General features: G+C 71.1%; 57 protein-coding genes, 1 tRNA gene and 1 pseudogene (2 of these 59 only partly in view). 38 read left to right on the top strand and 21 right to left on the bottom strand.

Features of this window, described 5'->3' with window-relative positions:
• From ABD256_RS26920 to ABD256_RS26955, 8 genes are all read left to right on the top strand, one after another.
• A protein-coding gene (locus ABD256_RS26920; RefSeq protein WP_344424653.1) for a DUF2017 domain-containing protein crosses the window boundary here: on the top strand, positions 1-202 show its final stretch. The gene continues 356 nt to the left of window position 1, outside the view; the window shows 202 of its 558 coding nt (coding positions 357-558); its start codon lies off the left edge, out of view; its stop codon occupies positions 200-202.
• The gene (locus ABD256_RS26925; RefSeq protein ID WP_344424657.1) at positions 199-1,200 is read left to right on the top strand and encodes a P1 family peptidase; all 1,002 of its coding nucleotides are present in this window, start codon (positions 199-201) and stop codon (positions 1,198-1,200) included. The genes ABD256_RS26920 and ABD256_RS26925 overlap by 4 nt, the downstream gene beginning before the upstream one ends.
• Before the next feature lie 53 nt (positions 1,201-1,253).
• Positions 1,254-1,661: a M67 family metallopeptidase gene (locus ABD256_RS26930; RefSeq protein WP_344424660.1), complete on the top strand. Its 408-nt coding sequence runs from the start codon at positions 1,254-1,256 to the stop codon at positions 1,659-1,661.
• Between the two features lie 51 nt (positions 1,662-1,712).
• Entirely contained in the window at positions 1,713-1,991 is a 279-nt protein-coding gene (locus tag ABD256_RS26935) for a MoaD/ThiS family protein (RefSeq protein ID WP_344424663.1), read from the top strand.
• Between the two features lie 4 nt (positions 1,992-1,995).
• Complete coding sequence (locus ABD256_RS26940; protein WP_344424666.1) at positions 1,996-2,946, top strand: PLP-dependent cysteine synthase family protein; 951 nt, start codon at positions 1,996-1,998, stop codon at positions 2,944-2,946.
• Positions 2,947-3,016: 70 nt separating this feature from the next.
• The gene (locus ABD256_RS26945) at positions 3,017-3,673 is read left to right on the top strand and encodes a rhomboid family intramembrane serine protease (RefSeq protein WP_344424872.1); all 657 of its coding nucleotides are present in this window, start codon (positions 3,017-3,019) and stop codon (positions 3,671-3,673) included.
• Positions 3,670-4,470: a glutamate racemase gene (murI, locus tag ABD256_RS26950; RefSeq protein ID WP_344424669.1), complete on the top strand. Its 801-nt coding sequence runs from the start codon at positions 3,670-3,672 to the stop codon at positions 4,468-4,470. Before ABD256_RS26945 ends, murI begins: the two co-directional genes overlap by 4 nt.
• 225 nt (positions 4,471-4,695) lie before the next feature.
• Positions 4,696-5,463: an MBL fold metallo-hydrolase gene (locus tag ABD256_RS26955; RefSeq protein ID WP_344424672.1), complete on the top strand. Its 768-nt coding sequence runs from the start codon at positions 4,696-4,698 to the stop codon at positions 5,461-5,463.
• Here the strand turns inward: ABD256_RS26955 and ABD256_RS26960 are convergent.
• Entirely contained in the window at positions 5,451-6,284 is an 834-nt protein-coding gene (locus tag ABD256_RS26960; RefSeq protein WP_344424675.1) for a hypothetical protein, read from the bottom strand. The two genes, ABD256_RS26955 and ABD256_RS26960, sit on opposite strands and share 13 nt — an antisense overlap.
• Before the next feature lie 104 nt (positions 6,285-6,388).
• Here ABD256_RS26960 and rph point away from each other — a divergent pair, with 104 nt between their 5' ends.
• The 3 genes from rph to ABD256_RS26975 all read left to right on the top strand — a co-directional run bounded on the left by rph (position 6,389) and on the right by ABD256_RS26975 (position 8,610).
• A complete protein-coding gene (gene rph / locus ABD256_RS26965) occupies positions 6,389-7,165 on the top strand; it encodes a ribonuclease PH (RefSeq protein ID WP_344424678.1) in 777 nt (258 codons plus the stop codon).
• Entirely contained in the window at positions 7,162-7,767 is a 606-nt protein-coding gene (rdgB, locus tag ABD256_RS26970) for an RdgB/HAM1 family non-canonical purine NTP pyrophosphatase (RefSeq protein WP_344424681.1), read from the top strand. Before rph ends, rdgB begins: the two co-directional genes overlap by 4 nt.
• A 456-nt stretch (positions 7,768-8,223) precedes the next feature.
• Positions 8,224-8,610 carry a hypothetical protein gene (locus tag ABD256_RS26975; protein WP_344424684.1) on the top strand — a complete coding sequence of 129 codons (387 nt, stop codon included), beginning with the start codon at positions 8,224-8,226 and terminating at the stop codon, positions 8,608-8,610.
• Between the two features lie 67 nt (positions 8,611-8,677).
• Here ABD256_RS26975 and bcp read toward each other — a convergent pair whose 3' ends face one another.
• The 4 genes from bcp to ABD256_RS26995 form a co-directional block, all read right to left on the bottom strand.
• Complete coding sequence (bcp, locus tag ABD256_RS26980) at positions 8,678-9,154, bottom strand: thioredoxin-dependent thiol peroxidase (RefSeq protein ID WP_344424687.1); 477 nt, start codon at positions 9,152-9,154, stop codon at positions 8,678-8,680.
• A gap of 31 nt (positions 9,155-9,185) precedes the next feature.
• On the bottom strand, positions 9,186-9,722 hold the full coding sequence (locus tag ABD256_RS26985) for a hypothetical protein (RefSeq protein ID WP_344424689.1): 537 nt from the start codon (positions 9,720-9,722) through the stop codon (positions 9,186-9,188).
• A gap of 198 nt (positions 9,723-9,920) precedes the next feature.
• Positions 9,921-10,103 (bottom strand): hypothetical protein, encoded by a 183-nt coding sequence (locus ABD256_RS26990; protein WP_344424692.1) that lies wholly within the window; start codon positions 10,101-10,103, stop codon positions 9,921-9,923.
• Positions 10,104-10,166: 63 nt separating this feature from the next.
• Positions 10,167-10,240: transfer RNA gene (locus tag ABD256_RS26995), tRNA-Leu, on the bottom strand.
• A gap of 131 nt (positions 10,241-10,371) precedes the next feature.
• On the opposite strand from ABD256_RS26995, the gene ABD256_RS27000 reads away from it, so the two are divergent.
• The gene (locus ABD256_RS27000; RefSeq protein WP_215542214.1) at positions 10,372-10,593 is read left to right on the top strand and encodes a DUF3618 domain-containing protein; all 222 of its coding nucleotides are present in this window, start codon (positions 10,372-10,374) and stop codon (positions 10,591-10,593) included.
• 387 nt (positions 10,594-10,980) lie between these two features.
• Here ABD256_RS27000 and ABD256_RS44495 read toward each other — a convergent pair.
• A pseudogene (locus ABD256_RS44495) lies at positions 10,981-11,232 on the bottom strand (hypothetical protein); the annotation flags it as partial.
• Positions 11,233-11,453: 221 nt separating this feature from the next.
• Positions 11,454-12,050, bottom strand: coding sequence for a TetR/AcrR family transcriptional regulator (locus ABD256_RS27010; protein WP_344424875.1), 597 nt, complete (start codon positions 12,048-12,050; stop codon positions 11,454-11,456).
• Between the two features lie 141 nt (positions 12,051-12,191).
• Here ABD256_RS27010 and ABD256_RS27015 point away from each other — a divergent pair, with 141 nt between their 5' ends.
• Positions 12,192-13,670, top strand: a complete 1,479-nt coding sequence (locus ABD256_RS27015; RefSeq protein WP_344424703.1) for a flavin-containing monooxygenase — start codon at positions 12,192-12,194, stop codon at positions 13,668-13,670.
• A 587-nt stretch (positions 13,671-14,257) separates the two neighbouring features.
• Here the strand turns inward: ABD256_RS27015 and ABD256_RS27020 are convergent.
• The 3 genes from ABD256_RS27020 to ABD256_RS27030 all read right to left on the bottom strand — a co-directional run bounded on the left by ABD256_RS27020 (position 14,258) and on the right by ABD256_RS27030 (position 18,952).
• The gene (locus ABD256_RS27020; protein WP_344424706.1) at positions 14,258-14,719 is read right to left on the bottom strand and encodes a helix-turn-helix transcriptional regulator; all 462 of its coding nucleotides are present in this window, start codon (positions 14,717-14,719) and stop codon (positions 14,258-14,260) included.
• A 181-nt stretch (positions 14,720-14,900) separates the two neighbouring features.
• On the bottom strand, positions 14,901-16,643 hold the full coding sequence (locus ABD256_RS27025; protein WP_486303469.1) for an LCP family protein: 1,743 nt from the start codon (positions 16,641-16,643) through the stop codon (positions 14,901-14,903).
• Between the two features lie 131 nt (positions 16,644-16,774).
• The gene (locus ABD256_RS27030; protein WP_344424712.1) at positions 16,775-18,952 is read right to left on the bottom strand and encodes a phospholipase A2; all 2,178 of its coding nucleotides are present in this window, start codon (positions 18,950-18,952) and stop codon (positions 16,775-16,777) included.
• A 188-nt stretch (positions 18,953-19,140) separates the two neighbouring features.
• Here ABD256_RS27030 and ABD256_RS27035 point away from each other — a divergent pair, with 188 nt between their 5' ends.
• Both ABD256_RS27035 and ABD256_RS27040 read left to right on the top strand, forming a co-directional pair.
• A complete protein-coding gene (locus ABD256_RS27035) occupies positions 19,141-19,323 on the top strand; it encodes a hypothetical protein (RefSeq protein WP_344424715.1) in 183 nt (60 codons plus the stop codon).
• Positions 19,324-19,477: 154 nt separating this feature from the next.
• On the top strand, positions 19,478-22,903 hold the full coding sequence (locus ABD256_RS27040; RefSeq protein WP_344424718.1) for a tetratricopeptide repeat protein: 3,426 nt from the start codon (positions 19,478-19,480) through the stop codon (positions 22,901-22,903).
• Here the strand turns inward: ABD256_RS27040 and ABD256_RS27045 are convergent.
• Positions 22,896-24,089 (bottom strand): MFS transporter, encoded by a 1,194-nt coding sequence (locus ABD256_RS27045; RefSeq protein WP_344424878.1) that lies wholly within the window; start codon positions 24,087-24,089, stop codon positions 22,896-22,898. The two genes, ABD256_RS27040 and ABD256_RS27045, sit on opposite strands and share 8 nt — an antisense overlap.
• Positions 24,090-24,499: 410 nt before the next feature.
• Here ABD256_RS27045 and ABD256_RS27050 point away from each other — a divergent pair, with 410 nt between their 5' ends.
• Positions 24,500-25,390 (top strand): SDR family NAD(P)-dependent oxidoreductase, encoded by an 891-nt coding sequence (locus ABD256_RS27050; protein WP_344424721.1) that lies wholly within the window; start codon positions 24,500-24,502, stop codon positions 25,388-25,390.
• 49 nt (positions 25,391-25,439) lie between these two features.
• On the opposite strand, the gene ABD256_RS27055 is transcribed toward ABD256_RS27050, so the two are convergent.
• Positions 25,440-27,284: an AMP-dependent synthetase/ligase gene (locus tag ABD256_RS27055; protein ID WP_344424724.1), complete on the bottom strand. Its 1,845-nt coding sequence runs from the start codon at positions 27,282-27,284 to the stop codon at positions 25,440-25,442.
• A gap of 225 nt (positions 27,285-27,509) precedes the next feature.
• Here ABD256_RS27055 and kynU point away from each other — a divergent pair, with 225 nt between their 5' ends.
• Positions 27,510-28,682, top strand: coding sequence for a kynureninase (gene kynU / locus ABD256_RS27060; RefSeq protein ID WP_344424727.1), 1,173 nt, complete (start codon positions 27,510-27,512; stop codon positions 28,680-28,682).
• 42 nt (positions 28,683-28,724) lie between these two features.
• On the top strand, positions 28,725-29,444 hold the full coding sequence (locus tag ABD256_RS27065; protein WP_344424730.1) for a DUF2786 domain-containing protein: 720 nt from the start codon (positions 28,725-28,727) through the stop codon (positions 29,442-29,444).
• 39 nt (positions 29,445-29,483) lie between these two features.
• Here the strand turns inward: ABD256_RS27065 and ABD256_RS27070 are convergent, their stop codons facing one another.
• Both ABD256_RS27070 and ABD256_RS27075 read right to left on the bottom strand, forming a co-directional pair.
• On the bottom strand, positions 29,484-31,013 hold the full coding sequence (locus ABD256_RS27070) for an MDR family MFS transporter (protein WP_344424881.1): 1,530 nt from the start codon (positions 31,011-31,013) through the stop codon (positions 29,484-29,486).
• A gap of 87 nt (positions 31,014-31,100) precedes the next feature.
• Positions 31,101-31,724 (bottom strand): TetR/AcrR family transcriptional regulator, encoded by a 624-nt coding sequence (locus tag ABD256_RS27075; RefSeq protein WP_344424732.1) that lies wholly within the window; start codon positions 31,722-31,724, stop codon positions 31,101-31,103.
• A 77-nt stretch (positions 31,725-31,801) separates the two neighbouring features.
• Between ABD256_RS27075 and ABD256_RS27080 the strand changes: the two genes are divergently transcribed.
• A complete protein-coding gene (locus ABD256_RS27080; protein WP_344424735.1) occupies positions 31,802-33,061 on the top strand; it encodes an NAD(P)/FAD-dependent oxidoreductase in 1,260 nt (419 codons plus the stop codon).
• A gap of 111 nt (positions 33,062-33,172) precedes the next feature.
• Positions 33,173-33,703: a class I SAM-dependent methyltransferase gene (locus tag ABD256_RS27085; protein ID WP_344424737.1), complete on the top strand. Its 531-nt coding sequence runs from the start codon at positions 33,173-33,175 to the stop codon at positions 33,701-33,703.
• Positions 33,704-33,711: 8 nt separating this feature from the next.
• Here ABD256_RS27085 and ABD256_RS27090 read toward each other — a convergent pair whose 3' ends face one another.
• A complete protein-coding gene (locus ABD256_RS27090) occupies positions 33,712-34,719 on the bottom strand; it encodes a PHP domain-containing protein (protein WP_344424740.1) in 1,008 nt (335 codons plus the stop codon).
• A 67-nt stretch (positions 34,720-34,786) separates the two neighbouring features.
• On the opposite strand from ABD256_RS27090, the gene ABD256_RS27095 reads away from it, so the two are divergent.
• Positions 34,787-35,815, top strand: a complete 1,029-nt coding sequence (locus ABD256_RS27095) for a YhjD/YihY/BrkB family envelope integrity protein (RefSeq protein WP_344424742.1) — start codon at positions 34,787-34,789, stop codon at positions 35,813-35,815.
• A 234-nt stretch (positions 35,816-36,049) separates the two neighbouring features.
• Here ABD256_RS27095 and ABD256_RS27100 read toward each other — a convergent pair whose 3' ends face one another.
• On the bottom strand, positions 36,050-36,484 hold the full coding sequence (locus ABD256_RS27100; protein WP_344424744.1) for a DoxX family protein: 435 nt from the start codon (positions 36,482-36,484) through the stop codon (positions 36,050-36,052).
• 184 nt (positions 36,485-36,668) lie between these two features.
• Between ABD256_RS27100 and ABD256_RS27105 the strand changes: the two genes are divergently transcribed.
• Together ABD256_RS27105 and ABD256_RS27110 are read left to right on the top strand one after the other, a co-directional pair.
• Positions 36,669-37,046: a DUF6153 family protein gene (locus ABD256_RS27105; RefSeq protein WP_344424746.1), complete on the top strand. Its 378-nt coding sequence runs from the start codon at positions 36,669-36,671 to the stop codon at positions 37,044-37,046.
• A 55-nt stretch (positions 37,047-37,101) separates the two neighbouring features.
• Entirely contained in the window at positions 37,102-37,686 is a 585-nt protein-coding gene (locus tag ABD256_RS27110; RefSeq protein WP_344424749.1) for a DUF305 domain-containing protein, read from the top strand.
• A 63-nt stretch (positions 37,687-37,749) separates the two neighbouring features.
• On the opposite strand, the gene ABD256_RS27115 is transcribed toward ABD256_RS27110, so the two are convergent.
• Positions 37,750-37,923 carry a hypothetical protein gene (locus ABD256_RS27115; RefSeq protein ID WP_344424751.1) on the bottom strand — a complete coding sequence of 58 codons (174 nt, stop codon included), beginning with the start codon at positions 37,921-37,923 and terminating at the stop codon, positions 37,750-37,752.
• Positions 37,924-37,942: 19 nt separating this feature from the next.
• Complete coding sequence (locus ABD256_RS27120; RefSeq protein ID WP_344424753.1) at positions 37,943-38,872, bottom strand: acyl-CoA desaturase; 930 nt, start codon at positions 38,870-38,872, stop codon at positions 37,943-37,945.
• A gap of 845 nt (positions 38,873-39,717) precedes the next feature.
• Here ABD256_RS27120 and ABD256_RS27125 point away from each other — a divergent pair.
• From ABD256_RS27125 to ABD256_RS27170, 10 genes are all read left to right on the top strand, one after another.
• The gene (locus tag ABD256_RS27125; RefSeq protein WP_344424756.1) at positions 39,718-40,119 is read left to right on the top strand and encodes a VOC family protein; all 402 of its coding nucleotides are present in this window, start codon (positions 39,718-39,720) and stop codon (positions 40,117-40,119) included.
• 472 nt (positions 40,120-40,591) lie between these two features.
• Positions 40,592-42,055, top strand: a complete 1,464-nt coding sequence (locus tag ABD256_RS27130) for an SRPBCC family protein (RefSeq protein WP_344424758.1) — start codon at positions 40,592-40,594, stop codon at positions 42,053-42,055.
• Positions 42,056-42,074: 19 nt separating this feature from the next.
• Positions 42,075-42,977, top strand: coding sequence for an acyl-CoA dehydrogenase family protein (locus ABD256_RS27135; protein ID WP_344424761.1), 903 nt, complete (start codon positions 42,075-42,077; stop codon positions 42,975-42,977).
• 99 nt (positions 42,978-43,076) lie between these two features.
• Complete coding sequence (locus tag ABD256_RS27140; protein WP_344424764.1) at positions 43,077-43,337, top strand: hypothetical protein; 261 nt, start codon at positions 43,077-43,079, stop codon at positions 43,335-43,337.
• An 85-nt stretch (positions 43,338-43,422) separates the two neighbouring features.
• Entirely contained in the window at positions 43,423-44,250 is an 828-nt protein-coding gene (locus tag ABD256_RS27145) for a hypothetical protein (RefSeq protein ID WP_344424767.1), read from the top strand.
• Complete coding sequence (locus tag ABD256_RS27150) at positions 44,247-45,092, top strand: alpha/beta fold hydrolase (RefSeq protein ID WP_344424769.1); 846 nt, start codon at positions 44,247-44,249, stop codon at positions 45,090-45,092. Before ABD256_RS27145 ends, ABD256_RS27150 begins: the two co-directional genes overlap by 4 nt.
• Entirely contained in the window at positions 45,089-45,619 is a 531-nt protein-coding gene (locus tag ABD256_RS27155) for a hypothetical protein (RefSeq protein ID WP_344424770.1), read from the top strand. The genes ABD256_RS27150 and ABD256_RS27155 overlap by 4 nt, the downstream gene beginning before the upstream one ends.
• Positions 45,619-46,827: an NAD(P)/FAD-dependent oxidoreductase gene (locus ABD256_RS27160; protein ID WP_344424772.1), complete on the top strand. Its 1,209-nt coding sequence runs from the start codon at positions 45,619-45,621 to the stop codon at positions 46,825-46,827. Before ABD256_RS27155 ends, ABD256_RS27160 begins: the two co-directional genes overlap by 1 nt.
• A 99-nt stretch (positions 46,828-46,926) precedes the next feature.
• A complete protein-coding gene (locus tag ABD256_RS27165) occupies positions 46,927-47,196 on the top strand; it encodes a hypothetical protein (protein WP_344424775.1) in 270 nt (89 codons plus the stop codon).
• Between the two features lie 49 nt (positions 47,197-47,245).
• Entirely contained in the window at positions 47,246-47,515 is a 270-nt protein-coding gene (locus ABD256_RS27170; RefSeq protein WP_344424777.1) for a hypothetical protein, read from the top strand.
• A gap of 91 nt (positions 47,516-47,606) precedes the next feature.
• Here ABD256_RS27170 and ABD256_RS27175 read toward each other — a convergent pair whose 3' ends face one another.
• The gene (locus tag ABD256_RS27175; RefSeq protein ID WP_344424780.1) at positions 47,607-48,179 is read right to left on the bottom strand and encodes a LuxR C-terminal-related transcriptional regulator; all 573 of its coding nucleotides are present in this window, start codon (positions 48,177-48,179) and stop codon (positions 47,607-47,609) included.
• Between the two features lie 389 nt (positions 48,180-48,568).
• On the opposite strand from ABD256_RS27175, the gene ABD256_RS27180 reads away from it, so the two are divergent.
• From ABD256_RS27180 to ABD256_RS27200, 5 genes are all read left to right on the top strand, one after another.
• Positions 48,569-49,426 (top strand): hypothetical protein, encoded by an 858-nt coding sequence (locus tag ABD256_RS27180; RefSeq protein ID WP_344424782.1) that lies wholly within the window; start codon positions 48,569-48,571, stop codon positions 49,424-49,426.
• Positions 49,423-50,394, top strand: a complete 972-nt coding sequence (locus ABD256_RS27185) for an alpha/beta hydrolase (protein WP_344424785.1) — start codon at positions 49,423-49,425, stop codon at positions 50,392-50,394. The genes ABD256_RS27180 and ABD256_RS27185 overlap by 4 nt, the downstream gene beginning before the upstream one ends.
• A gap of 5 nt (positions 50,395-50,399) precedes the next feature.
• Positions 50,400-50,993 (top strand): hypothetical protein, encoded by a 594-nt coding sequence (locus tag ABD256_RS27190; RefSeq protein ID WP_344424787.1) that lies wholly within the window; start codon positions 50,400-50,402, stop codon positions 50,991-50,993.
• Complete coding sequence (locus ABD256_RS27195; protein ID WP_344424790.1) at positions 50,990-52,483, top strand: aldehyde dehydrogenase family protein; 1,494 nt, start codon at positions 50,990-50,992, stop codon at positions 52,481-52,483. The genes ABD256_RS27190 and ABD256_RS27195 overlap by 4 nt, the downstream gene beginning before the upstream one ends.
• Before the next feature lie 233 nt (positions 52,484-52,716).
• Positions 52,717-54,144, top strand: a complete 1,428-nt coding sequence (locus ABD256_RS27200; RefSeq protein ID WP_344424793.1) for a phytoene desaturase family protein — start codon at positions 52,717-52,719, stop codon at positions 54,142-54,144.
• Here ABD256_RS27200 and ABD256_RS27205 read toward each other — a convergent pair.
• Both ABD256_RS27205 and ABD256_RS27210 read right to left on the bottom strand, forming a co-directional pair.
• Complete coding sequence (locus ABD256_RS27205) at positions 54,132-54,647, bottom strand: DUF6069 family protein (RefSeq protein WP_344424795.1); 516 nt, start codon at positions 54,645-54,647, stop codon at positions 54,132-54,134. The two genes, ABD256_RS27200 and ABD256_RS27205, sit on opposite strands and share 13 nt — an antisense overlap.
• Positions 54,648-54,728: 81 nt before the next feature.
• Positions 54,729-55,250, bottom strand: the 3' portion of a protein-coding gene (locus tag ABD256_RS27210) for an EF-hand domain-containing protein (protein ID WP_344424797.1). Its footprint extends 36 nt past the window's final position; only the last 522 of its 558 coding nucleotides appear in the window; the start codon falls outside the window, past its right edge; the stop codon is at positions 54,729-54,731.

Below are 55,250 nucleotides of genomic sequence, written 5' to 3' on the forward strand. Positions count from 1 at the left end.
CGAGGTGAAGCTGACCTTCGAGCAGGCCGACGCGTGGCTGTCCGCGCTCAACGACGTCAGGCTCGCGCTCGGCACCGCGCTCGACGTCACCGAGGACATGCCGGACGAGCTGCCGGACGACGATCCGCGCGCCCCGCACCTCGGCGTCTACCACTGGCTGACCTGGGTACAGGAGAGCCTCGTCCAAGCGCTCACGGAATGAACGCGATCACCGACGTGCCCGGCGTGCTCGTCGGGCACCACCAGCGCCTCGGCGACGGGTGGGCGAGCGGCACCACGGTCGTGCTCGTGCCCGGCGGCGCGACCGGCGCGGTCGACCAGCGCGGCGGCGCGCCGGGGACCCGCGAGACGAACCTGCTGGAGCCGGAAAACCTGGTGCGGACCGTGAACGCGGTGTGCCTGTCCGGCGGCAGCGCCTTCGGGCTCGCCGCGGCCGACGGCGTGATGCGCTGGCTCGACGAGCGGCACCTCGGCTTCCCGATCGGGGCGCTGCCGCACGAGGTGGTGCCGATCGTGCCCGGCGCGGTGCTGTTCGACCTGCCGCGAAGCGACTGGGGCAACCGCCCCGACGCGTCGTTCGGATACGCCGCGTGCGAGGCGGCGGGCCGGGAGTTCGCCAAGGGCACCGTCGGCGCGGGCACCGGGGCTGTGGTCGGCTCGCTCAAGGGCGGCATCGGCACCGCGAGCGAGGTCGTCGGCGAGTGCACCGTCGGCGCGATCGCCGCCGTCAACGCCTCGGGGGAGGCCGTCGACTTCACCACCGGGCGCGCGTTCGCCGCCGATCACGAAGTGGCGGGCGAGTTCGGCGTCACCTGGCCGGACCGGCCGGGATCGGTGCCCTCGGCCGCCACGGACCTGAACACCACGATCGGGGTGGTCGCGGTCGACGCGGCGCTGTCGAAGGCCGAATGCCGCCGTCTCGCGGTCGCCGCGCAGGACGGGCTCGTCCGCGCGGTGCGGCCGGCGCACACGATGTTCGACGGCGACACCGCGTTCGCACTGGCCACCGGCGCGCGGGAGCTGCCGGACGCGGACGCGCCGTTCGGCGTGGCGAGCAGGGCGGCCGCGCTGTCCGAGCTGTGCTCCGCGGCCGCGCGCGTGTTCACCAGGGCGATGGTGCACGGGCTGTTGTCGGCGACCTCGGCGGCGGGCGTGCCCGCCTACCGCGACGTCTGGCCGGAGGCCCGCCGCGAGTGGTGAGTGGGCGGTCTCACGATATGAACGCGCTGTGTCCACCACGTAAGATGTGCGGCGTGCTGCGCATCCGCCGTGAACTCGCCGACGAGATCGTCGCGCACGCCCGCCGGGATCACCCCGACGAGGCGTGCGGTGTCATCGCGGGGCCGGAAGGCTCCGACACCCCCGAGCGCTACATCCCGATGCTCAACGCGGCGCGCTCGCCGACGTTCTACGAGTTCGATTCCGGTGACCTGCTGAAGCTCTACCGGGAGATGAACGCCCGCGACGAGGTGCCCGTGGTGATCTACCACTCGCACACCGCCACCGAGGCGTATCCCTCCCGTACCGACGTGTCCTACGCCTCCGAGCCGGACGCGCACTACGTTCTCGTCTCGACCAGGGACCCCGAGCGGCACGAGTTCCGCTCGTACCGCATCGTGGACGGGGTCGTCACCGAAGAGCAGGTCGAGATCGAGGAATAACGCCCGTTCCCGAGGCGTCGCCACCTACAGCAACCCAAGCGGAGGTAACCCATGGCCGTGACCGTGTCCATCCCGACGATCCTGCGTACGCACACCGGCGGGGAGAAGTCCGTCGAGGCGAGCGGCAAGACCGTGCTCGAGGTGATCGACGACATCGAGTCCCGGCACGCCGGTCTGAAGGCGCGGCTGGTCAAGGAAGAGAAGCTGCACCGCTTCGTCAACGTCTACGTGAACGACGAGGACGTGCGGTTCTCCGGCGGGCTCGAAGCGGCGGTCAACGACGGCGACGAGCTGACCATCCTGCCCGCGGTCGCCGGCGGCGCGCGCTAGTCCCGTGGCCCGGTTCGAATCGCTCCTCGACACCCTCGGCAACACCCCGCTGGTCGGGCTGCCCCGGCTCTCCCCGACCGACTCCGTCCGGCTGTGGGCGAAGCTGGAGGACCGCAACCCGACCGGATCGGTCAAGGACCGGCCCGCGCTGCGGATGATCGAGGCCGCCGAACGCGAAGGCACCCTCCGCCGCGGGTCGACGATCCTGGAGCCGACCTCGGGCAACACCGGCATCTCGCTGGCCATGGCCGCGAAGCTCAAGGGCTACGGCCTGGTGTGCGTGATGCCGGAGAACACCTCCACCGAGCGCAAGCAGCTCCTGCAGGCCTACGGCGCGCGGATCGTGTTCTCCCCGGCGGCGGGCGGTTCGAACGAGGCCGTCCGCCGTGCGAAGGAGCTGGCCGGGCAGAACCCGGACTGGGTGATGCTCTACCAGTACGGCAACCCGGCCAACGCGGACGCGCACTACTCGGGCACCGGCCCCGAGCTGCTGAAGGACCTGCCGACGGTCACGCACTTCGTCGGCGGGCTCGGCACCACCGGCACCCTCGTCGGCGTCGGGCGGTACCTGCACGAGCACAAGCCCGGCGTGCAGATCATCGCCGCCGAGCCGCGCTACGGCGAACTCGTCTACGGCTTGCGCAACCTCGACGAAGGATTCGTGCCGGAGCTGTACGACCCCGAGGTCCTCACCGGGCGGTACTCGGTCGGCGCTTACGACGCGCTTCGGCGCACTCGTGAGCTGCTGGAGCACGAGGGCATCTTCGCCGGTATCTCCACCGGCGCCGTGCTGCACGCGGCGCTGGCCGTTGCCGAGAAGGCCGCGGCGAAGGGCGAGACGGCCGACGTCGCGTTCGTCGTCGCCGACGCCGGGTGGAAGTACCTTTCGACCGGGGCCTACAGCGGCTCGCTCGACGAGTCCGCCGAGCGCCTCGACGGCCAGCTCTGGGCCTGAGCGGGGGATTCAGGGTTTTCACCCGAGGCGAACCGGGCACCGCAGTCGTACCGTTGGTGAGGTGAGCACCTTGCCAGCACAGCCAGCCCCGTCCGGCGGTAAGCCCGCGCCCGCCGACACGGCGAAGCGGATCCTGCCCGCGAACCCGAAGGCGGCCGCGATCGTCGCGCTCGGCTTCACCCTGGTGCTCTACCTCGTCGAGCTCGTGGACGTGCTGGTGCCGGGCGACTTCACGCACGGCGGCATCGTGGCGCGCAGCCTGTCCGGCCTCGACGGCGTGATCTGGGCGCCGCTGCTGCACGCGGGCTGGGGGCACCTGCTCGGCAACACGATCCCGGTGCTGGTGTTCGCCTTCCTCGCGATGGCGGCGGGCATCGGGCGGTTCGCCGTGATCACCGCGATGATCTGGGTGATCGGCGGGCTCGGCGTGTGGCTCATCGGCCCGAACGCGCCCGCGGTGACCGTCGGCGCCTCCGGGCTCGCGTTCGGCTGGCTCGCGTTCCTGTTGGTGCGCGGCGTGTTCAACCGCGCGCTCGGGCAGATCGCGGTCGCGCTGGTGCTGCTCGTGCTGTGGGGCGGGATGCTGTGGGGCGTGCTGCCGGGCAACCCCGGGATCTCGTGGCAGGGGCACCTGTTCGGCGCGCTCGCCGGGGTGCTGGCCGCGTGGGTCGTGACGAAGACGGGGAAGTCCCGCGAGGCCAAGCCTGCCGGTAACCTCGGGGTGTGACTTCGCGGGACGCGCCGATCGGTGTCTTCGATTCCGGCGTCGGCGGCCTGACGGTCGCCAGGGCCATCCTCGACCAGCTCCCGGCGGAGTCGCTGCGCTACGTCGGGGACACCGCGCACAACCCCTACGGCCCGCTGCCCATCGCGCGGGCGAGGGAGCTGGCGCTGGCGGCACTCGACGAGCTCGTCGAATCGAACGTCAAGGCACTGGTCATCGCGTGCAACACCGCTTCGGCGGCCTGCCTGCGCGACGCGAGGGAGCGCTACGACGTGCCGGTGATCGAGGTCGTGCTCCCGGCGGTGCGCCGGGCCGTCGCCGCGACGCACAGCGGGCGGATCGGCGTGATCGGCACCGAGGGCACGGTCCGCTCCCGCGCCTACGACGACGCGTTCGCCGCGGCCACCGGCGTCACCGTGCACAGCGTCGCCTGCCACCGGTTCGTCGACTTCGTGGAGCGCGGCATCACCTCCGGCAGGCAGGTGCTGGGGCTCGCGCAGGGGTACCTCGAACCGCTGCTGCGCGCCGAGGTGGACACCCTCGTGCTCGGGTGCACGCACTACCCGCTGCTCACCGGCGTGCTGCAGATCGTGATGGGCCAGGACGTGACGCTCGTGTCCAGCGCGGAGGAGACCGCGAAGGACGTGGTGCGGGTGCTGACCGAGCTCGACCTGCTCGCCGACGGTGGCCGTCAGCCTCGGCACGAGTTCATCGCGACCGGGTCGGACGAGCCGTTTTCGAGGCTGGCCCGGCGCTTCATGGGATTCGGCCCCGGGGTGCTGACCGCGACGGCCACCTGAGACGTGACGCTCGTCTCGCGGACTGCGAAAGCCCCACCGGGCCCCGTCGCGCGTCTTGCCCGATCCGGTGCCGAGCAGGATCCCGGTTTTCCCAGCGCACACGAGGATTCCCGGCCCTGCGCAGTCCACTTCGGCCACTCCGGATGGCGGTACCGGTTGGTCGCTCCGGGTGTCCTGTCTCCCACCGGTACGTGATCCGGGCGGTGCCGACATAGGGTGTCGGGCGTGCGACTGACCATTCTCGGTTGTTCGGGAAGCATCCCCGGGCCCAACGCCGCCGCCTCGGGTTACCTGGTCGAGGCGGACGGATTCGTGCTCGGCCTGGAACTGGGGAACGGGACGCTCGCGAACCTGCAGACGTTCCGCGACCCGTTCGACCTCGACGCGCTGGTGCTCTCGCACCTGCATCCCGACCACTGCGCCGACGTCAGCGCGCTGGCCGTGCTGCGCCGCTACCACCCGTCGCCGCCGTACGACCGCAGGCCGCGGCACCTGCCGCTGTACGGTCCCGACGACGCGAAGGTCCGGCTCACCAACGCATTCGCGGCCAACGAGATCGAACGCGTGGAGACCGATCTTTCCGACGTGTTCGACTTCCGCGCGCTCACCGCGGGGCCGGTGGCGATCGGCCCGTTCTCGGTACGGGCGATCCGCGTCGACCATCCGACGCCCGCCTTCGGCCTCCGGATCGACCACGACGGCCTCGCGCTCGCCTACACCGGTGACACCGGCCCGTGCGCCGCGCTCGAAGAGCTCGCCGGCGGCGTGGACGTGCTGCTGGCCGAGGCGTCCTGGACGGACGCGCCGGACCGGCCGACCGGGGTCCACCTGTCGGGCAAGCAGGCGGGCAAGGCCGCGGCGCGGGCGGGCGTGCGCCGTCTGCTGCTGACCCATATCGCGCCGTGGACCGATCGTGACGCGGTATTGGCCGAGGCCGAGCGCGAGTTCCCCGGTGCCGCGCTCGTCGAGCAGGGTGCCGTCTACGACCTCTGAGAGTCCGTGAGGAAGTCCGCCGCCAGCGCCTCGGTGTAGGCGGCGAGCAGGGCGGCGGTCCGCACGGCACCGGCGGGCAGGTCGAACTGCGAGAGGCTGTAGGCGAGTTCGCAGCCGCGCCTGCTGGGCACGGGGGTGCTCACGTCGGTGAACCAGTCCAGGATGGTCAGCTGCTTCTGCACGCCGGGGCCGGGTCCGGGGGAAAGCGGGTCCAGCAACGGGACGCGGGAGCGCAGCGTGGCCCGGTAGAACTCGGAGAACTGGAAGAAGCGCTCCTCGACGCCGGTGGGCGGCACGCCGTGGACCACTTCGGCGAGGTAGACGCCGCGCTCGGTGGAGGCCTGCTCGGCTTCGCTCCACGCCTTGTCGTGCGCGGAGCGGGCGCGCAGGTCGCCGCGGGCCAGCCGGGTCAGGTAGCTCGCCCAGAGCGTCGAACCGGGGTTGCCGAAGGTGTCCGTGCCCTTGCCGGACGCGATCGCGATCCCGCGCTCGATGCCTTCGAGGATGCCGGTGTCCACATGCGACACCCAGCTGCCCGGCGCGCCGAGCCGCGCCGACTCGAAGAACTCGATGACGCCTTCGATGTTGCGCCAGCGGTGCGTGTAGCCGGGCACGACCTTCGCGGCTGGCCCCGAGGACATCGCGCGCACGAAGGTGAGCCGCTCGGGCATGGTCATCAGGTCGATCTCGGCGGCGGGGCAGTCGAGCGCCGCCGCGCAGGCTTCCGGTGTGCGCTCGGTGGCAACGGCGGGAGCGGACATTCCGGTCAGCGCGACCAGTGCGGCGATCGTGACCAGCAGGAACCTGCGATTTGGTGCCATTTCGACCCCCGGCGTCGGTGACGGATCTTCGACGGTAGCGCGCTGGCATGTGGTCAACAAGGTCCGACCGGAGTACCGATCGTGGCGGGTTCTAGAGTGCACGCGTGGTGCGAAAAGACGGCAGGAACGATGACCAGCTCCGCGACGTGAAGCTCACCCGCGGATTCCAGCAGTGGCCGGCGGGCTCGGTGCTCGTCGAGTTCGGCAACACGCGCGTGCTGTGCGCGGCCAGCGTCACCGAAGGGGTGCCGCGCTGGCGCTCGGGATCCGGCCTCGGCTGGGTCACCGCGGAGTACGCCATGCTGCCCTCGGCCACGAACACCCGCAGCGACCGCGAATCGGTCAAGGGCCGGATCGGCGGGCGCACGCACGAGATCTCGCGGCTGATCGGCCGCTCGCTGCGCGCGTGCATCGACCTCGCCGCGCTCGGCGAGAACACGATCGTGATCGACTGCGACGTGATCCAGGCCGACGGCGGCACCCGCACGGCCGCGATCACCGGCGGCTACGTCGCGCTCGCCGACGCCATCACCTGGCTCGGCGCGGCGAACCGGCTCGCCGACCCCAAGCCGCTCGCGACCTCGGTCTCGGCGATCAGCGTCGGCGTCGTCGACGGCAGGGTGCGGCTGGACCTGCCGTACGAGGAGGACTCGCGCGCCGAGGTCGACATGAACGTCGTCGCCACCGACACCGGCACGCTCATCGAGGTGCAGGGCACCGGCGAGGGCGCCACCTTCGCCAGGTCCACTTTGGACGCGATGCTGGACGTGGCGCTGGCCGGCTGCGAAGAGCTGACCCGCAAGCAGATCGCCGTGCTGGCCGAGCCGTACCCCGGCGAGCTGCCGGAGCCGAGGCCGAGGAAGTCGAAGGGAGCCAGGTGACCCGGCTGCTGCTCGCCTCGCGCAACGCGAAGAAGCTCGGCGAGCTGCGCCGGATCGTCGAGGCGGAGGGCCTGGCCGGGATCGAAGTGCTCGGCCTCGCCGACGTCGACGAGTTCGAAGAGGCCCCGGAAACCGCCCCCGACTTCGAAGGCAACGCACTCGCGAAGGCCCGCGACGCGGTGGCCGCCACCGGCCTGCCCTCGGTCGCCGACGACTCGGGCATCACCGTCGACGCGCTGAACGGCATGCCCGGCGTGCTCTCGGCGCGCTGGTCGGGCAGGCACGGTGACGACGAGGCGAACCTGGACCTGGTGCTCGCGCAGCTTTCGGACACCCCGGACGACCGCATGGGCGCCGCGTTCGTGTCCACGGTCGCGCTCGCCCACCCGGACGGCACCGAAACCGTGGTACGCGGCGAATGGCGCGGTCACCTGGTACGGGAACGCCGTGGCACCAACGGTTTCGGCTACGACCCGATCTTCGTCCCGGAAGGCGGGACGCGGACCTCGGCGGAACTTTCACCGTCCGAAAAGGACGCTGTTTCGCACCGAGGCCGCGCCCTTCGTCTCCTGGTACCGCACCTCCGCGCGCTAGCGGGCTAGCGGTTCCCGCGGGGCGATGGTCGCCGTTCGGCAGGTGTGCCAGATGTTGCCGAGCGGTCCTGGGATATCGGCTCGATAGCCCGCCGAGGTGAAGAACTTGATCCGGCCGCCTTCGTGCTCGGCACGGCATCCCGTGGAGATCGGCAGGCGCGCCGGCCCGTGAATAGTCCACATAGGACCCACGGGGATCCGCAGCCGATGCGGGCGCGGCGGAGGACGGGGTGGTCCTGAGTGTCAGCGCGGCAAGGAGCCCCGGTGAGCGACAGGATCGCACCCGGCGCCGTGACGGACCGCATCGCGAGTAGCAGCGCCAGGTGTGCTGGCTGAATGGGCAGGCTCGCCGAATCGGTGTTGCGGACCGTGGCAAAGGCGGCCTACTTTCTCGATAGGCCGCTTCTCCGATAGCGGCGGTCAACGGAAATATGCCATTCTGCCACTTGTTCTGGAGGATGTTCCATGCCTGCTGTGCACGGTGTCAAGCGTGTGGTTTCTGCCGCGATCGCCATCGGTGCCGCCACTTCGGCGGTGGTGCTGGCCGCCCCGTCCGCCTCCGCTGATTCAGGCGTGCTCACGGTCTGCTCACAGGGTGACTATTCGACCAAGGTGAGTTTTCCCGATCGGGGCGGAAGCAGTACTCCCGACGTGGCCCGCGGCGCCTGCCAGTCGTTCGGTGTCGGAGGCGGTTCGGCCGTAGAACGCATCGAAATCTGGGGTGTTCAATGGTCGGGAAACAGCGCCACGACGTTCCCCGTCGATTCGGGAAGCCTTCGCCCGAGCCGAGGCGGAAATGTGACCACCTACGGTAACATCAACGACCATTGGGCCATGGTTCCGCAAATCTGATATTCGCGAGGAACAATCCGGTGCGGCCGGCTCGAAACCGCACCGGATTCTTCGTCGGCGCGGACGCTCAGGCGGCCAGGTCGAGGTCCCGGAGCAGTTTCGCCACGTGGCCGGTGGCGCGCACGTTGTACTGCGCCTTCACGATCTTGCCGTCCGGGCCGACGACGAACGTCGAGCGGATCACGCCCTGCACGATGCGGCCGTAGTTCTTCTTCTCCCCGAACGCGGCCCACTCGGTGAGCACGGTCTTGTCCGGGTCGGACAGCAGCGGGAAGGTCAGCTCCTCCGCCTCGGCGAACTTCGCGAGCTTCTCCGGCTTGTCGGGCGAGATGCCCAGCACCCGGTACCCGGCGTCGTTGAGCTGGGCGAGGCTGTCCCGGAAGTCGCACGCCTGCTTGGTGCAGCCGGGGGTGCCCGCCGCCGGGTAGAAGTACACCACCACGTGCTCGCCCTTGAAGTCGGACAGGGACACCTTCGCGCCCGTGCTGTCCGGCAGGGTGAAGCCGGGTGCCTGGTCGCCTTCGGAAAGCCGCTGCTCGGTCATGGCCGCCAGCCTAGCGGCGGGCACCGACAAGTCAGGCGCGGCCGCAGTACTGCGCGATGTCCCCGCTCGCGGGGCTCGTCCGCAGCGCCAGCTTGAGCTGGGTGAGATCGGTCGGCATCGCGAAGGCCATGTTGAACCGGACGTCATGGCCGGGCAGGACGTCCTTGCCCGCGTCGACGATGCCGCTGAAGCCCTGCACCGCGTCGAGCACCTGCTTGGCCTGGATGCCGTCGACGGTGGCGTTCGCGGACAGCCCGGAGAGCCGGTACGGCTGGTGGCCTTCGTTGCGCACCACGATTTCGAACGCGACCGCGCGCTCGCTGTGCGGGTACGCGGCGTCGCTCGGCCGGAACGACCGCGGGGAAGAGACGGACACGGCGACGCCTTCGGAGAACCGGTAGGCGGAGCCGAACCGGACGTCGGTCCGCTTCGGCGCGGAGGCGACACCCTGCGGTACGGCCGTTTCACCACCGAAGCGTGCCGCCGCGCCGTCGGTCTGCGGCGTGGCGCCGCAGGCTCCGAGCGCGAGCAGCGCGCACACGATCAGCGCGTGCCTCGGGGTGCGCACAGGCACTGCTCCTCTTCACTGGTCACGGGGGCGGCTTTGGTCCATTCGGGGTAGGTACTTCGGCCGCGCGCTCCACTCTGGCGGCCCTTGCGCGCGGGAGCGAGCCGTGGCAGCAGGTTGAGGCGTAGCTGGTGTACGGCTGTGGCCGATCCGTGACCGTAAGGGCACTTGTGGTGACACCGGCACCCGAAGTGCCACTCAGGTGGCGAGCGCGAAGAAGAGGATGAACGCGCCGAGCCCGGCGAGCCAGGCGATCATGAGCCAGCCGAAGTCGCGCCACGGCGAGACGGTGCGGTTGTCCTCGCCGGGAACGTAGACGCCGCGGTGCTCGAACCAGTCGGCCCAGCGGCCGAGCAGCCCGCCGTTTCCGCCGCGCGCCATGACACCTCCACCCGACCCGTCACCAGGCCGTCACCCTACGCCAAAGGGCCTGCCTTGAACCGGTGCGCCCGGTGAGACTCGAACTCACACTGGCACGGACCTAAACCGTGTGCCTCTGCCAATTGGGCTACGGGCGCCGTCGGGGGAACGTCGCTGGGATTGTGACGTGGGGCGAGCCTAGCCGGTGCTCGGCGTGGCCGGTGCGCGGCCGTCATGGCCGTGATCTACCGTTGACGGCCTGCGAAGGCTTTGCTGGCAAGGAGGACCCGTGGCCCGCGACCCGGAGACCATCGAGCGCGAGATCGAGAAGGCGCGTGACGCGCTGGCTTCGACTCTCGACCAGCTCGGCACGAAGGCGAGCCCCAAGCGGCTCGCCGATTCGGCGAAGACCAGTGTGCTCGCGAAGCTGGAAGAGCCGAAGGTGAAGTACCCGCTCATCGGCATCGGCGCGCTCATCGGCGCGCTGTTGCTGCGCAAGCTGTTCCGCTGAGCCGTCCGGTCCCGCCGCGGGGTGTCAGGCCCTCGCGGCGGGCGGGGTGGCGGCCTTCGCCATGGCCACCGAGCCGCTCGGCGCGCCGAGCTGGCTCGCGGGCTGCCCGCCGAGCGCGCTGACGCCGGCGAACTTGCCGTTGCTGGCGAGCGAGTCGAGCTTGGCCTTGTCGGTCGCCTGCTCCGCCTTCGTCTCCGTCTCCGCTTCGGCCTTCGCGGGCTCTTCGGCCTCCGGCGCCGCGGTCTCGGCCCCAGGTGCCTTCTCGCCCGCGTCCGCCTTCGCCTTGACCGGTTCCGCCGGGGTGTCCGGGCCGGTTTCGTCCGCGTCCGGCTCGGACTCGGCGGTTTCGGCGGACTCCGCCTGCTCCGCTGAGCTGTCCTCGCTGGTCAGCGGGGTCGGCTCCGGTTTGGTCAGCCGTGCGGTCATGTAGGCCGTGGTGAACTCGAGCGCGCTGCCGTTGAGCAGATGCACGACCGTTGCCTTGCCTTCGGGCACGAGCTGCTCGACGAGCTGGTCCACCCGGTCTCGGGCCGCGATGATGCCGGGCGCCTTCGCGGTCAGCTTCTTGCCGAGCCCGGCGACGGTGATCGCCCACTCGTCGTCTTCCTGCGCGTAGATGGCCGTGATCGGTTCCACCATGGGTCTCACCCTCCCTGACGACAGCATCCTCCACTGGTATGGAGTCCCTCACCGCCGTCTCGTGACGCCGAATCGCGATTGACCCGATCGGGTGTGCCTGAGCCGCCGTTCTGTCGAACTGCCTTCAGGGTCTATCGATACATCATCACGACTCTGTGTCACAAGCGATCCGCGGAAATGTGCTGTGCGTGACGACCGGATGGCCTAATGCACGCGCATTTTCACGGGCGTTCACTCGATGGTGCCGAAGCGCGCCGCGCGAGGCCGCCCCACAGCAGGTCCATGGCGTACTCGGTCGCCTGCTCGGGGGTCACCTCATCGTGTCGTTCGCACCAGATCGCCAACCGTTCGCATGCTCCGACGACGACTTCCGCCGTCGCTTCCACCGCGAACGAGGGGCCGCCGTCGAAGTAGGTCGACATCAGCGCCGCGATGAGATCGGTCTGCTGGCGCCGCGTCTCCTCGATGCCGTCCGCCGCCGGCGTGCCGATCAGGGCCATCTCGTGCCGGAGCAGGGACCACGACTCGCGGCGCTCCCTGATGAACGAGAAGAACGCGCCAAGCCCGCGGCGAAGGGCCTCCTCCGCGGTCGACGCGCCGACCACAGCCTGTTCGGTCACCTGCCGCAACTCGGCCCGTGACTGGCCGATGCACGCGAGGAGCAGGCCTTCCTTCGAGTTGAAGTACTCGTACAGCATCGGTTTCGACACGCCGACCCGTTCGGCGATCTCGTCCATCGACGCCGCGAGGTACCCGCGTTCGGAGAACACGGCCTCCGCGATCGCGATCATCTGCTGCTCGCGCTCGGCTCTCGGCATGCGCTTGCGGCGCGCGGGCGCGGGCGCGGGCGCGGCGGGAGTGTCTCCGGTGGGGCTCACGGAGTCAACTCTACCGGAAGTAACCTACTATGAGTAAGATGGACTTCGAGTAACACCAACCAGCGGGCGAAGGGCGAGCAGATGGGCAAGCGGACCGAGACCGAGGTCGTCATCGTCGGTACCGGCTTTTCCGGCCTCGGCATGGCGATCAAGCTGCGCAAAGAGGGCCGCGAAGACTTCGTCGTACTCGAAAAGGCGGACGAGGTCGGCGGGACCTGGCGCGACAACACCTATCCCGGGTGCGCCTGCGACATCCAGTCGCACATGTACTCGTTCTCGTTCGAGCAGAACCCGGACTGGACGAGGTCGTACTCGCCGCAGCCCGAGATCTGGCAGTACATGCGCGGTGTCGCCGCGAAGCACGAGCTGTACCCCTACATCCGCTTCGGCCAGGAGATGACCGGGGCGCGCTGGGACGCCGACGAACAGCGCTGGCACATCACCACGAAGAACGGCGACGAGTTCGTTTCCCGGTTCCTCACGCTCGGCGTCGGCGCGCTGCACCTGCCGCAGATCCCGCGGCTTCCCGGGATCGAGAAGTTCGAAGGCGCCGCCTTCCACTCGGCCCAGTGGGACCACGACGTCGACCTGCGCGGCAAGCGGGTCGCGGTGGTCGGCACCGGGGCCAGCGCGGTCCAGTTCGTGCCGCGGATCGCGAAGGACGTCGAGCGGCTGCACCTGTTCCAGCGCACGCCGCCGTGGATCATGCCGAAGCCGGACTTCGCGATGCCGGGCTGGGCGAAGGCGCTGTTCGCGAAGGTTCCCGGCACCCAGCGGCTCTACCGCGACGCGCTGTACTGGATGCTCGAAGCGCGCGCGATCGGGTTCAACGGCCACCCCGGCGTGATGAAGCTCGGCCAGCTCCTCGCGAAGCGGAACATCAACCGCGGCGTCAAGGACCGCGAGCTGCGCGGCAAGGTCACGCCCGACTACACCATGGGCTGCAAGCGGGTGCTGATCTCCAACGACTACTACCCGGCGCTGGCCCGCGACAACGTCGACGTGATCACCGACGGCGTCACCGAGGTGCGCGAGCGCAGCGTCGTCGACGGCGCTGGCGTCGAGCACGAGGTCGACGCGATCATCTACGGCACCGGGTTCCACGTCACCGACGCCTTCGACGATCTCGAGGTCACCGGTGTGGACGGGCGCAACCTCGGCAAGGAGTGGTCGAGCGAGGGGATGCGGACGCACCTCGGCATCACCGTGTCCGGGTTCCCGAACCTGTTCTTCCTGCTCGGGCCGAATACCGGGCTCGGCCACAACTCGGTGGTGTTCATGATCGAGTCGCAGATCTCCTACGTCGCCGAGGCCATGCGGCTCGTCGAGTCGTCCGGCGCGGCCGCACTCGACACGCGCGAAGAGGCGCAGGACCGGTTCAACGCCGAGATCCAGGAAAAGCTCGAGAAGGGCATCTGGACGCAGGGCGGCTGCAAGAGCTGGTACCTCGACGCGAAGGGCGTCAACCGGACCATCTGGCCGGGCTTCACCTGGCGCTACTGGCTGCAGACCCGCAAGGTCGACTCCGCCGCCTACGACCTGGTCGGCCGGTCGGAGTGAGCCCGGCGGCCACCGTGGTGAGGCGGCCTCGGATGCCCCGAAGGGCGCCTTCGGGGCATCCGAGGCCGCGAGGGGCGCCTTCAGGGCATGGGTGTGGCTGTGTCGTATGTCGTGAGGGGTGAGTTTGTGGCGTCAGATTCCCTGAAGGCGTCCTTCGGGGACTGGTGCTGGGATCTCGCGGCTCTTTTTGTTTCTGTGCTGGTGCCCCGGAGGGTTTTCAGCGGCGTGAGTGTCGCGGATCTGGTCTTCGCGGGGTCTGCTCTGCTCCGGGCCGGATGCCCTGAAGGGGCCCTTGGGGGAATCTGATGCCGCGAGGGGCGCCTTCAGGGCATGGGTGTGGCTGTGTCGTATGTCGTGAGGGGCGAGATTGTGGCGTCAGATTCCCTGAAGGGGCCCTTGGGGGGATCCGAGGCCGCGAGGGGTGCCTTCAGGGCATGAGCAACTCCCGCCCCGCCCGCTCGCCCGCTCGCGTGGTGACAACTACCCGCGTCAGAAGTCCCTGATGGCCACCATGGCGGCGAACAGTGCCGTCATGGTGGCCATCAGGGTCGGGCGGCGCGGTGCCCTGGCGGTGGTCTGGGTGCCGCTCACATGTCGCGGAGGCGGGCGGCCAGGTCGGCGGCAGTGATACCGCACAGCTCGGCCATTCGCTCGATCGCGCTGGCGTCGAGCTGGACGTCGCCGGAGCCGGGATCGGGATGGGTCCGCAGCCGGTCCTGCGCCCACCGGCGCAGGGGCACCAGCTCGGGCTGGCGGTCGGCCACCACCTTCGCGAGGTCGATTCTGAGCCTGCCCGGCTCGTCGGTGAACACCCGGCGGTGCACCTTCGCCAGCAGGTCCTGCGGCAGTTCGTCCATCGCGACGCACAGTTCGACGAGCCGGACGACCGAGCACTGGCGCGTGCCGAGTTCGTAGGTGGCGAGCGTCTGCAGCGAGATCTCGCTCTGCAGGTGCTCGTTGAGCTCCTTGCGTGTCCAGCCGCGCTTGCGGCGCAGCTTGCGGAGCTCCTCCCCGAGGATCCGCTGGTAGGTGTCGCCGTTGATGCGCACGCCTTGTCCCCTGCTCTGCCTCCGCTCACATTCGGGCGCCGGCAGTTCCGGGTGAATGCGAGAGCTACTCATACGTATGAAAGTCACGAGCAAGGCAGCTCTTACGCGACTTCGGGCGATTTTCCCTGAGATTGCCCGTGCGTTGCGCCGAATGGGGTAACGAAGCTGGTGCTTCTGGCCCTCAGTTGACGCAGGTGACGCCGTCGGCGGTGATCGGCTTCCCCGGGTCCGGGGTCGGGGCCTGCTCCGCGGCCTGCGAAGACGGCGACGACTGGGTTGTCCGCGACGGCTTCGAGGACATGGCGCCGTCCGCCCCGCCCCCGGGGTAGTCGGCGCCGAGCAGCACCGTGAGGTGGCCCTTGAGCACCGAGGTGTCCTGCTCGGTCGGGATCCCGTTGAGCGCGGCCGAGGCCGCCTGCGCCGCGGCCTGGCCACCGGCGGCGTACTGGATGATGCTGGTCTTGCGCGAAGCCGCCGTCGACGTGTCACCCGCGGTGAAGCCCTTGCCGGTCAGCGTCTGCGAGACGCTGGCCGCCAGCCCGTCCCGCTTGGTGGCATTGCGCACGTCCGCGGTGATGCCCTTGGCGGCACCGGGGTCCGGCGCGGCCTGCTTCTGCTCGCCGGGCGGCGGGCCGGTGAGGCCCTGCACGAAGTTGTGCACCTGGGACGGGTCGACCTGGATCGCGGACCCGTCCTCGGGGGTGTTGTAGTCCATGTTGACCACCGGGATGGTGCGGAACTCCAGCTGCCCGCCGGTGAGGCCCTTGAGCTGCTGGGCGAAGCTGATGATGTCCCAGCCCGCGTTGAGCACCACGGACTTCTGGATGGCCGAGGTCAGCGAGCTGAGCTTCGACGGGTCGGTCAGCGTGCCAGCGGAGAGCACCTTCTTCGCCAGCCCCGCCATGAACACCTGCTGGCGCACGACCCGGTCGAGGTCGCCGCGGGGGAGGCCGTGCCGCTGGCGGACGAACGCGAGCGCGTCGGCGCCCTCGACGGCCTGCGGGCCCGCCTTGAAGTCCGCGCCCGAGTACGAGTCGTTGACGGCCTTGTTGAGGCAGACGTCGACGCCGCCGATGGCCTTGGTCACGTCGCTGAAGCCGAGCAGGTTGATCGCCGCGTAATTGTCGATGGTCGAGCCGGTGAGCTTCTCGACGGTCGAGATGAGCTCCTTCGCGCCCGCCTGGTTGCTCTGCAGCTCGAGATCCCTGGGGTCGCTGACGCCCTTCGACTTCAGCTCGTTGAACGCGGTGGCCTTCGCGCGGGCGTAGGCCGAGTTGATCTTGTGCTTGCCGTAGCCGGGGATCTCGACGTAGGAGTCGCGCGGCAGCGAGATCGCGACGGCCTTGCTGCCGTCGTTGGGGATGTGCACGAAGATCAGGGTGTCGGTGTTCAGCTCGCCGTCGGACACCCCGGCCCGCAGTTCGGCGAGCAGTTCCTTGGACAGCGGGTTGCCCTGCGCGTCCGTGCGGCTGTCGAGGCCGACCAGCAGGATGTCCCGCGCGCCGTCGGCCGGTTTGTCGCCGCCGCCTCCCGCGTTGATCACATCGGTCGTGCTCAGCCCGCTGACCAGGCCCTGCATCGCGGCCCACGCGTAGCCGGTGAGGCCCATGACGACGACGGAGATGAACGCGAGCGCGACCTTGGCGCCGCGCCAGCGGCTTCGGCGCTGTGGCGGCGCGGGCTGGGGGCGAGGCGGCGCCGGGCGCCGGGGCGGTTCGGCTCCGGCGGCGCGCCGGCCACCCGCTCGCGGTGGCTGTGGCGGTGGTGATGCCGGACGCCGCCGTGGTGGCTCACCGCGGGGAGGGGCGCCGGAAGGGCCGGGGGCCTGCGAGTACCGGGTGCGGGGCGCGGGGTCCTGCGACGGTCCTTGCCAGGGCCGGGACGGGCGTCCTTGCCCGCGGCCGTCACGTGGTGGGTGCTCCACGGCCACTCCTTCCCGGTTCCCGTGACAAACGTCTTGCTGGCCTCTTGGTAGACGTGCGGGGCCGCCGCTCGGTTGCGGTAGCGTCGCACATCGATCTTGGGATGTGCTTCACAACACCCCGCTGCGCCCGGTCACGCCACTCTGGCAACCGCCCTGGACTGCCAGAACGCGGTGCCCGTCGCGGCGATCGCGAACAGCGCGGTCATCCCGTGCACGGCGGCGAGCAGGGTGCTCCCGCCCGCGACCCCGTCGCCGGCGCTGAGCAGCGCCGGGACACACGCGAGCGCGGTCACCAGCCAGGTGCTCGCCATCGCGCTGAGCCCGGCCCGCGCCGCGTGCAGCAGGAACACGCCCAGCAGTAGCTGGACGAGGTTCTGGATCGGGTCGACGCGCAGCCCGAGCAGGCTGACGGCCTGCTCGTCGAACCTGGTCAGCGCGAACCCGAACACGCCGACGGTGGCGTAGCAGATGCCGAGCGCGGTGGCCGCGCGCGCGAGCGACGGCCCGAACGGGCCGGACGGCAGCGCCGCCTCGCGGTGCGACGGCAGCCTGCCGTCGTGGTGGCGCTCGAACCACCAGAACACCAGCACTGCCGGCGCCGCGAGCAGTGCCAGCGCGACGAGCGGCTTCGGCCGCAGCAGCCACGCGAGGTCGTCCCCGAGGCGTCCCGGCAGGTACACGATCGTCACGAGCAGGAGCATCGCGGCGAGGAAGCCGAGGTACAGGCTCATCGGCGCCCGCAGCGCGAACCTGGCGACGCGGGCGGCCGCGCCGCTGTGCAGCGCGGACCACGCCCTCGCGCCGAAGAGCCGCACGAGGCACACCTGCACGAGCCCGAGCAGCAGCACCGGCGGTACCGCGGCGGACAGCGCCGGCGGCTCGGCGGGATCGCCGAGCAGGGTCGCCGTGCCGCCGGAGAACACGGTGTAGAGCACGAGGCCCGCCACCCCGATGACGATGCCCGCGACGAGCGGCTTGGACGGAACCGGCGCCCGGCGGAAGGCGGCCTGCTGCGCCAGCAGTGCGAGGCCGAGGGCCGCGCCGTAGTGGGGCATCGGCGACGAGAGCCACTCCGCCGCCAGTTCGGCGAGCACGACGAGCGCCACCAGACCGGCCGCCGTCGCGCCCGCCGCCTTCCGGTGCAGCGCGATCATCGGGGGAGTCGCGATCACGGTCAGCAGGTACACCCCGAGCAGCCACAACGGGTGCAGCGCGATGCGCATCACCGTGGCGTTGGTGCCGTCGGGGATGCCGAGCAGTTCGAGCGCGAGCGGCATCACCAGCGCGACCACCACGAACACGAGCGCGGGCCGCAGCAGCCAGCTCGCCCGGTGCGCGAGGTACTGGCGGTACCCGCCGCCGGCGGCCACCACACCGCGCCAGCCCGCCGCGTTCGCCCGCCCTCCCGCGAAGTAGAACAGCGGCGCGAGCTGGACGAGCCAGGTCAGCGGCCACAGCACGCCGGGGTCCGCGCCTGCCCATCTCGCCAGCGCGAGCGCGGATTCGCCGAGCACCAGCACGACCACGCTGACGACCGCGAGCACCGCGTACGGGCTGATCGGGCCCGCGGCGGCACGGGCGGGCCGCACCGGCGCGACCGGCGCCGCGTGCCTGTTCCGCAGCCAGCCGCGGAGGCGGAACACCAGCAGGCAGCCGATCACCGCGACCCCGGCGAGCATCGGCCCGATCGGCTCGCCGGTGGGCGGTCCCCAGCGCTGGTGCCACGAGTTCAGCACGAGGCCCGCGGTGAACACCGACGCGACCGCGTCGCACGCCGTCGGCGAGCCCTGCGGGTTGATCCCGCACGTCGCGTGCATGTCGGCGGACAGCCTGCTGTCGAGCCCGGCCCGCATTTCCGGGTCGAGCGGGTGCCCCTGCTTCTCCGCGTAGCGGAGCAGGTCGTAGCCGAGGTCGTGCGCCTTGCACGGCACGGTGAAGTTCCACGTGGTGCCGTCGTCACCCCACGGCGTCGAACAGCCGCCGTCGGAGTGCACCGCGCGCACGGTGCCGTCCAGCGCGCGCTCCGAGCCGGGGCGGACGCCGGTGACCTGCGTGAAGTCGGTGGGAAGCTGGGCGAGCGCGGTGGGTTGCCCGCCCGGCTCGAGGAGCTGTTCCACCGCGTGCTGGGCGGCGAGCGGGCCGCCGGTGAGGGGCCCGCGGTCGGGCTCGGGAGCCGAGCGGGACGCGATCAGGCCGAACGCGCCGACCACCACCAGCAGCACCAGCAGCCAGGCCGACGTGGACAGCCGCCGCCTCGCTCGGCGCGCGGGCGGCGGGGCGGTGTCCGCTACGTCGGCTGGCGCGGTCATGTTCTCCAGGGTGGCAGGTCGGGGTCGGGGCGCCCATCGGGATAACCCCCGGAGGCGAAAGGTGGCGTCCAGGCTAACGGGTGACGCAGCGTGTGCCGTGGTGGGCGGATCACTAGAGAAATAATCCAGTCCTCGCTGCTTGGGTGTAGCCAGGTGGTCACAAGGCGCCGTCACTCGGGAGGGGTGGAATGCGGTACATCGTGTCGATGTGCGTGGTTCCAGCGCCCCGGACCGGCGAGCGGGTGGTGGCGCGGGCCGACCAGGAGGGGGAGGCGCCGTCACCCCGGCAGGGCAGGTCCCGTCGACACGGTGACCGGCTCGGACGGCTCGTCGTTCCGGTCACCGGCGTGACCGGCCCCGGTACCACCTGAGCTGGGGAGGGAAGGCGGGTCGCGAGGACCCCAGCCACGCGGCCCGCCTGCCAGCTCGTTCGCGGAAAGTGTTCGAACGAGCACCCAGAGATGTGAAAATAAGTCATGATGTGAGGGCCGGACGCGTTCTGAGGGGGGCGCGGGAAAGGCTCGGGTGAACGATTCGACCGGCTTCGGAGAAATGCTGCGCGCACGGCGTCAGCGGGTGGGGCTGACGCAGGCGGAACTGGCACGGCGTGCCGGGGTCAGCGTGCGCACGGTCCGTCATGTGGAGCGGGGTGACGTCTCGGTGCGCGCCGATTCGTCTCGGCGCCTCGCGGACGTCGTCGGCTTGGGAGGTGCCACGCGTCCACCGGGTTTCCGGCTCGCCGTGCTCGGCGCGCTCGAGGTCACCAGGGACGGCCAGCGCGTGCCGGTCCGCGCCGCGAAGCACCGCGCGCTGCTCGCCGTGCTCGCGCTCGGCGCCAACACGGTCGTCCGGCGCGAGGAGATCGTGGACGTGCTGTGGGGCGAGTCGCCGCCGCAGAGCTGCGCGAACCTCGTGCACACCTACGTTTCCGCGCTGCGGCGGGCACTGGGCTCACCGGGGCGGATCGCCTCGGTGCAGGGCGGCTACCGGCTGCTCGTCGACGCGACCGAGTTCGACCTGCTGCGGTTCGACCAGCTCGCCGCTACCGCGCGGAGCCTGGAGGACGGCAGGCCGGCCGAGGCGATGGCCGCGTACGCCGAGGCCGTGCGCTGCTGGCGCGCGCCGCTGCTCGCCGACCTGCCCGACGCGGTGCGCGGCCATCCGGTGACCACGGCCGTGACGAACCGCCGCGTCGGCACCGTGCTGCGGTACGCGGATCTCGCGTTGCGGCAGCAGCGCGGCGGCGAGGTCGTCGAGCAGCTGACCATGCTCGCCAACGAGGAGCCGCTGCACGAGGACGTGCACGCGCGGCTGATGCTCGCGCTGGCCGCGTCGGGCCGCCAGGCCGCCGCGCTGCGCCTGTTCGGCGTGCTGCGCCGACGGCTCGACGAGGAACTCGGGGTCGAGCCGGGCCAGGAGATCCGCGCCGCCTACGAGCGGATCATCCGCGGCACCGAAGCGGAGCACGACCAGGGCGAGACGCCGGTGCCCGCCCAGCTTCCGGGGGACATCGCCGGGTTCATCGGCCGCGATGCGGTGCTCGGGCAGCTCGATTCGGTGCTCGCGGACGTGTCGGCGCGACGGCGGGGCGCCGTGGCGGTCGTCGCGATCGCGGGCAGCCCCGGGATCGGCAAGACCACGGTGGCGATCCACTGGGCCCACCGCGTGCGGGACCGCTTCCCCGACGGCCAGCTCCACGTCAACCTCCGCGGCTACGCGAAGGCGTTGCCGATGCGGCCGGTCGAGGCGCTGACGCGGTTCCTCGCCGCACTGGGCGTGCCACCGCACCGCGTGCCCGCGGAAGAGGACGAGGCAGCCGGGCTGTTCCGGTCGCTGCTCGCCGACCGCCGGATGCTCGTCCTGCTCGACAACGCGTCCACCGCCGAGCAGGTGCGGCCGCTGCTGCCCGGCGGCGCGGGCAATCTGGTGCTGGTGACCAGCCGCGACCGGCTCGGCGGGCTGGTCGCGACCGAGGGGGCCCGTTCGGTCGTGCTGGACGTGCTGGAGCCGGGCGATTCCCGGTCGCTGCTCGAAGACCTGGTTGGCGCCGAGCGGGTCGACGCGGAGCCGGGCGCCGCCGGCGAGCTCGCGGCCGCCTGCGCGCACCTGCCGCTCGCGCTGCGGATCGCGGGCGCGAACCTCGCGGCCGGCCTCACCGGCATCGGCCGGTACGTGCGCGCGATGCGGTCGAACGGGCGGCTGCGCGAGCTGGCGATCGACGGCGACACCGCGGTGCGCGCGGCGTTCGACCTGTCCTACGACCGCCTCGGCGCGACGGCGCGGCACCTGTTCCGCTTGCTCGGCCTGGTGCCAGGCCCAGATTTCACGGTGCCTGCCGCCGCGGCACTGCTCGGCTCCGACGAGGCGACGGCGCGCGTGCTCGTCGGCAGGCTGGCCACGGCCCACCTCGTCCAGCGCACCTCCGACGACTCCGACGACCGCTACCAGTTCCACGATCTCCTGCGGGAGTACGCCGTCTCCCTTGCCGAAGGTGGTGACGTGGCGGCGCTCGACGGCTTGTACCGCTACTACCTGCGTGCCGCCGGTGCCGCCGCCCGGACGGTGTACCCGGCGGCGGCCAGGGTGCCGGGTACACCGTCCGAGTGCGAACCGGACGGTGCGCCGGGGCTGACCGCGGCGGAGTCGATCGCCTGGCTCGACGCGGAGCGGTCGAACCTGTGCGCCGCCGCGTGCGCCGCGGCTGGGCACGGACTGCACCACTACGCCTGGCTGATCGCCGACAGCGTGCGCGACTACTTCGAAGCACGGGGGTTCAACGTCGACGGGTTGGCGCTGGCGTCGGCGGCCCTCGCCGCCGCACGGGAAAGGGGGAACCCGGAAGCCGAAGCCGCGGCCTGTCACCTGCTCGGCCTGCTCTACTACAACGTCAGCGACTACCGCCGCTCGTTCGAGATGCACACCAGCGCGCTCGCGCGGTACCGCGGCGGCGGCGACCGGTTCGGCGAGGCGACCGCCCTGCACTGCCTCGGCCGCGTGTTCTCCCACCTCGGCAAGCCGGTCGAACAGGTGCGCCACCACGAACTCGCGCTCGAGCTGAACCGGGAGCTCGGTGACACCCGGGGTGAGGCGGAGTCGCTGAACTACCTCGGCGTCGCGCTCCTCGCGGCCGGGAACCAGCGGGGCGCCGGCCGGTACGCGGAGCGGGCGCTCGCCTTGAGCAGGCGCATCGACGATCGGGAACTGCAGGCGAAGGCGTTGCACAACCTCGGGGTGATCCACCGGGAAGCGGGTATGCCCGCCGAAGCGATGAGCTGCTTCGCGGAATGCGGGCCGCTGTTCACCGCGCTCGGGGACCGGCACGGTGAGGCCGGGACGGCGGTGTGCCTCGCCGAGACCCTCTGCGACGCGGGCCGCTACGCCGAGGCCGACGAGCACGCCCGGTTCGCGGTGCGGCTCGGCCGGGAGCTCGGCGAGCGGCGGCAGGAGGTCGGCGGGCGCGACGTGCTCGGTGTGGTGCGGCTTCGCACCGGCCGTACGGGCGAGGCGCGTGCGCATTTCGAGGAAGCGCTCGAACTGAGCCGCGCGGTCGAATTCGGCTACGGCCTCTGGACCGCGGAACTGGGGCTTTCGGAGGTGTGCCGCGCGGACGGACGGCACACCGAAGCGCTCGGACGGGTCCGGCGGGCGGTCGAGGCGATGCACGAAGCCGGAGTGCGCCTGCTCGACGTGCGGGCCTACGTCGAACTGGCCCGGTGCCATGCCGGGCTCGGCGACCTCGAACGGGCCGAGGCGTTCGCACGGCGGGCGGCGCGCGGCGCGCACGAGCGGGGCCAGCGCCTGATGGCGGCCCGTGCGTCGAGCGCGCTCGGCCACGTCCTCGCCGCGAAGGGCGAGCACGCCACCGCGCGCGCCGCATGGCAGGCGGCCTTGGCGATCTTCGCCGAAGTCGGCGCCCCGGAAGAGGAGCAGACCCGCACCCTGCTCAGTTAGCCCGGTTGCTCGCGACGACACGCGCCCAGGAAATGGCCACCGGTATGCCGAGGACGACTCCCGCCGCACCCGCGATCGCGATCGCCGCCGTCGACGAGCCGACGAGCTGGGCCAGCGCCCCGCCCAGCCCGGCACCGACGCCCTGCGCGACCCGCAACCCGGTGCGGTACACCCCGCTGGCGCCGCCGCGGAGGTCGTTCGGCACCCAGGTGAGGAAGGTGGCGCTGACCGTGATGAGGTACGCGCCGGTCGCACCGGCGAACGCGAGCAGGAGCAGGACCAGCGGCAGGCTCGGGTGGAAGGCGAACAGGGCGAGCGTCGCCAGCGGCGCCACCGCGAGCACGCCGGCGACGCGCCGCCGGTTTTCCGCGGTCACCCATCTCGACAGCACGAACGCGCCGACGATGAACCCGAGCGGGTCGGCGGCCAGCATCCAGCCGACCGCGTTGTTCCCCGCCCCGATCTCCACGGCCAGCGGAGCGACCAGGCCCTCCGGGATCACCGCGATCCCCACCAGCCACGAAAGCCAGATCAGCACCCGCAGCCTGCGCTGGGTGAACACCCACCGGATCGCGCCGAACCAGGTGCCGCTGCCGTCACCGGCGGCAGGCCGTGGCCGCAGCAGGCACCGCACCACGACCGCGCTGACGAAGAACGTCGCGGCGTCGACGGCGAGCGAGACCGACGGCCCCATCCAGACCACCAGCACCCCGCCACCGGCCAGCCCGGCGAGCGTCGCGGTGTTCGTGGTGATCCCCCTGATGTCCTGGCTGCGCAGGTAGAGGTCGTCGTCGGTGAACACCTCCCTGGTGAGCGCGTTCTGCGCGGCGATCGCGGGCCCGCCGGCGAGCCTGGCGACGACGATCAGCGCGCACAGCACCGGCAGCGAGGTGCCGGGGATCGCCATCAACCCGACGAACACGCCCTGCACCGCCATCGCGATGCTCAGCACGGTCCGGCGCGGGTACCGGTCGGCGAGCTGGGCGAGGCCGAGCGCGCCCGCGAGCGCGGGCAGGAAGGACAGGGAGAACACCAGCGCGGACATCAGCGCCGAGCCGGTCCGGCTGTAGACCATGATCGCCAGCGCGACGGTGGTCAGCTGGTCCCCGACGAGTGACTGCGCTTCGGCGAACCACAACGTCCTGAACTCGGTGTTGGCCAGCGGTGAGCCGGGGCGTGGCGGCATACCCGTTTTCACCACCTGGCCACCTCCGATCGCCTCGGCCCGTCTGCGCCGAACGGGTGAACTGGTTCGCCGCGGCGTTCTGCCGCCCGGATAGCCCCGTGTGACGCGGGCCACCCGATCAGGAGGGCCGCGTCGACGGGCCCGCCCAAGGTCGAGTTCACGGTACCTGGCGCTGACCTGCGCTTTCGGTCGGTCAGTCATTCGTCACGGCCCGCTGTCGCGTACGGCGTGGCGACGAACGAACAGGGAGTGACCGGCCCAGGCGTAAGTCCCGGCCGATCGGCCCTCACTCGTTCAGCGCAGTGGAGTAACCGCTCGTCGTCCATCTGGTTTACCGGCGCCGCGATCGGCGAACACTGAACCCAGGGCCAGCAGCGGTCACCAAGGAGCTGGCGGGTGGGAGGGCAACCATGCTGCTCGAGGGAAAGGCCATCGTCGTCACCGGTGCGGGCCGGGGACTCGGCGAGGCGTTCGCGGTGCACATCGCGCACGCCGGTGCCGCGGTGGTGGTCAACGACATCGACGCGGATCTCGCCGAGCGCACCGCGGAGAACATCCGCGCGCACGGCGGTCGCGCCGTCGCGAGCGCGCATTCGGTCGCCGACGCGGTGCAGGCGGAGGCCATCGTCGACCAGTGCGTCGGCGAGTTCGGCGCGATCGACGGGCTGGTGAACAACGCCGGGCTGAACTACGAAGCGCTGCCGTGGCAGGACGACGCCGAGCAGATGCGGGAGCTCATCGAGGTCAACTTGCTGGGCACGATGTACGCCGGTACCGCGGCGGCGAGGGCGATGGTCGAGCGCGGGGAGGGCGGCTCGATCGTGAACATCTCCTCCGGCGCCTCCCTCGGCCAGCGCAAGCTCGGTGCCTACGCGGCGAGCAAGGGCGCCGTCGCCTCGCTCACCTACTCCTGGGCGCTCGACATGGAGGACGCCGGGATCAGGGTGAACGCGGTGTGCCCGCTCGCGCACACCCGCATGGTCTGGAAGTCCGAGCGCGCGCTGCGGAACTGCCCGCCGGAGCGCACCCCGTCCCGGATCGCGCCGGTCGTGCTGTTCCTGCTCGGCGACGGCGCGCACGGCATCACCGGGCAGCTGATCCGGTGCGACGGGTCGCAGCTGCACGTGCTCGGCCAGCCGCATTTCAAGGCGCCCATCCTGGAGCGCCCGGTGTGGGACACCGACAGCGTGCAGCGCGCGTTCGACGAGGTGTTCAGCGCGCACCTCGAGCCGTACGGGCTGGAGAAGCGGGTGCCGCCGCGGCTGCGGAAGTGGACCGAGATCCCGTCCCGCTCCGCTTGACGCACGGGCGCCCGTTTCGCCTTCTTCGCCTTCTTCGCCGGGAAACGCCTCAGGCCGGTGCGGTGCTTTCGTAGAGGGCGGCCAGTTCGGGTGCATAGCGCTCGTTGATGACCCGGCGCTTGAGCTTGAGCGTCGGGGTCAATTCACCGCTTTCCGGCGTCCACGACTTCGGGATCAGGTGGTAGCGCTTGATCTGCTCGATCCTGGCGAGCCGCGCGTTGGCGCTTTCGACGGCCTTGTCGATCTCCGCGCGGATCGACGGGTGGTCGGCGAGCGCGGATCCGTCCGGGACCTCGATCCCTTGCGCGGCCGCCCACGGCGGGGCGATTTCGTCGTCGAGCACGATGAGCGCGGTGAGGTAGGGCCTGCCGTCGCCGATCGCCGCCGCCTGCCCGATCAGCGGGTGCTCCTTCAGCAGGCCTTCGATCCTGGTCGGCGCGATGTTCTTCCCGCTGGAGGTGATGATCAGCTCCTTCTTGCGGTCGGTGATCGTGACGTACCCGTCCTCGTCGATCGCGCCGATGTCGCCGGTGGCGAGCCAGCCGTCGGCGTCGGTGGCCGACTTGACGGTGCCGTCCGGCCGCAGGTAGCCGAGGAACACGATCGGCCCGCGCACGAGCAGTTCGCCGTCGTCGGCGACCTCGACCTCCATGCCTTCGAGCGGCCTGCCGACGGTGCCCGCCTTGAACGCGGTGCCGGTGTTCGACGTGACCGCGCCGGTGGTTTCGGAGAGCCCCCACACTTCCTGGATCTCGACGCCGAGGCCCGCGATGAAGTAGAGCACTTCCAGCGGGAGCGCGGCGGCGCCGCTGGAGGCGAGCACCAGCTTGTCGAGGCCGAGGAGCCGGCGCACCGGGCCGAGCGCTGCTTCGTCCGCCGCGGCGATGCGCCCGGCGAGGTCCGGCGGCACCTCCTCGCCCGCGCTGCGCCGCTGGTAGCCCTCCCGGGCCAGGTCGCTGGCCGCGGTCAGCGCCGCCCGGCGGTCCTCCGGTGCCGACGCGAGCATGTTCTTCAACCCCGCGGCCATCTTTTCCCATACGCGGGGCACGCCGAAGAAGCTCTGCGGGTGCACGCGGCCGAGCGCGCCGACGATGCCGGACGGGTCGTCCAGGGTGTGCACGTGCCCGGCGTACACGATCGGCATGTAGATCGAGATCTCGCGCTCGGCGATGTGCGCGAGCGGCAGGTAGGCGATGTTCGTGGCGTGCATCGGGCCGTCGTGCAGGTCGCGCACGGCGTAGGCCTCGTGGATGGCGTTGCGGTGCGAGAGGACGACCGCCTTCGGGTCGCCGGTGGTGCCGGAGGTGTAGATCATCGACAGCGGGTCGTCCGTGCCGATCCCCGCCCACATCCGCTCGAACGCGTCCGGGTCCTCTTCGTGCAGCGCGGCACCTTTCGCGCGGACGTCGGCGAGGCTGACGAACCTGTCGTCGCCTTCCGGCACGAGCCCGGCGTCGATCACCACGACGTGGCGCAGCGCGGGCAGGTCGTCGAGCACCGGCTGCCACCGGCTCAGCGCGTCGGCACCTTCGAGCACCACGACCGGCGCGCCGCTGTGCCGTGCGACGTACCGGATCTGGTCGGGGCTGAGCGTGCCGTAGGCGGTGCAGGGCAGTGCCGCGAGATGGGTCGCGGCGAGATCGACGACGAGGTGCTCCGGCCTGCTCGAACTCATGATCAGCATCCGCTCGCCGTCGCGGAGCCCGAGCGCGCCGAGGCCGCGGGCGACCGCCGCGATCTCGGCGCGGAACTCCGCCCAGGTCAGCGTCGGTTCTCCCGGGGCGTCCAGGGAGGTGACGGCGGGCAGGTCGCCGTACTCGGTTGCGTTCCGGTGCACCAGTTTCGGGATCGTCTGGCCTTCGGTCAGTTCCGCGACGGACTGCTGAGTGGTCAACGCCTGCCTCCTCGTCACTGCTGCGTTCGACTACGTTCGACTACGCCGTCTCGTCACCCTAAGCGGTCACCCCGTGCCGGGAATAGAGATTCGCGGCCACGTCCACCCGGCGAACTTCCCACCCCGCGCGCCCGTTTCCGGTGATCGTTAGCCGTCCACAGTGGACGTTTGGGGTCCGGGGCCCCGCCGTGGTGGACTTCGGTGCACCGTCACCGGAGGAGCCCGATGCCGTCCTTGTCCGAGCGCGCCGACCAACTCGACGCGGCCGATCCGCTCGCCGCGAAGCGCGCGGAGTTCGACCTCGACCCCGAAATGTCCTATCTGGACGGGAATTCACTCGGTGCGCCGCCGAAGGGGGTCGCGGCGCGGCTGGCCGAGGTGATCGGGCACCAGTGGGCGCGCCGGCTCATCCGCTCGTGGGACGAGGGCTGGTGGACGGCGCCGGAACGCGTCGGGGACCGCGTCGCACCGCTCGTCGGCGCGGCACCGGGCCAGGTGGTGGTGGGGGATTCGACGAGCGTGAACCTGTTCAAGGCACTGGTCGCGGCGTGCCGCATCGCGGACGGGCGCGACGAGGTGCTGGTCGACGCGGAGACCTTCCCGACTGACGGCTACATCGCGGACGGGGCCGCGCGGCTGACCGGGCACCGGGTGCGCCGGGTCCCGGTGGCGGCGCTCGGCGAGGCGGTCAGCGAGCGGACGGCCGTGGTGCTGGTGAACCACGTCGACTACCGCACCGGCGCGCTGCGCGAGCTGCCCCTGCTGACCGCGGCGGCGCACGAGCGGGGCGCGCTGGTGCTCGCGGACCTGTGCCACAGCGTCGGCGCGCTGCCGATCGAACTGGACGCGCTCGGGGTCGACTTCGCGGTCGGCTGCACGTACAAGTTCCTCAACGGGGGACCGGGATCGCCCGCCTTCCTCTACGTGCCGTCGAAGTGGCAGGAGGAGTTCGACCAGCCGCTGGCGGGATGGGTGGGGCACCGCGACCCGTTCGCGATGGAACCCGGCTACCGCGGTGCCGCCGGGGTCCGCAAGGGCATGGCGGGCACGCCGGACATCCTGTCGATGCTCGCGCTCGACGCCGCGCTGGACGTGTGGGACGGCGTGCGGATCGGCCAGGTGCGGGAGAAGGGGCTCGCGCTCGGGGAGTTCGCGTTCGCCTGCGTCGACGAGCTGGCGCCCGGCGTCGAGGTGCTGACCCCGCGCGGACCGGCGCGCGGAAACCAGGTTTCGCTCGCCTTCGACGGCGCGCGCGAAGTCACCCGCGCGCTGGCGGACCGCGCCGTGCTCGGCGACTTCCGGCCGCCGGACGTGCTCCGGCTCGGGCTCGCCCCGTTGTACGTGCGGTACACCGATGTCCTGCGTGCGGTGCGGGAGCTGCGGTCCTGTCGTACCTGACCCGTACTCTCCCGGCGGGACAGGCGAGGAGACGGGAGGCACATGCCGGAGGAGGACGCGCTGCTGGCGCGGGTTCGCAAGCTGCTGGCGAAGGCGGAGGACCCGGCGGTCACCGAGGCCGAAGCCGAGGCGTACAACACCAAGGCGGCCGAGCTCATCGCCCGCTACGGGATCGACCAGGCGATGCTCGCCGCCCGTGCGGAGTTCGCGGACGAGGTGACGAGCATGCGGATCGACGTGGAAAACCCGTACAGCAGGGACAAGGCCCAGCTCGTCACGTGTATCGCGGAACCGCTGCGGTGCCGGACGGTGCTGGCGCGCGCGTCGCAGCGCGTGCACTGGGTGACGGTGTTCGGGTTCCGCTCCGATCTGCTGCGGATCGAGCTGCTGTTCACCAGCCTGCTGCTGCAGGCGGGCACCCAGCTCGGCAGGGCGTCCGGCGGCGGCACGGCCCAGTCGGTGGCCGCGTACCGCCGTAGCTGGCTGCAGGGGTTCGCCCTCGCCGTCTTCCACCGGCTGAAGGGCGCCGAGGAGAAGGCGGTGGCCGAGCACGATGGCGGGTCCGGTTCGGCGGAACTCGTGCTGCGCGACCGGAAGGCCGTCGTCGAGGCCGCGTACCAGGAGGAGTTCGGTGCGCTGCGGATGGCGCGGCGCCGCCGCCTCACCGGTTCCGGTTTCTCCGACGGGCGAGCGGCTGGCGAGCGCGCCGATCTCGGTACCACGGGGGTCACCGGGAAGCGGGGTGGCCTGCTGAACCGGTGAGGCGCGGATCGCCCGCGCCCCAGCCGGTTCGCAGTGTCCTCAGTGGATCGTGCTCGGCTCCGCGCCTTCGGCGGCCAGCCGCTCGGTCCCGGTCTGGGTCTTGAGCTCGGTCGGCTTCAGGAACAGGATCGCGATGAGCGCGAGCACCGCGAACGGTGCGGCGACCAGGAAGATCTCGCTGGTCGCCGTGCCGTATGCCTCCTGCACCACGTGTTTCACCGGTTCCGGCAGCTTGCTGATCTCGGGGACCGCGCCGCCGGAGGACTGCCCGCCCGGCATCGGGCCGATGCCCTCGGCGATGAGCGTGGTGACCCGGTTCGCGAGCACCGCGCCGAGCGCGCTGACCCCGATCGACCCGCCGAGGCTGCGGAAGAACGAGAGCACCGAGGTCGCGGAGCCCAGCTCCTTCGCGGGCACGTCGTTCTGCGCGACCAGCACGAGGTTCTGCATCAGCATGCCGATCCCGAGCCCGAGCACGACCATGTAGGCGCCGAGCACCACGCTGTTCGTGTCGGCGGCGAGCGTGGAGAGCAGGAGCAGGCCCGCGATCACCAGCACGCCGCCGATGACCACGAACGGCTTCCACTTCCCGGTCTTGCTGATGAGCTGGCCCGAAACGGTCGACGAGACGAGCAGCCCGAAGATCATCGGCAGGCTCATCAGGCCGGCGACCGTAGGCGACTTGCCCAGTGAGAGCTGGAAGTACTGGGACAGGAACACCGTGCCGCCGAACATCGCGACGCCGACGAGGAAGCTCGCGAGCGTGGTGAGCGAGATGGTGCGGTTGCGGAAGATGTGCAGCGGCACCACCGGTTCGGCGACCTTCGACTCGACGTAGAGCGCCAGCGCGAGCACGAGCAGCCCGCCGCCGACGAGCACGACCGTCCACATCGAACCCCAGGCGAACTGGTGGCCGGCCAGCGACGACCACACCAGCAGGGTGGACACGCCGAGCATGATCAGGAACGCGCCGAGGTAGTCGACCTTGACCTCCCTGCGCACGGTCGGCAGCCGGAGGGTGCGCTGCAGCAGCACGATCGCGGCGACCGCGAACGGCACTCCGAGGAAGAAGCACCAGCGCCAGCCGAGCCACGAGGTGTCGACGAGCACGCCGCCGATCAGCGGGCCCGCCACGGTGCCGACCGCGAAGACGGCGCCGAAGATGCCCGAGTACCGCCCGAGTTCACGCGGCGAGACGAGTGCCGCCATCACCACCTGCGCGAGCGCGGTGAGACCGCCCGCGCCGATCCCCTGCGCGATGCGGCTCGCGATCAGCACGTCGATGTTGCCCGCGAAGCCCGCGACTAGCGAGCCGACCACGAACAGCGACAGCGAGAGCTGGATGAGCAGTTTCTTGTTGTACAGATCGGAAAGCTTGCCCCAGAGCGGCACGGTCGCGGTCATCGCCAGCAGCTCGGTGGTGACCACCCAGGTGTAGGACGACTGCGAGCCGCCGAGCTCGGCGACGATGCGCGGCAGCGCGTTGGCGACCACCGTCGAGGCCAGGATGGCGACGAACATCCCCATCATCAGCCCGGACAGTGCTTCGAGCACCTGGCGTCTGCCCATGGCGCCCTGGTGCGGAGCGGACGGTTCCGCTGTCGTGGTCACGAGATCCCCTTTTGTGCTTGCTTCCTGTGGTGTGTTTCCGGTTCTTCAGCCGGTCTTCGGGTCCGGAAGGCCGTCGGCGAGCGCGGCGAACGTGGCGTCGACGAGCTCCGGCAGGTCGTCCCCGCCGCCGGTCGCGGACCACTGGCGCAGCGCGCACCCGACGGTCGCCATCACGGCGCTGGTGAGCAGGCGGGGGAACAGGTCCGCCGGGTCGGCGCCGGCGCGCGCGGCCACCGTTTCGACCATAAGCTGCTCGGAACTGCCCCTCGTGCTGATCATCCGCTGGATGAGCGACGGGTTGTCCTCGATCACCTTCAGCCGCATGAGCCACTCCTCGCGGTCGTCGAGGAACCGCGTGATGTCCTTCCGGACCGCCAGGTGGACCGCGGCGAGCGTGCTCAGTTCGGCGGGTGCGTCCCGGATGGCGATCCTCGCCCGCTTCTCCTGTTCTTCGGAGTCGGGGTAGGGCAGCATGACGGCGTCCTCTTTGGATCCGAAGTAGTTGAAGAACGTGCGGGGCGAGACGTCCGCGACCGCGCTGATGTCGTCGACGGTCACGCCGTCGAGCCCCCGTTCGCTCACCAACCGGACCGCCGCGGCGGCGATCGCGCGATAGGTGTCGTGTTTTTTGCGTTCCCGCCTGCCGGGAGTCCCCTGTGAGTCGAGCACGATTCTTACAGTACCTGCAATATTGCAGTGTCCGCAAGTTTGCAGGTGATGCACGAGTACCGGCATGATCGGGGGTGGTGACGGCGACCGTGCCGGTCGACCAGGACGGGGTGAACATGGGTGGCGAGGGGCCGGTGGTCGTGGTCGGCGCGTCCGCGGCGGGGCTGATGGCGGCGGAAGGACTGCGCCGTGCGGGGTATTCCGGCGAGCTGAGCCTGGTCGGGACGGAGGAGGGGCTGCCGTACGACCGGCCGCCGCTGTCGAAGGAGATCCTGACCGGCCAGTGGGAACCGGACCGGATCCGGCTGTGCGCGCACGAGAAGCTCGCCGATCTCGGCGTCACGGCCTGCTTCGGGGTCACCGCGCGCGGGCTCGACCTCGGCTCCCGCCGGGTCGCGCTCGACGACGGGCGGGAACTCGCGTTCGCGAACCTGGTGATCGCGACCGGTGTCGAGCCGCGCGCGCTGCCGGGGACCGGCGGGATCCGCGGCGTGCACACGGTGCGGACGCTCGACGACGTGACCGCGCTCCGGGAAGAACTCGGTGAGGGGAAACGGCTCGTCGTGGTCGGCGCCGGGTTCCTCGGCACCGAGATCGCCGCCGCGGCCAGGAGGCTCGGCACCGGGGTGTGCCTGGTGGAGCCCGCTCCCGAGCCGCTCGCCGCGGTCGTCGGCACCGAGGTAGGCGGGGTGCTCGCCGCGCTGCACCGCGCGCGCGGGGTGCGGGTGCTGACCGGGGTCGGCGTCGAGGCCGTGCGGTCCGGCGACGGTGCGGTCACCGGCGTGCTGCTCGCCGACGGCACCGAACTGCCGGCCGACGTGGTGGTGGTCGCGATCGGCGCCGCGCCGGCGACGGCCTGGCTCGGCGGCAGCGGGCTCGACTGCTCCGACGGCGTGCGCTGCGACCGGTTCTGCGCCGCCGCGCCGGGGGTGTACGCCGCGGGCGACGTCGCGAGCTGGTACCACGAGGGCTACGGCGCGCAGGTCCGGCTGGAGCACCGCACGAACGCGACCGAGCAGGGCCTCTACGTCGCGCGCGCGATGACGGGCAAGACCGAGGACCCGTTCACGCCGGTGCCCTACTTCTGGTCGGACCAGTACGACCTGAAACTGCAGGCGTTCGGGTTGCTCGGCGGCCACGACGAAGCGCTCGTCGTGCGCGGCACCCCGGAAGGCGTGCTGGAAGGCGGCGAGCTGGTGGCGCTCTACCGCCGCGGCGGCGCGGTGGCCGGGGTGCTCGGGATCAAGGCGTTCCGCGCACTGCGCCCGTTGCGGTCGCTGGTCGCCAAGCACGCGTCCTGGGACGAAGCGGTCACCGCGGCGAAGGCGGATTCGTGAGCACACCGGACGAGCGGGCGAAGATCCTTGCCAATGCCGCGATCGCCGAGGGCGATCCGACCGCGTGGTTCGAGCGGCTCTACGCCGCCGCCGGGTGCCGGCGAGGCGAAGGTGCCGTGGGACCGCGGCGACGCGAACCCGTTGCTCGTCGAGTGGATCACCGGGCGCGGCCACGGCCCGGGCCGGGCCGTCGTGGTCGGCTGCGGGTTCGGGCGGGACGCCGAGTACCTCGCCGGTCTCGGGTACGACACGGTCGCCTTCGACATCTCGGAAACCGCGGTCCGCGACGCCGGCGCCAGGCACCCGGAATCCACAGTGGACTACCGGACCGGTGATCTGCTGAACCTGGCGCCGGAGCTGGCGGGCGCGTTCGACTTCGTGCTGGAAAGCCATACGGTGCAATCGCTGCCGCCGGCACTGCACGCGGCGGCGACCGCGGGCGTGCGCGCGCTGGTGGCGCCGGGCGGGACGCTGCTGGTGCTGGCCGCGGCCGGGAATCCCGGTGCGCCGCCGTGGCCGCTCACGCGCGAGGAGATCGACGCCTTCGCCGACGACGGACTGATCGAGGTGCGGATCGAGCAGCCGCCGGGCGTCGCGGACCCGTCGGCGGTGCGCTGGCGCGCCGAGTTCCGTCGTTCCTGAGTGGACGGTCAGGATTCCTTCCATGCCAGCAGTTCTTCCGCGGTCTTCGTGGTGAGGACGTCCTCGGGGCCGATGCCGCATTCGAGCGCGCGCTCGCAGCCGTAGGGGAGCCAGCCGAGCTGTCCCGGTGCGTGCGCGTCGCTGTCGATCGAGAACGTGCAGCCCAGTTCGGCCGCCATGCGCAACAGCCGCAGCGGCGGATCGAGGCGTTCCGGCCGTGAGTTGATCTCCACCGCGACCCCGTTTTCGCGGCAGGCTTCGAAAACGCGCTCGGCGTCGAAAGTGGACTCCGGGCGCTTCTTGTTTTCGCCGAGCAGCCGCCCCGTGCAGTGCCCGAGAACGCTCACGTGCGGATCGGCCACCGCCGCCAGCATCCGCCGCGTCATGTCCGAAGTGGACATCCGCAGTTTCGAGTGCACGCTGGCCACCACGATGTCCAGCCGCGAGAGCAGGTCCGGGTCCTGGTCGAGCGTCCCGTCGAGCAGGATGTCGACCTCGATCCCGGTCAGGATGCGGAACGGGGCCATCCGCTCGTTCAGCTCGGCGACGACGTCGAGCTGCGCGCGCAGCCGGTCGGCGGACAGGCCGTTCGCGACGGTGAGCCTCGGCGAATGGTCGGTCAGCACCATCCACTCGTGCCCGAGGTCCCGGGCGGTTTCCGCCATCTCCGCGATCGGGCTGCCGCCGTCGGACCAGTCGGAATGGGTGTGGCAGTCCCCGCGCAGCGCCGCGGCCAGCGCCCCGCCGCCGGGGATCTTGCCCTTCCCGCGCGCGAGCACGTCGGTCAGGTACTTCGGCTCGCCGCCGGACACCGCCTCGGTCACCACGCCCGCGGTGGCCTTCCCGATACCGGGCAGGCTCGTCAGCGTGCCCGCGCGGACGTGCTTCGCCAGGTCGTCGGGGTCGACGCCGCCGATCGTCGCCGCGGCGCGCCGGAACGCGCGCACCCGGTACGTCGGCTCGTGCTGGAGTTCCAGGTTGAACGCGATCTGCCGCAAAGCCGCTACCGGGTCCATGTCCCGATCTAACCCCGCGAAGGCCCGTCATGCAGCCGATCGGCGGGTGGTGGGGTAGATATGGCCGGTGACCACACAACGATCACGCGCGGTGGCAGGGGAGACCAGGTGGGCACGCCTGCGGAGGCGGTACCGGTGGCTGGACCACCTGGTGCGCGGCATCGACCGCTACGTCGACCACGGCGGCTACCAGTACGTGGCCTCGATCTCCTACTTCACCCTGCTTTCGCTCATTCCGATGCTGATGGTGGGGATGTCCGTGGCCGGGTTCGTGCTCGCCGGGCAGCCCGAACTGCTGCAGTCGATGCTGCACTCGATCACCAGGGCGGTGCCGGGATCGTTCGGGGACAACCTGACCGACCTGCTCACCGGGTTCATCGAACAGCGCACGAAGGTCGGCCTCGCGGGTCTGGTGATCGGCCTCTACTCGGGCTGGAACTGGATGAACGCGCTGCGGGACGCGCTCACCGCGATGTGGGACAAGCACCCGCCGCGGCAGCCGCTGATCCGCACGGTGGTCAAGGACCTGCTGGCGTTGCTGAGCCTGACGGCCGCGCTGATGGTGTCGTTCGCGCTGACCGCCTCCGGTGGCGCGCTCGGCGGGTACCTGCTCCGGCTCGGCCCGCTCGCGCACGCCGAGTGGGCGCACACGCTGGTTTCGGTGCTTTCCATCCCGATCGCCCTGCTCGCCGACTGGCTGGTCTTCCTGTGGGTGTTCGCGAGGCTGCCGAGGGAGCCGGTCGGCGTGCGCAGCGCGATGCGGGGCGCGATCGCCGCGGCGATCGGGTTCGAGCTGCTGAAACAGGCGGGCGGGGTGTTCATCACGCTCATCGGCAGTTCGCCGACCGGGGTCGCCTTCGGCTCGGTGATCGGCCTGCTGTTCTTCATCGCGCTGGTCTCGCGCATGGTCGTGGTGATCACCGCCTGGACCGCGACCGGGAGCGACGCGCCCGCGAAACGGCCCGCGCCGCCGGGCCCCGCGGTGATCCGGCCGATCGTCACCCCGCGTCGCGCGCCGCTGGTGCCCGCCGCAGCGGGCGCCCTCACCGGCGCGCTGGCCACGCTCGCGCTGACGCGCCTGCGGCGCCGCCCCTGACCGGTCGCCGTGATGGTGCGTGCACGTCGATCCGGGTGAGGTGGGCGCAGCCGAAGTGCGGGTTCGCCAGCGCTTGCCGCGTGGTCCCTGAAGGACGCCTTCGGAGCACCTGACGCCGCATTCTCGACCTTCGCGGCGCGCGAGCACGGTGAGGCTGATGCCCCGAAGGCAGCCTTCGGGGCATCGGCGACCCGAAGGTCGCCTTCGGGCACGAGCAGTCTGCCGGGGAAGCGGTCAGCGGCGGCGGCGCAGGAGCGCGTCGATCGCGAACGGGCCGGGGCCGATCAGGGCGAAGAGCAGGAAGACCCAGCAGTAGAGGACGGCCTGCTCGCCCATGTTCAGCAGCGGCACGAGGGCCATCGGGGCGTGCACGGTGAAGTAGGCGTAGGCCATCACGCCGGAGCCGAGCACGGCCGCCGCCCTGGTGAACAGGCCCACACCCACCAGCACCGCGACGGCGAGTTCGAGGACGCTGCCCCACCAGCCGGGCCATGACCCGAACGGCACCGAGCCGCCCTGGCCGTCGACACCGCCGAAGGCGCCGAACCCCTGCACGCCGTGGCAGAAGAACAAGGCCGCGACGACGATGCGCGTCAGCGAGATCACCGGGCCGCGCAGCCTGGTGACGAGGTCGAGTTCCCGTTCGGTGGTCGTCGTGGTGTCGCTCATCGCCGTTCTCCTAAGTCGCTGGTCCGCGCTACCCGCTCGGGTGCTTTCACCGATGCGTCGAACGAGCCGCCCCCAGATCGACACCCGGCTCGAAATATCTTTGGGACCGGTGCCCCGGCGGTCAACCCAATCCGGCAAATAGGTCGATAACGGTCGGGGGCGAGGGCGCGATACCGTGGATGACGTGGGCCTCCGCCGAACAGCACTCCGATGGGCGCTGCTCGGCCTGCTCGCGTTCGGCGTGCTCGGCATGCACCACGTGGTGTCGCCGGAACCGCACGCGATGCCCGCCGCGATGACCGCTGCTCCGGCGCACCACGACGGCCCCTCGGCGTCCGGGTCGCCTGCCGGTTCGCACGACGGTCACGGCGCACTTCACCTCTGCCTCGCGGTCCTCGCCGCGGCGGCCGTGCTGCTGTTCGCGCTGCCCGGCTGGCGCGCGCACCGATCCGGGCGCCTCTTCCCGCGCGGCGCCGTCCGCGCCGCGGGCGCCGGTCGTGACCCGCCGCGCGGTCTCCGTTCGCCGGTCTTCCTCTCCCTGCTCTGCGTGCTGCGGGTGTGACAGGGGCGGCTCGCCCTGTCCGCATCCCGAACACGTACGAGAAGGAAATCCCAGCATGATCAGGAAGTCACTGGTCGGCGCGGTGCTCGCCGCGCTGGCCCTGTCCGGCTGCGCCGGAACCGCCCCTCAGGACGACACGAAGGCGGCCCCGAGCCAGCGCGCCGGGACCGCGCACAACGACGCCGACGTCACTTTCGCGCGGCAGATGGTCCCGCACCACACCCAGGCGCTCGACATGGCCGCACTGGTGCCGGACCGCACCGCGAACCCGGCGGTGACCGATCTCGCCGCGCGGATCAAGAGGGCTCAAGGGCCCGAGATCGAGCAGCTCGACGGCTGGCTCGCGCGATGGGGTGCCGCCCCGTCGGGCGGGCACGCCATGCCGGGAATGCCGTCGCACGCCTCGATGGGCGGCATGATGAGCGACGCCGAGATGACGAAGCTGCGGGCGGGGAAGGGCGCGGAGTTCGACCGGATGTGGCTGACCATGATGATCGGTCACCACGAAGGCGCCGTGGAGATGGCGAACGCGGAACTCCGCGGCGGCGCCGACGCGGACGCGAAGGCGCTCGCGGGTCGCATCGCCGGCGCGCAACGGGCCGAGATCGCCGAGATGCGGAAGCTGCTCGGCGGGCGCTGACCTGGACGTGGTGAGGGCCGGGGACCCGCGGGTCCCCGGCCCTCACCGGTCAGAAGCCGTGGTTCAGGAGGCGGCCGCCTCGGGCGCCGGCGCCGCCTGGAAGGACGGCGACCGCACGGCCGCGGTGTCCCGGTCCGTCAGTTCGGCGGTGTCGGGCTCGGCGGATTCGGTGTTGCTGAACAGCAGTGGTGCCACCCCAGTGGCGGGTCGTTGCTGAGACGCTGAGTCGTCACGCATTTTCGGTCCTTTCGCGACGTTAAGCGGAGATCCGGCTGAGTCTGCTCGCCGTCGGCCAGCGGACGTTCCACGCCCAGCCGAGCTTCTCGAAGAACCAGATCATCCTCGCCGAGATGTCGATCTGGCCACGCAACACGCCGTGGCGGGCACAGGTCGGGTCGGCGTGATGGAGGTTGTGCCACGACTCGCCGAAGGAGAAGATCGCCAGCGGCCAGAAGTTCGCCGCCTTGTCCCTGCTCGCGAACGGGCGCTCGCCGATCATGTGGCAGATCGAGTTGACCGACCACGTGACGTGGTGCAGCAGCCCGACGCGGATCAGCCCGGCCCAGAAGAACGCGGTCACCCCGCCCCACACCGACCAGGTGATCAGGCCGCCGATGACGCCGGGCAGCAGGAAGGTGACCAAGGTCCACAGCGGGAAGAGCCGGTCGACGAGCTGGATGTCGCGGTCGGCGCGCAGGTCGGGGGCGAACCGGTCGGCGTTGGTCACCTCGCGTTCGAAGAGCCAGCCCATGTGCGCGTGCCAGAACCCCTTGGCGAGCGCGCGTGCGCCGGTGCCGAACAGCCACGGCGAGTGCGGATCGCCGACGCGATCGGAAAACGCGTGGTGGCGCCGGTGATCGGCGACCCAGGTGGTCACCGGCCCCTGCGCGGAGAGGTTACCCGCGATCGCGAGCCCGATCCGCAGCGCGCGCTTGGCCTTGAAGGAGCCGTGCGTGAAGTAGCGGTGGTACCCGACGGTCACGCCGAGCCCGCTGAGCACGAAGAAGAACGCGCCGATCCCGATGTCGAGCCAGCTCAGGCCCCAGCCCCAGGCGAACGGTATCGCGACTGCCAGCGCGACGAGCGGCAGCAGCACGAAGATCTTGACCGTGACGTGCTCGGGGAGTGATTTCACCCCGGACACGATCGGCTTCGGTTTCCTGGTGGGGGTCTGGGTTTCGGACATGCATACCTCGGGTTTCGTCGGTCCTCGGCCGGGAACCGCCCGGCGGGCAGGGTGGCACGAGGCCGTGGCGATGACGGGCCTGTGTCGCCGGCATCGGCGACGGTGTAACGGTTTTCGCGCAGTACCGGGCCGCCGGTCGGGCGGCTGATCGCGCTCATGGCGCGGGTTCTGCTGGTAGAGGGGCGGACGACGGTGGCCCGCCACGGCGCCGGTGCGTGCCGGTACGCCGGATGACTCCGATCTGGGTACTCCGGTGTCCGGTGAGTGGCTCTGACCGGAGCTGCCTACTCCGCTGACGGTACCCGACGCACGTCGTGGACGCCATGGCACCGTGTCCTACCTGGGTGAAACCGTTTCAGTATCAGGTGAAATCCAAGTTAATGTCCACTGTGGACAGCAGATGCCCGCTTTGCCGGAATGGGCTCTGGCGTGCGCTTCCCCGGTAGTGTGTCATCGAAACGATGACGAGGTTCAGGTCGTCGAAAGGATGACAAATGCGGGAGGACGACGCGGTGCGAGCCATCCGTGCGGCCCTCGACGAGGCGCTCACGGCGAGCCCGCCGCGCTGCTGTCCCCGCTAGCGAGGGGACCACCTCGGGGACGGCAACGCCGCGCTGGCCGCCAGGCTCGCCGAAGTCGGACGGCACACCACCCGCTCAGGCTGGACGCGGCCGCTTCGCGTCGGGAAAAGCGGCCCGCGAAACGAAAATCGGACACGTGAGTTCTTCACGGAAAGCGCCGGTGAAAAGTCGGGAACATTTCGCGCGCACGGGTGACCCCTTTCCGTTGTCGGCACGGGATCGATCTGCGAGGATTCGTTTCCGTTCCGGCGAAAGGACCATCCGATGGCGACCAGGCTCAACCCCTATCTCAGCTTCACCGACGACGCGCGGCAGGCGATGGAGTTCTACCGCGAGGTGTTCGGTGGCACGCTGACGCTGAACACCTTCGGGGAGTCCGGCGCGCCGGACGAGTCCATCAAGGACAACATCATGCACGCCATGCTGGAGACCACCAGCGGGTTCATCCTGATGGCCTCCGACACGCCGCCGGGGATGGCACACAACCCCGGTTCGGCCATTTCGATCAGCCTCAGCGGTGATGACGACGAAGAACTGCGCGGCTACTGGGCGAAACTCTCCGAGGGCGGCCGGATCGACGTGCCGCTGGAAAAGCAGATGTGGGGCGCCGAGTTCGGCATGTGCGCCGACCGTTTCGGCATCGTGTGGATGGTCAACATCGGCTAGCGGGTTATCGGGAGCGAGGGTGGCGGGAGATGTCCTTAGGGATGCTCCAGGCCGGATGCCCTGAAGGGGCACTTGAGGGGATCTGACGCCGCGAAGGGCCCCTTCAGGGCATCGGCGTCACCAAGCCGCCCGCCGCGAGGGGCGAGTTCGCGGCGTCAGATTCCCCGAAGGCGTCCTTCAGGGACCAAGCCCCGGCGATTCCCCTGGGCGGCTCCGCTCGTCCGCCACCCAACGCACCGGAATCGACGCGGGCGCGTCATCACTGCGACCTTCGGGGCATGAAGGGGCCCGGCTCGGCGGCGCGCTTCGAACGGCCGCGCGACCGTCCCATGACGATCCACAGTGGACAGGTGCGGCGTCGTGCGCGGATCTCAGTCAAATGCTTGAGGTGCGCGCGCTCCGGCGTGTTTAGCCTGGATCCGCTGTACCGGTCGTAGCCGTGACCGGTCACCCGGTCCGCGCGAGGAGTGCCATGGAAGCCAGAGACGTCGTGGCCGCGGGCACTCGCCGGGTCCCGGCGGCGGCGGAGCGGGCGTGGCGGCTGCTGGCTGATCCGCTTCACTGGCCGCGGGTGCTGCGGTTCCCGTCGCGTGTGGACCTTCGCGTGCGCACCGGCGAGCGCGGTGAGTTCGGGTTCTCGCTCGGCGACGGCACGGTGACCGCCGTCGAAGTCCGGTGGCGGCACGCCGAACGCCGGGTGCGCGTGGTCGTCTCCGGTGCGGAGGTGCTCACCTGCGCGGTGCGGGAAAGCGGCGAAGGCACCCAGCTCGTCTGGGAGTGCGCCGCGCACGAGCTCGCGAACGCGCTCGCTGACGCACTGGCCGCCGCGGCGTGGCCGGTCGCGGAGGCGGTGGAGCCCGCGGCGGATCCGGTGAGCGCGGCCAGGAAGCTCGCGCCCGTGCTGGAACGGCGGGCAGGTGAGCGCGACGACGCGAACGCGCTGCCCGGCGACGTGGTCGACCTGCTGCGCGGGCACGGGCTGTTCCGCATGGGCTTGCCCTCGGCGCTCGGGGGCGCGCCAGCCAGCGGTGCCACGGTGCTCGCCGCGGTGGAAGAACTGAGCCGCGCCGACCCCGCGACGGGCTGGACCGCCCTGATCGGCAACCAGTCGGCGTACCTCGCCTGGCTGGCCCGCGAGGACGCCGAGCGGCTCGCGGGCACGGACGGCGCGGTGGTCACCGCGGGGTCGACCGCGATCCGCGGCACGGGTGTCCGCGAGGGCGACACCTACGTGCTGACCGGACGATGGGCGTTCAACAGCGGCTGCCTGCACGCGGACCTGCTGATGGGCGGGTTCCACGACCCGGTGGACGGTACCGCGCGGCTCGCCTTCTTCCCCGCTTCGTCCGCGACGGTGCACGGCACCTGGCACGTCGCGGGATTGCGCGCGTCGGGCAGCCACGACGTCGAGGTCAGCGGGCTCGTGGTGCCCTCGGCGCACACCGCGGCGCTCTACTCGGCCCCGGCGGCCTTCGGCGAGGCACTGCACCGGCTGACGCCGTACACCATCCAGGCCGTGCTCATGCTCGGCTTCCCGATCGGGGTCGCGCGGCGGGCGCTCGACGAGTCGCTGGCTGTCGCCGACACCGGCGCGCACGTCGACGCGTTCGCGCGGGCGGAGACCGAGCTGGCCGCCGCGCGGGAACTGGCCGGTGCCGCGGTCGGCGATCTGCTGGCCTGCGTGGAAGCCGGTGGTGACGGCACGCCGCGGCAGGCGGCGCTGCCCGCATTGGCGTTGCGCCACGCCGTCGACACCGCGAAGCGGGTCGTCACCACCGCGGTACGGCTCGGCGGCGCGGCGGCGGCCGAAGGGTCGGCGCTGCACCGCTGCTTCACCGACATCCACGCGGCGGGCCAGCACATCGCGGTCAGCGACGACATGATCCGCACCTACGCCGAACGCTACTTCGGCCTGAAAACGGCGCCGTCGCGCTGAAGGAACCACTATGTCCCTGTTGTCGCGAACGCGTGAGATCGAGGAACTGTCCTGTTCGGACGGTTCGGCCGGGCTGCTCGCCGCGGCCGAAGGCTCCGCGGTGCTGGCCGCCGCCGACCCCGCCGCCGTCGCTGAAGTCGCCGGCTATCTGACGGCCTCCGCCGACACCGGCGGCGTGCTCACCGCGCGGCCGGGCGGCGGCTACCTGATCGCGGGCAAATGGGACGCCGTGCCCGCGATCGCCCGCGCCGGATGGTTCGCGCTGGCCGCCGAAGCCGACGGCGATCCGACGGCACGGGCACTGGTCCTGCTGTCCGCGGCCGAACTGACCGCGCGGCCGGTGCCGGAGCCGTTCGGCCTCGTCGCGGCCGAGACCGGTGAGGTCGTCGTCGACGGGATCGTCGTGCCCGCACACCGGATCGTCGACCTGCAGGCGGGCATCGCGGCCGGTTTTCCCTTGCTGTCGACCAGGTTTCCAGCGACAGCCGCGGTCGCGCTCGGCCTCGCGCGCGGCGGGCTGGGATGTTTCCTCGACTTCGCGCGGAAGCGGTCGAGAAACGGCGCGATCAAGCCGATGATCGACGACCACACGATCCAGGTCGAACTCACCCGGCTGGTGACCGGGCTCCGCGCGGCGCGCCACCTGCTGCACGACGAGATCGCGGGCGTCGGCGAACGCATGGGCACCGGGCAGCGAGTGCGCATCGCCGCCGCGTCATGGCACGCTTATCGCGCCGCGCGCGCGGTCGTGGAATTCGCCTTCGAAAAGAGCGGCGGCTCGGCGCTTTACGACGGGAGTGCCATTCAGCGAATTTGGTGCGACCTGTCCGCACTGGATCGGCTCGGGATCTTCGGCGTCGCGGCCGAACGGGCCATTTCCTTGGCACAGCTCGGTCGTTACGTCACTCCTGGCGACATCTGAGCTGGCGACAAATGCATATTTTGATTGATGATAACTCGTCCTCGGCTGCCTAGCGTTGCCATCGCACAATCATGCGCAGTTCCCTCCGAAGGAGAATTGATGAACCACGTTGAAGCGTTCGCCAACGGTCTTGCCGAGGACCCGATCCGGCCGCTCGAAGCGCTCCAGAACTCGGCGCCCGCCCTGTGCACCACCTGCTGGACGTTCTCCACGATCGGGATCGACCTCGGCACCGTGTTCGCGGCCGGGGTCACCTCGGACGCCTGCCACACCCACCACGCCGACGGGGTGGACGTCGTCGACCCCTCGATCGTCCAGGGCCGTTCCGCCGCCGCGCTGCTCTCGATGCGCGCCGGCTGATCAACCGAACTCTGCGGCCCGGTGGCGCTTCCGCGCGTCATCGGGCCGCAGGCACCAACCGAAGCGAAGGGACTGGGGGTCGTTCGTGGCCGACGCCACCGAGATCGCGTTGCGCCGTGCCGAGCGGGTTTCCGCGCTCGGTTCGGTGGTCACGGCGCTCGAGAACCTCGCGACGATGCGCAGCTTCGACGACGGCGAACTGCTCTCCTGGCGGGTCGCGCGCACCCGGTTCGGCTGGATGACCGGAAAGCGGAGCCGCGCGCTCGACACCGCGTTCGGCAAGCGGGGCATGGGTGTCCTTTTCGGACTCCGGGCGCTGTCCGGAACCTCGCTGGTGGTGGGCAGGGGTGGCGAGGCGGCCAGGCGGACCGCGTCGACGTACCTCGCCGGGAGCAGCTACGCGCTGCGGGCGCGATCGCCGTACGGCTCCGACGGCGCGGAGGTCATGCTGGGGCTCACCCAGGTGGCGCTGGCGCTGGCGGCGTGGTTCCCCGGCGACGACCGGGCCAGGAAGGCGTGCCTGTGGTTCATCGCGGGGCAGTCCAGCCTTTCCTACAGTGTCGCGGGCATGGCCAAGCTCGCCTCGCCGGTGTGGCGCGACGGCACCGCCTTGCGCGATCTGTTCCGCACCAAGCTCTTCGGGCACCCTGCCGTGTTCGCCTACCTCCGTGACAAGCCGGCGCTGAGCAGGGCGCTGGGCTGGGCCACGATCGCCGGGGAAACCCTGTTCCCGCTGGTGCTGATCGCGCCGAAGCCGATCGTCAGGACCGTGCTCGCGGCAGGCGCCGGCTTCCACGTCGCGAACGCCTCGGTGATGGGGCTCAACCGGTTCGTCTGGTCCTTCCTCAGCACCTATCCCGCGATCGACTTCTGCGCGCGCGCACTCCGCGGCGCCGAGGACGGTGCGCGGTGACCGGGCCGGACCTGGTCGGCCTCGGCACCCACGCGGTGTGGGCGAAGGTCGAAGGCAGCCAGACGAACGCGCCACCGGTGGTCTTCGAGGGCCCGCTCGGCGGGCCGGTCGAGCTGTGGTCGTACCTTCAGCGCGAGCTGGCGCGCGACACGCTCACGGTGAGCTACCAGCGCGCGGGCACCGCGCCGAGCACGCGCGCGCCCGGCCCCCGCACGGCACCGAAGCTCGCCGAGGACCTCGGCGAGTTGCTGACCGCGCTCGGCATCGACCGGCCGGTCGTGCTGGTCGCGCACACCTTCGGGGCGATGGCCGCGCACTCCTTCGCCGTGCGGTGGCCGGACCGGGTGCACGGGCTGGTCCTCGTCGACCCGATGCACCCCGGCGAGCTGATGCGCTCGGCCGCGCAGCGCAAGGCGATGGCACAGCTCGAAGCGGCCCTGGTGCGGTCGGGGGTGAAGACGCTGCTGCGGCGCGGGCGCGGCGCGGCGGCCGCGTCGTTCGACTGGTTGCCCGCCGCCGAACGGGAAAGCCTCAGCCGGTGCCTCGACCACCCGCGCACCTGGTTCGCGGCACTGAGCGAACTCGTGGCGTGGAAGAACTCCGCCGGCCGTTTCGCCGGTGGCTTCCCGGCCGAAGTGCCCGTCGTGGTGCTCGGCTCGAAGCCGAGGCTGGGCAGGGACAAGGTGGCGCAGGCGCTCGTCGGCGAACTCACCGCCGCCTCGGCGCGCCCCGCCTTCGTCATGGTGCCGGAGGAGTCGGCGATGCGGCTGACCGCGGACTCGCCCTTCGGCGCGGCCACGGTCGACGCGGCGCGGTACCTGTTCGCGGAGGTGACGGCGTGAGCCGCCGGTTCGTGCGGTCCGCGCTCTACGGGCTGCTCGGCGGCTGGTTCGGGCTCTCGCTCGTCGGGCAGAAGCTCTTCCGCGGTGACGCGCCGAGCGCGTGGGACCGGCTGTACCTCCTGCTGCCGGACTGGCGGTTCTTCGCGCCGGACCCCGGCGTGCACGACTACCACATCCTCTACCGCGACCGGCTCCGCGACGGCACGGCGACCGCGTGGCGCGAGGTCACCTCGATCGCGGAACGCCGTCCGCACCACGCTTTCTGGCACCCGACGCTGCGCAAGGAGAAGTGCGCCTTCGACATCGTCAAGGAGTTGCTGCGCTACGTGCAGGACAACCCGGCGGGAAGCGAGGGCGTCCAGCTCAGCGTGCCGTACCTGACGTTGCTCACGCATATCAACGCGCAACCGCACGACGAGGCCGCGGTCGGCATCCAGTTCCTGCTCTCGCTGTCCGGCGGCCACGACGACGAGCCCCCGTTCGCGTTGTTCATGTCCGAGGTGCATCCGCTCGAAGAGGGGGACTGATGGCGGGAACCGAGTACGAGGTGGCCGTCGCGGGCGGCGGGATCGCGGGCCCCGCGGTGGCCGCGCTGCTGGCCGGGCGAGGGCACCACGTGGTGCTGGTGCCGGGCGAGTCATACGACGAAGAGTGGTTCGAGATGCTGGAACCCGGCGTCGAGCGCGTCTTCGGCGATCTCGGGCGGAACCTGGTGCCCGACGCGGTCGCGCCCCGTGGCAACGGCGAGGTTCTGATCGGCTTCGGGGCACAGCGCTTTCGCCCGATGTCCTATGCGGCGACGGGATCGGCAAGCCGGTCGCGGCACGTCGAAGGGAAGGCGCTGTCGGCGCTGCTCGTGGCGCGTGCGCGCGAGCGAGGCGTCGAAGTGCTCGACGGCGCCCTTGCCACGGCTCCTCTCGTCGAGGACGGCGCCGCCATCGGGTTCGAGTGCTTTGTGGACGGACAACCACGCGTGCTGCGCGCACGGGTCGTGGTGGACGCGACGGGTGCGCCCGGCCTCGTCCCCACCGCGATGGGCGCGGCCAGCGCCGACCGCGGCACCGCCACGACGGCGTCGGTGCGGGTGCACGAAGTGCCCCCGGCCGCGCTGCCCTTCGCCGAGGCCGGGCCGTTCGGGTACCTCGAACGCCTTCCGGCAGGCCGGGCGTGGCTCTGGTACGTCCCCTCGGGTGACGCCGGTGGCGGGCTGGCCTTCGGCTCGCTCGACCGGGACGACGTGCCGGCCACCTGGCCGGACCTGCTCGCGGGCACCGTGCTGGGCGAGCTGTTCGGCGCGGCGACTCCCGCCGGTGCGGTGCGCACGAGCGCGGTGCCCGGGTTTTCGGCCACCGTCTGCGGCCGCGGCTGGATCGCGCTCGGCGACGCGGCGGGGGTCGACCCCGGCCCGCTGGCCAGCGGCGCGTCGATGGCACTGCTGGCCGCGCAGAGCGCGGTTCGCGCGATCGAGCTGCTGGTCGAGGATCCGGCGGACCGGGCGGTGGCGAACACGGTCGACCGCTGCCACCGCGAGGTCGGGGCCGCGCTGGTCGCGCACAGCGCGTTCTGGATCGACCCAGCGCGGGCCGGTGAGTCCGATGTGGACCTGGTGCGGAACCTGGCCTCGGCCTTCGGCGGCGAGCTGGCACCGGGCATGGCGAGGATGCGCGACGCGTTCAGCGGGCTGGCCCCGCTGTTCGATGTGGACGCTCCGGACGGGTACTTGCTCGCGTGGTGAGCCCGCGGCTCAGCTCGGCCGAGTACCGAGGCCCCACGGGTTCCGGCGGCGGACTCCGCCGGATTTTGGTGCGGTACCCGAATAAAACTGGAGGAAGAGATGAATCAGGTAGAACGTGCGGCGCAGGCCGCGCAGCCCGGTGACGGCGGCGCGCTGAAGCCGTTGGAGGTCGCGAGCGCGACCACGGCGGCGCTGTGCACGCCCGCCGCACTGCTCACCACGGTGACCATCTTCCCCGGCGTCTTCGCCGCGGGCAACATGGTGAGCGACTTCGTCGGCATGCAGGACCAGGCCGGGGGCGGTGCCGGGCTGTCCGGCAAGTCCAGTGGTGAGCTGCTCGGAATCCGGCTCGGCTCGATCGGCGCCTGATCCCACAGGCACCTACGCGTGCGGTACTCGAAGGAAACTGGAGGAAGCAATGAATCTCGTCGAACGCGCGGCGCAGGCCGCGCAGCCCGGTGACGACGGCGCGCTGAAGCCGTTGGAGGTCGCCGGTGCGGTCCCGACGACGCTGTGCACCCCTGCCGCGCTGGTCGGGACGCTCACCATCACCCCCACCCTGTTCGTAGCGGGCAACATGGTGAGCGACTTCGTCGGCATGCAGGACCAGGCCGGCGGCGGTGCCGGGCTGTCCGGCAAGTCCGGTGACGAGCTGCTCGGAATCCGGCTCAGCTCGATCAACGCCTGATCCGGCGGAACGCACGTCAAGGAAGGGCCACCCCGCAGGGTGGCCCTTCCCCGTGGTCCGCTCCACATCGGACACACGGACGACGTGCCGGTCAGCCGGACAACTGCAACCGGTACGCGATGCTCGCCGCTTCGGTGCGATTCCGGACATTCAGTTTACGGAGAATGTTCAGCACATGGGTGCCGACCGTCGCCCTGGAAATGTGGAGCTGTTCGGCGATGGTGGAATTCGGATACCCCTTCGCGAGATAGGAAAGGACCTCGTTCTCCCGCGTGGTGAGCTGGTCGAGTCGTCCCGTTTTGGGTGCCCTGACCAGATCGATGATCTGTTTCGCGTGCGGGCTGAGCAGTCTCGGGGAGATGAAGAGCTCTCTTTTTCGCGCCGAGTGGATCGCGGCCACGTACTGCCAGGCAGTGTCGCACTCGAGCACCACCGCCGAGGCGCCCGCCGCGAGCGCGTCGCTGACCTGCCCCGGCTCGTCCTCCGCGCAGACGGCGACCACCGGCAGCCTCGGTGACCAGGTGGGACCGTCGAGCCGGTGTGCGTCCCGCCATGCCGCGCTCCGGAACACCGAGGGCGACCTGACCAGCCAGATGCCTTCGCGCGCCGAGTTCTGGATGTGCCAGAAGTCGGCCACGAGACCGTCCGCCGCGATGGGGTTCATGCCGAAGCGGCCCCAGTCGAACGGAGTGGGCTCGAACGGTCTTCGCGGCTGCTCTTCCGAGCCTGCCGCGGTGTCCGGGCCGGTGACGACGTATACGTCGATATGATCTTTTCTTGAATCTTTTTTCAATTTCGCGGACCCCAGTTTCTCGCTCAGTGCACGAGCATTTACCGCTTTCGGGGATGTTACGCGACATGTCGCCCGATCGTGTCGGTAATTATCTGGCTGTGACCAGGATCACACTTGCTTGATTTTCCGGTGTTCGGGGGCAGCGACGTGGTGCCAAGATCCGTCATCTGCATGATGCCGGTGTTCACCACGCGGAGTTAGCCTTCTGGCTCACCTGCCCGGTCGAGACCCTGGGGTTCGACCTGTCTCTCGGGAGTGCGATGAAACTGCGGGGTAAAGTCCTTGCCACCAAACGGCGGCGGTACGTCGACGATCTCGATCGGACGTTCGGCCGGATCGAGCGGCTCACCGCGGTCGGGTCGACGATCGGTGCGCTGGAACAGCTCGCCACGCACAAGACGCTCGACGACAAGGGACTGCTGAGCTGGCCGGTCAACCGGACGCGGCTCGTCGGCGCGCACAAGTTCCACATCAAGCAGCTCGACAAGGTGCTCGCCTACCCCGGTGTGATCGGGCTGGTGCAGACCAGGCTGCTCAGCGGTGCCGGGCTGCTGGCGCCGGGCGGCACGCGCCGGTCGCGCGCGGCGTGCCTCGCGGGGCTGGCGGGCACCGGTGCGGCGATGAACGTGCGGAGCAACTACGGCCTCGACGGCTCGGACCAGCTCGCCTTCATCAACTACGCGGTGGCACTGCTGGAAAAGCTCTTCCCCGACGACCGCAAGGCCCGCGAGTTCGCACTGTCCTTCATCGCCGCGCAGAGCTGCCTGTCCTACTTCACCTCCGGGGTGGTCAAGATGACCTCGCCGGTGTGGCGCAACGGTGCCGCGATGCCGGGCATCTTCCGCACGCGGACCTACGGTGACAAGTTCCTCTTCGGACTGCTCCGCGACCGGGAGACCTTCGCCAAGCTGATGGCGTGGGGCGTGATGGTCGCCGAAGCCACGTTCCCGCTCGTGCTGGTCGTCCCGAAACCCGTCGCGCGGCTGTTCTTCCTGAGCGGGATGGCCTTCCACGTCGGCAACGCGAAGTTCATGGGGCTCAACCGGTTCTTCTGGTCCTTCGTCGCCACCTACCCCGCGGTGGAGTACTTCGCCCGTTCGTCGGGGAAGCGCGCATGACGGCCACGCGGAACCAGTGGGTGGCCGCCGCGCTCGGCGCCGCGGCACTCGCCCCGATCGCGGTGAAGCAGGCGGTGAACCGGCTCGCCCCGCCGGAGGGCGCGCCGGGCGAGTTCGTCGAGTTCGACGGAGAGCGCGTCCACGCGCTCGTCAACCGCGAAGGGGACGGCCCGACCGTCGTCTTCGAAAGCGGATTGTCCTGCCCCTGCACGGAATGGGCGTGGGTGCTGCGCGGGATCGACGGGCGGTTCCCCTACGTCGTCTACGACCGGCCCGGCAACGGCTGGAGCCCGGCACGCGGCCGTCGTGGTGCCGCCAAGACCAACGACGTGACGGCCGGACTGCTCGCCGCGCTCGGGCTGCCGGCACCGTACGTGTTCGTCGGGCACTCGGTCGGCGGGCTGGTTGCCCGCGCGTTCGCCGCGGGCAGGCCGGACCAGGTCGCCGGGCTCGTGCTCGCGGAGTCGTCTCACCCCGACCAGGGTTCCCGGGTGCCTGCCCAGCGCGAGGCGCTCCTGATGGTCCGGCACAACATCTCGAACCTGCGCCTGCGCAGCTTCTTCGGCGTCGATGTCGGCCCGGAGCCGATGCGGTACTTCCGCGCGCTGCCGCCCGAACTCGTCGCGTGCACCGTCCACGCCGTGTCATCGGCGGCCGTGTGGCGCGGCGCGGCCATGGAGTTCGACGTGTGGGAATCGCGGTGGGCCAAGGAAGTCAGGGACAAGCCACTGCCGGGCGACCTGCCCGTCGCCGTGCTCACCGCGGGCGTGAACGCCGACCCGCAGCACCTCGTGCTGCAGCGCGAACTGGCAGAGCTGTCCGATGTGCACCGGCACACCGTCGTCGACGGCGCCGACCACAACGGGCTGGTGATGCACCGCGAGCCCGCCGCCGAGATCGTCGGCGCCATCGAGTGGGCGGCCACCGCGCGCGTGCCCGTCCTCGAACCCCTGAACCGACCGAGGTGATGACGATGCGGCGAACGACCATCGCGAAGCTCGCGGGCAGGTGGAGCCTCTACGGCCTGCTGGCGTCCTGGTTCGGGCTGACGCTCTACCAGCAGGCCGGCGCGCCACACTGGCTGCAGGCCAAAGTGGACCCGATCGGGATCACGATCCCGAACTGGCGCTTCTTCGCACCGTTGCCGGGGCGCCACGACTACAACGTGCTCTACCGCGACCGGTTGCCGGACGGCACCGTCACCGCGTGGCGCGAGGAGGAGATCTCCGTCCCACGCAAGATGCTGCAGATGGTGTGGCATCCTCGCCGCCGCATGGAGAAGGCACTGTCCGATGTGGCCTCCCAGCTGTTCTCGATGGTGGACAAGGTCGAGGACCGGACGATCATCCAGCTCCTGATGCCCTACCTCGCGCTGCTGAACTTCGTCACGAACCAGGTGCCGCACCGCGACGGCGCGGTGGACGTGCAGTTCATGATCGCGCAGTCGGCGACCTACGACCCCACGGTGGAACCGGCGATGATGTTCCTGTCCGAATGGCATTCGCTGTACGGGGAGGCGCGATCGCTGCCCGCCGAGGCGGCACGTGAGGCGGTGCCGGCCGGATGACCGGCGGCGAGGACCTCGTACGCGCACGACTGGCCGAGGGCCCCGCCGGGTTCCTGCTCGGGGAGAAGAGCGGCGTGCCGGCCGAGGACGGGCGGACGATCGAGGTCGACGACCCGTCCACCGGCACGCCGATCGGCTCGGTCGCCGCGGCAGGTCAGTCCGATGTGGACAATGCGGTTTCGGTGGCGGCGGCTGCCGTCGAGGATCGCAGGTGGTCGGTCAAGCACCCCGGCAAGAAGGCGCTCGCGCTGGCGAGGCTCGGCGAGCTGATCGACGAGCACGCGGACGAACTCGCCTACTGGGAGGCGTTGGACGGCGGTATCCCGATCGCGCTGGGACCGCTGCAGGCGTACGCCGCGTCCGGGCTCTGCCAGTACTATTCGGGCTGGCCGTCGCGGCTCTACGGCGACCTCAACCCGCTCGTGCACAACTTCCACGCCTACACCCTGCGCGAACCGGTCGGCGTGGTCGCGGTGCTGGTGCCGTGGACCCAGCCGCTGGTGACCACGCTGCTGCGGGTCCTTCCCGCGCTCGCCGCCGGCAACTGCGTCATCCTCAAGCCGTCGCGGCGGGCACCCTTCAGCGCCTTGCGCGTGGCCGAACTCGCCATGGAGGCAGGCCTTCCGCCCGGTGTGCTGACCGTGCTCACCGGTGACGGCCCGTCGACCGGTGCCGCGCTCGCCGCGCATCCCGGGGTCGACCTGGTCACCTACGCCGGGCCGACCGGGCCGGGGGTGGCGGTGCACGGGCTGGCCGCGCGCACCCCCGGCAAGCGCGTGCTGCTCCAGCTCGGCAGCACCAATGCCGCGGTGGTGTTCGCCGACGCCGATCTCGGCACGGCGGCGCTCGCGGTCGCGTCCTCGGTGTGGCAGGTGGCCGGGCAGCTCCCGAACGCCTGCGGGCGGCTGCTCGTGCACCGGTCCGTCCACGACGAGGTCGTCGAGCGGGTCGCCGAGCAACTCGGCACGCCGAAGATCGGGTCCGCGCTCGATCAGGACACCAGGATGGGCCCGCTGATCTCGGCGGCGCATCGGAAGCACGTGCTCGACGCCGTCGCGCTCGCCGAGGCCGGTGGCGCGGCGGCGGTCCTTCGTGGACGGATCCCGGACGGGCCGGGCTATCTGCTGACGCCCACGCTGCTCACCGCCGAGACCGAGGCCGCCGTGGTGGCCACCCGCGAGCTGGCGGGCCCGGTGCTGACCGTGCTCCCGTTCGACGACGACGAGCACGCGGTGCGGCTGGCCAACTCCGGCGGCGGGGCGATCGGCGCCGGGCTGTGGACCTCCGACGTGGTCAGGGTGCACCGGCTCGCGCCACGGCTTCGCGCGGGCTCGGTGTGGGTCAACGTGCACGGCCTGATGGACGGTTCCGCGCCCTACGGCGGCGCGGGCGGTTCGGGGCTCGGCAGGGACGGGGGACAGGAGTGGATCCATTCCTACACCGACGCGAAGGCCGTCTACGTGGGGCTCGGCCCGGAACCTCCGAGGTGATCGGATGAGTACCCCGGATGTGCTCTTTCCCGGCGGAGGAGCCGTGAGCACCGACGACGTGCTTTTCCCAGCGGAGGAGGCATGAGTACCGACGACGTGCTCTTCCCAGCGGAGGAGGCATGAGTACCGACGACGTGCTCTTCCCAGCGGAGGAGGCATGAGTACCGACGACGTGCTCTTCCCAGCGGAGGAGCCGTGAAGACCGACGACGTGCTTTTCCCAGCGGAGGAGGCATGAGCACCGCGATCGTGGTCGGCAGCGGCCCGAACGGGCTCGCCGCCGCGGTCGCGCTGGCGCGCGCCGGGGTCGAGGTGACGGTGTTGGAGGCCGGGCGCGAGATCGGCGGCGGCACCAGGAGCGGCGATCTCGGCATGCCCGGCCTGGTGCACGACCACTGCTCGGCGACCCATCCGATCGCCGCGGTGTCCCCGTTCCTCCGTTCGCTCGATCTCGGACGGCACGGCCTTCGCTGGCGCACCGCGGAGATCGACTGCGCCCACCCGCTCGACACCGGCGAAGCCGCGCTGCTGCTGCGTTCCGTCGACGACACCGCCGCCGGGCTCGGCGCCGACGAGCGCGCGTGGCGGCGGCTGTTCGGGCCGCTGTCGTCGAGTTTCGACACGCTTGCCGAAGACCTGCTGCACCCGCTCGTCCGCGTGCCGCGGCATCCGGTTTCGCTCGCCCGCTTCGGGATGCGCGCGATGCTGCCCGCGGCGGCGCTGGCGCACCGGTTCCGCACCGACGGCGCTCGCGCGCTCTTCGGCGGCGTCGCCGCGCACGCCTTCCACCCGTTCCACCTGCCTGCCACGGCGGGCATCGGGCTCACCATCATCGGGGCAGGGCACCGGGCGGGCTGGCCGGTGGCCGAGGGCGGGTCGGCGGCGATCACCACCGCGCTGGCGGGCCTGCTCGCCGAGCTGGGCGGGAAGATCGAGACCGGCGTGCGCGTGCGGGCGGCCGGCGAGCTGCCGCCGTCGGACGTCGTGCTGTTCGACCTGGCACCGCGCGCGGTCGCCGGCATCCTCGGTGACGAACTGCCGAAGCGGGTGGCGAAGGCCTACCGCCGGTACTCCTACGGGCCGGCCGCGTACAAAGTGGACTTCGCGGTGGACGGCGGCGTGCCGTGGTCCACTGTGGACTGCCGACGGGCGGGCACGGTGCACCTCGGCGGTGGGTTCGAGGAGATCGCGGCCACCGAGCGGCAGATCGCCGCGGGCACGATGCCGGAGCGGCCGTTCACCCTCGTCGGGCAGCAGTACCTCGCCGATCCGTCCCGATCCCGCGGCGACGTCCACCCGGTGTGGGCCTACGCGCACGTGCCGAGCGGGTACACCGGTGACGCGACGGAACACGTGATCCGGCAGATCGAGCGGTTCGCCCCCGGGTTCCGCGAGCGGATCGTCGCGCGGGAGAGCCGGTCGGCCACCGCGTTCGAGGCGTACAACCCGAACTACGTCGCGGGCGACATCGTCGGCGGGGCGAACACCTTGCGGCAGCTCGTGTTCCGGCCGAGGGCGGCGTTCGACCCGTACCGGACCGGCGTGCCGGGCCGGTACCTCTGCTCCGCCGCCACCCCGCCCGGCGCGGGCGCGCACGGCATGTGCGGCGCGAACGCCGCCGCCGCCGCGCTGCGGTACCTCGAACGGGTTCAGTTGTCGTAGTACGAGGAAGGCGGCTGGTCCCAGCGCTGGGTCGGCGCGGGTGCTTCCGGCTGCTGCTTGCGGCGCACCGTGCGCGAGTTCGCCGCGGTGCTGCTGATCACCGCGGCGATCACGAGCCCGAGCACCAGGTTGATGATCGCCGTCGCCACTTTCGCGCTCAGCACCACGGTGAGCGTGAGCGGCAGCACCACGGCGATGAGCGTCACCAGCACCATGATCCAGCCGAAGAAGGTGCCCGGTGCCGGGACGGCGAGGCTGAGCAGGTGCATCAGCGCGGTGGCGAGCAGCGCGATCGCCGCCGCCACGATCGCGTAGGTCGTGGTGCTGGCGTTGCCCCAGATGCCGGCGCCCTTCGGGGCCAGCACCTCCACCCCGAAGATGCCGCGGGCGATGAGCAGGCCGACGACCGCGACCAGCGCGGCCACCACCGCCGTCGCGACACCGCCCGCCCACAGGCGGCCCGCGTCCACCCCGTACCGGACGTTCTCGCGGTAGTCGGCCATCTGCTGTTCCCTCCGCTCGGCGACGCGCCCTACCCCCCGATTGTCACGCGATTCGGCGTGGCCCGCCTGTCCGGACGAGCGCTAAAGGGATCCGAAGAGCCAGTTGCCGAGCGCGTCGAGGTCGGTGCCGGTGTGGAACTGGCGCGCGGCGTCGAGCAGCTCGTCCACCGTGAGGCTGCCGTCGTTGTCCGTGTCGAGCTTGGCGAACGCCTCGGCGGAATCCTCCGCCGGATTGCCGATGGCCTCTTCGAGCCGCCGGAACTCGGCCGGTTCGAGCGTGCCGTTCCCGTCCGTGTCGGCGACTTCGACGGCAGCCTTGATGAGCTGGCGCAACCCGTGCTCGAACCCGCCCGAGACGGCGAAGGCGGCGATCATGCCGTCGCGGTACTCGCGGTCGTTGATGCGGCGGTCGCCGTCGATGTCGAGGCTCTTCAGCAACTCGTGCCAGAACCCCTGGAACGCGTCGGTGAGCGCGACGTCCTTCGGCGACCCCGGCGGCACGTCGAACGCCGCGGCGATGCGGGTGGCCATCGCGAGCAGGTCGTCGTGGGTGATGTCGCCGTCGCGGTCGAGGTCGAAGAAGTCGAAGAACTTGCGGAGCCG

It is taken from the genome of Amycolatopsis minnesotensis, assembly GCF_039529815.1.
GTDB classification, from domain to species: domain Bacteria; phylum Actinomycetota; class Actinomycetes; order Mycobacteriales; family Pseudonocardiaceae; genus Amycolatopsis; species Amycolatopsis minnesotensis.

Coding starts and splice junctions, on each gene's coding strand:
- ABD256_RS26925 (WP_344424657.1), top strand. CDS start 199: ATGAACGCGATCACCGACGTGCCCGGCGTGCTCGTCGGGCACCACCAG.
- ABD256_RS26935 (WP_344424663.1), top strand. CDS start 1,713: ATGGCCGTGACCGTGTCCATCCCGACGATCCTGCGTACGCACACCGGC.
- ABD256_RS26960 (WP_344424675.1), bottom strand. CDS start 6,284: ATGGCACCAAATCGCAGGTTCCTGCTGGTCACGATCGCCGCACTGGTC.
- ABD256_RS26975 (WP_344424684.1), top strand. CDS start 8,224: ATGCCTGCTGTGCACGGTGTCAAGCGTGTGGTTTCTGCCGCGATCGCC.
- bcp (WP_344424687.1), bottom strand. CDS start 9,154: ATGACCGAGCAGCGGCTTTCCGAAGGCGACCAGGCACCCGGCTTCACC.
- ABD256_RS26990 (WP_344424692.1), bottom strand. CDS start 10,103: ATGGCGCGCGGCGGAAACGGCGGGCTGCTCGGCCGCTGGGCCGACTGG.
- ABD256_RS27010 (WP_344424875.1), bottom strand. CDS start 12,050: ATGCCGAGAGCCGAGCGCGAGCAGCAGATGATCGCGATCGCGGAGGCC.
- ABD256_RS27015 (WP_344424703.1), top strand. CDS start 12,192: ATGGGCAAGCGGACCGAGACCGAGGTCGTCATCGTCGGTACCGGCTTT.
- ABD256_RS27030 (WP_344424712.1), bottom strand. CDS start 18,952: ATGACCGCGCCAGCCGACGTAGCGGACACCGCCCCGCCGCCCGCGCGC.
- ABD256_RS27035 (WP_344424715.1), top strand. CDS start 19,141: ATGCGGTACATCGTGTCGATGTGCGTGGTTCCAGCGCCCCGGACCGGC.
- ABD256_RS27045 (WP_344424878.1), bottom strand. CDS start 24,089: ATGCCGCCACGCCCCGGCTCACCGCTGGCCAACACCGAGTTCAGGACG.
- ABD256_RS27050 (WP_344424721.1), top strand. CDS start 24,500: ATGCTGCTCGAGGGAAAGGCCATCGTCGTCACCGGTGCGGGCCGGGGA.
- kynU (WP_344424727.1), top strand. CDS start 27,510: ATGCCGTCCTTGTCCGAGCGCGCCGACCAACTCGACGCGGCCGATCCG.
- ABD256_RS27065 (WP_344424730.1), top strand. CDS start 28,725: ATGCCGGAGGAGGACGCGCTGCTGGCGCGGGTTCGCAAGCTGCTGGCG.
- ABD256_RS27070 (WP_344424881.1), bottom strand. CDS start 31,013: ATGGGCAGACGCCAGGTGCTCGAAGCACTGTCCGGGCTGATGATGGGG.
- ABD256_RS27090 (WP_344424740.1), bottom strand. CDS start 34,719: ATGGACCCGGTAGCGGCTTTGCGGCAGATCGCGTTCAACCTGGAACTC.
- ABD256_RS27100 (WP_344424744.1), bottom strand. CDS start 36,484: ATGAGCGACACCACGACGACCACCGAACGGGAACTCGACCTCGTCACC.
- ABD256_RS27110 (WP_344424749.1), top strand. CDS start 37,102: ATGATCAGGAAGTCACTGGTCGGCGCGGTGCTCGCCGCGCTGGCCCTG.
- ABD256_RS27115 (WP_344424751.1), bottom strand. CDS start 37,923: ATGCGTGACGACTCAGCGTCTCAGCAACGACCCGCCACTGGGGTGGCA.
- ABD256_RS27120 (WP_344424753.1), bottom strand. CDS start 38,872: ATGTCCGAAACCCAGACCCCCACCAGGAAACCGAAGCCGATCGTGTCC.
- ABD256_RS27125 (WP_344424756.1), top strand. CDS start 39,718: ATGGCGACCAGGCTCAACCCCTATCTCAGCTTCACCGACGACGCGCGG.
- ABD256_RS27130 (WP_344424758.1), top strand. CDS start 40,592: ATGGAAGCCAGAGACGTCGTGGCCGCGGGCACTCGCCGGGTCCCGGCG.
- ABD256_RS27140 (WP_344424764.1), top strand. CDS start 43,077: ATGAACCACGTTGAAGCGTTCGCCAACGGTCTTGCCGAGGACCCGATC.
- ABD256_RS27160 (WP_344424772.1), top strand. CDS start 45,619: ATGGCGGGAACCGAGTACGAGGTGGCCGTCGCGGGCGGCGGGATCGCG.
- ABD256_RS27165 (WP_344424775.1), top strand. CDS start 46,927: ATGAATCAGGTAGAACGTGCGGCGCAGGCCGCGCAGCCCGGTGACGGC.
- ABD256_RS27170 (WP_344424777.1), top strand. CDS start 47,246: ATGAATCTCGTCGAACGCGCGGCGCAGGCCGCGCAGCCCGGTGACGAC.
- ABD256_RS27175 (WP_344424780.1), bottom strand. CDS start 48,179: ATGAACCCCATCGCGGCGGACGGTCTCGTGGCCGACTTCTGGCACATC.
- ABD256_RS27180 (WP_344424782.1), top strand. CDS start 48,569: ATGAAACTGCGGGGTAAAGTCCTTGCCACCAAACGGCGGCGGTACGTC.
- ABD256_RS27185 (WP_344424785.1), top strand. CDS start 49,423: ATGACGGCCACGCGGAACCAGTGGGTGGCCGCCGCGCTCGGCGCCGCG.
- ABD256_RS27190 (WP_344424787.1), top strand. CDS start 50,400: ATGCGGCGAACGACCATCGCGAAGCTCGCGGGCAGGTGGAGCCTCTAC.
- ABD256_RS27195 (WP_344424790.1), top strand. CDS start 50,990: ATGACCGGCGGCGAGGACCTCGTACGCGCACGACTGGCCGAGGGCCCC.
- ABD256_RS27200 (WP_344424793.1), top strand. CDS start 52,717: ATGAGCACCGCGATCGTGGTCGGCAGCGGCCCGAACGGGCTCGCCGCC.
- ABD256_RS27205 (WP_344424795.1), bottom strand. CDS start 54,647: ATGGCCGACTACCGCGAGAACGTCCGGTACGGGGTGGACGCGGGCCGC.